General features: G+C 71.4%; 38 protein-coding genes, 5 tRNA genes and 1 riboswitch (1 of these 44 cut by a window edge). Of the genes, 38 read left to right on the top strand and 5 right to left on the bottom strand.

Annotated elements, in window-relative coordinates:
* Positions 1–289 precede the first annotated feature (289 nt).
* From ybaK to HMPREF2833_RS10265, 8 genes are all read left to right on the top strand, one after another.
* Entirely contained in the window at positions 290–793 is a 504-nt protein-coding gene (gene ybaK / locus HMPREF2833_RS10300; protein ID WP_039101242.1) for a Cys-tRNA(Pro) deacylase, read from the top strand.
* 159 nt (positions 794–952) lie between these two features.
* On the top strand, positions 953–1,360 hold the full coding sequence (locus tag HMPREF2833_RS10295; protein WP_039101241.1) for a DUF6504 family protein: 408 nt from the start codon (positions 953–955) through the stop codon (positions 1,358–1,360).
* Between the two features lie 85 nt (positions 1,361–1,445).
* Positions 1,446–5,141: a DNA polymerase III subunit alpha gene (locus tag HMPREF2833_RS10290; RefSeq protein WP_246829116.1), complete on the top strand. Its 3,696-nt coding sequence runs from the start codon at positions 1,446–1,448 to the stop codon at positions 5,139–5,141.
* A 63-nt stretch (positions 5,142–5,204) separates the two neighbouring features.
* Entirely contained in the window at positions 5,205–6,275 is a 1,071-nt protein-coding gene (locus HMPREF2833_RS10285) for an App1 family protein (protein WP_019309057.1), read from the top strand.
* Positions 6,276–6,660: 385 nt separating this feature from the next.
* The gene (gene nrdH, locus HMPREF2833_RS10280; protein ID WP_019309058.1) at positions 6,661–6,897 is read left to right on the top strand and encodes a glutaredoxin-like protein NrdH; all 237 of its coding nucleotides are present in this window, start codon (positions 6,661–6,663) and stop codon (positions 6,895–6,897) included.
* A 380-nt stretch (positions 6,898–7,277) separates the two neighbouring features.
* Positions 7,278–7,772, top strand: coding sequence for a class Ib ribonucleoside-diphosphate reductase assembly flavoprotein NrdI (nrdI, locus tag HMPREF2833_RS10275; protein WP_223110383.1), 495 nt, complete (start codon positions 7,278–7,280; stop codon positions 7,770–7,772).
* Complete coding sequence (gene nrdE, locus HMPREF2833_RS10270; RefSeq protein WP_070637924.1) at positions 7,769–9,928, top strand: class 1b ribonucleoside-diphosphate reductase subunit alpha; 2,160 nt, start codon at positions 7,769–7,771, stop codon at positions 9,926–9,928. Before nrdI ends, nrdE begins: the two co-directional genes overlap by 4 nt.
* Positions 9,929–10,098: 170 nt before the next feature.
* Complete coding sequence (locus HMPREF2833_RS10265) at positions 10,099–11,055, top strand: ornithine cyclodeaminase family protein (RefSeq protein ID WP_070637921.1); 957 nt, start codon at positions 10,099–10,101, stop codon at positions 11,053–11,055.
* A 129-nt stretch (positions 11,056–11,184) separates the two neighbouring features.
* On the opposite strand, the gene HMPREF2833_RS10260 is transcribed toward HMPREF2833_RS10265, so the two are convergent.
* The 3 genes from HMPREF2833_RS10260 to HMPREF2833_RS10250 form a co-directional block, all read right to left on the bottom strand.
* A tRNA-Val gene (locus tag HMPREF2833_RS10260) sits at positions 11,185–11,259 on the bottom strand.
* A 36-nt stretch (positions 11,260–11,295) separates the two neighbouring features.
* Positions 11,296–11,366: transfer RNA gene (locus HMPREF2833_RS10255), tRNA-Cys, on the bottom strand.
* 57 nt (positions 11,367–11,423) lie between these two features.
* Positions 11,424–11,496, bottom strand: a tRNA-Gly gene (locus HMPREF2833_RS10250).
* A 265-nt stretch (positions 11,497–11,761) separates the two neighbouring features.
* Here HMPREF2833_RS10250 and HMPREF2833_RS10245 point away from each other — a divergent pair.
* From HMPREF2833_RS10245 to pyk, 24 genes are all read left to right on the top strand, one after another.
* Positions 11,762–11,833, top strand: a tRNA-Val gene (locus tag HMPREF2833_RS10245).
* A gap of 101 nt (positions 11,834–11,934) precedes the next feature.
* Positions 11,935–12,852 carry a cytochrome gene (locus HMPREF2833_RS10240; RefSeq protein ID WP_070637918.1) on the top strand — a complete coding sequence of 306 codons (918 nt, stop codon included), beginning with the start codon at positions 11,935–11,937 and terminating at the stop codon, positions 12,850–12,852.
* Positions 12,853–12,900: 48 nt separating this feature from the next.
* Positions 12,901–13,626: a peptide deformylase gene (gene def, locus HMPREF2833_RS10235; protein ID WP_070637915.1), complete on the top strand. Its 726-nt coding sequence runs from the start codon at positions 12,901–12,903 to the stop codon at positions 13,624–13,626.
* An 11-nt stretch (positions 13,627–13,637) separates the two neighbouring features.
* Positions 13,638–14,561 carry a methionyl-tRNA formyltransferase gene (fmt, locus tag HMPREF2833_RS10230; protein ID WP_070638541.1) on the top strand — a complete coding sequence of 308 codons (924 nt, stop codon included), beginning with the start codon at positions 13,638–13,640 and terminating at the stop codon, positions 14,559–14,561.
* Positions 14,558–16,318: an RsmB/NOP family class I SAM-dependent RNA methyltransferase gene (locus HMPREF2833_RS10225; protein ID WP_070637912.1), complete on the top strand. Its 1,761-nt coding sequence runs from the start codon at positions 14,558–14,560 to the stop codon at positions 16,316–16,318. Before fmt ends, HMPREF2833_RS10225 begins: the two co-directional genes overlap by 4 nt.
* Before the next feature lie 56 nt (positions 16,319–16,374).
* Positions 16,375–17,040 (top strand): ribulose-phosphate 3-epimerase, encoded by a 666-nt coding sequence (gene rpe / locus HMPREF2833_RS10220; RefSeq protein WP_070637909.1) that lies wholly within the window; start codon positions 16,375–16,377, stop codon positions 17,038–17,040.
* 65 nt (positions 17,041–17,105) lie between these two features.
* Positions 17,106–17,278: riboswitch (FMN riboswitch) on the top strand.
* A gap of 141 nt (positions 17,279–17,419) precedes the next feature.
* Positions 17,420–18,127: a nicotinamide riboside transporter PnuC gene (gene pnuC / locus HMPREF2833_RS10215; RefSeq protein ID WP_070637906.1), complete on the top strand. Its 708-nt coding sequence runs from the start codon at positions 17,420–17,422 to the stop codon at positions 18,125–18,127.
* 164 nt (positions 18,128–18,291) lie between these two features.
* On the top strand, positions 18,292–19,308 hold the full coding sequence (gene ribD / locus HMPREF2833_RS10210) for a bifunctional diaminohydroxyphosphoribosylaminopyrimidine deaminase/5-amino-6-(5-phosphoribosylamino)uracil reductase RibD (RefSeq protein WP_070637903.1): 1,017 nt from the start codon (positions 18,292–18,294) through the stop codon (positions 19,306–19,308).
* A 252-nt stretch (positions 19,309–19,560) separates the two neighbouring features.
* Positions 19,561–20,853, top strand: coding sequence for a riboflavin synthase (locus HMPREF2833_RS10205; RefSeq protein ID WP_047978564.1), 1,293 nt, complete (start codon positions 19,561–19,563; stop codon positions 20,851–20,853).
* A complete protein-coding gene (gene ribA / locus HMPREF2833_RS10200; protein WP_223246180.1) occupies positions 20,850–21,596 on the top strand; it encodes a GTP cyclohydrolase II in 747 nt (248 codons plus the stop codon). Before HMPREF2833_RS10205 ends, ribA begins: the two co-directional genes overlap by 4 nt.
* Positions 21,593–22,072, top strand: coding sequence for a 6,7-dimethyl-8-ribityllumazine synthase (gene ribH / locus HMPREF2833_RS10195; protein ID WP_070637900.1), 480 nt, complete (start codon positions 21,593–21,595; stop codon positions 22,070–22,072). The genes ribA and ribH overlap by 4 nt, the downstream gene beginning before the upstream one ends.
* A 99-nt stretch (positions 22,073–22,171) precedes the next feature.
* Positions 22,172–22,435 (top strand): phosphoribosyl-ATP diphosphatase, encoded by a 264-nt coding sequence (locus HMPREF2833_RS10190; protein ID WP_019309072.1) that lies wholly within the window; start codon positions 22,172–22,174, stop codon positions 22,433–22,435.
* Between the two features lie 80 nt (positions 22,436–22,515).
* Complete coding sequence (hisG, locus tag HMPREF2833_RS10185; RefSeq protein WP_019309073.1) at positions 22,516–23,361, top strand: ATP phosphoribosyltransferase; 846 nt, start codon at positions 22,516–22,518, stop codon at positions 23,359–23,361.
* 77 nt (positions 23,362–23,438) lie between these two features.
* Positions 23,439–24,203 (top strand): imidazole glycerol phosphate synthase subunit HisF, encoded by a 765-nt coding sequence (gene hisF / locus HMPREF2833_RS10180; protein ID WP_019309074.1) that lies wholly within the window; start codon positions 23,439–23,441, stop codon positions 24,201–24,203.
* Positions 24,203–24,595 carry a phosphoribosyl-AMP cyclohydrolase gene (gene hisI / locus HMPREF2833_RS10175; protein WP_059281246.1) on the top strand — a complete coding sequence of 131 codons (393 nt, stop codon included), beginning with the start codon at positions 24,203–24,205 and terminating at the stop codon, positions 24,593–24,595. The genes hisF and hisI overlap by 1 nt, the downstream gene beginning before the upstream one ends.
* The gene (locus tag HMPREF2833_RS10170) at positions 24,595–26,145 is read left to right on the top strand and encodes an anthranilate synthase component I (protein WP_070637897.1); all 1,551 of its coding nucleotides are present in this window, start codon (positions 24,595–24,597) and stop codon (positions 26,143–26,145) included. Before hisI ends, HMPREF2833_RS10170 begins: the two co-directional genes overlap by 1 nt.
* Positions 26,146–26,179: 34 nt before the next feature.
* Positions 26,180–26,851: a Trp biosynthesis-associated membrane protein gene (locus tag HMPREF2833_RS10165; RefSeq protein WP_019309077.1), complete on the top strand. Its 672-nt coding sequence runs from the start codon at positions 26,180–26,182 to the stop codon at positions 26,849–26,851.
* Positions 26,852–26,976: 125 nt separating this feature from the next.
* A complete protein-coding gene (locus HMPREF2833_RS10160; protein ID WP_019309078.1) occupies positions 26,977–27,222 on the top strand; it encodes an HGxxPAAW family protein in 246 nt (81 codons plus the stop codon).
* Between the two features lie 44 nt (positions 27,223–27,266).
* Entirely contained in the window at positions 27,267–29,528 is a 2,262-nt protein-coding gene (locus tag HMPREF2833_RS10155) for a bifunctional phosphoribosylanthranilate isomerase/tryptophan synthase subunit beta (protein WP_336884772.1), read from the top strand.
* An 80-nt stretch (positions 29,529–29,608) separates the two neighbouring features.
* On the top strand, positions 29,609–30,400 hold the full coding sequence (gene trpA, locus HMPREF2833_RS10150; protein WP_052239271.1) for a tryptophan synthase subunit alpha: 792 nt from the start codon (positions 29,609–29,611) through the stop codon (positions 30,398–30,400).
* A complete protein-coding gene (gene lgt, locus HMPREF2833_RS10145) occupies positions 30,397–31,275 on the top strand; it encodes a prolipoprotein diacylglyceryl transferase (RefSeq protein WP_039101229.1) in 879 nt (292 codons plus the stop codon). Before trpA ends, lgt begins: the two co-directional genes overlap by 4 nt.
* Positions 31,276–31,623: 348 nt before the next feature.
* Positions 31,624–36,318, top strand: a complete 4,695-nt coding sequence (gltB, locus tag HMPREF2833_RS10140) for a glutamate synthase large subunit (protein WP_070637895.1) — start codon at positions 31,624–31,626, stop codon at positions 36,316–36,318.
* Positions 36,311–37,774, top strand: coding sequence for a glutamate synthase subunit beta (locus HMPREF2833_RS10135; RefSeq protein WP_039101227.1), 1,464 nt, complete (start codon positions 36,311–36,313; stop codon positions 37,772–37,774). The genes gltB and HMPREF2833_RS10135 overlap by 8 nt, the downstream gene beginning before the upstream one ends.
* Before the next feature lie 243 nt (positions 37,775–38,017).
* Positions 38,018–39,523 (top strand): pyruvate kinase, encoded by a 1,506-nt coding sequence (gene pyk / locus HMPREF2833_RS10130; protein ID WP_019309084.1) that lies wholly within the window; start codon positions 38,018–38,020, stop codon positions 39,521–39,523.
* A 242-nt stretch (positions 39,524–39,765) separates the two neighbouring features.
* On the opposite strand, the gene HMPREF2833_RS10125 is transcribed toward pyk, so the two are convergent.
* Positions 39,766–39,850, bottom strand: a tRNA-Leu gene (locus HMPREF2833_RS10125).
* Positions 39,851–40,085: 235 nt separating this feature from the next.
* On the opposite strand from HMPREF2833_RS10125, the gene HMPREF2833_RS10120 reads away from it, so the two are divergent.
* The 4 genes from HMPREF2833_RS10120 to rpsA all read left to right on the top strand — a co-directional run bounded on the left by HMPREF2833_RS10120 (position 40,086) and on the right by rpsA (position 46,840).
* A complete protein-coding gene (locus HMPREF2833_RS10120; RefSeq protein WP_246829143.1) occupies positions 40,086–40,742 on the top strand; it encodes an ANTAR domain-containing response regulator in 657 nt (218 codons plus the stop codon).
* 44 nt (positions 40,743–40,786) lie between these two features.
* The gene (polA, locus tag HMPREF2833_RS10115; RefSeq protein WP_070637892.1) at positions 40,787–43,663 is read left to right on the top strand and encodes a DNA polymerase I; all 2,877 of its coding nucleotides are present in this window, start codon (positions 40,787–40,789) and stop codon (positions 43,661–43,663) included.
* 131 nt (positions 43,664–43,794) lie between these two features.
* Positions 43,795–45,192, top strand: coding sequence for a GNAT family N-acetyltransferase (locus tag HMPREF2833_RS10110; RefSeq protein ID WP_070637889.1), 1,398 nt, complete (start codon positions 43,795–43,797; stop codon positions 45,190–45,192).
* Positions 45,193–45,352: 160 nt separating this feature from the next.
* Positions 45,353–46,840 (top strand): 30S ribosomal protein S1, encoded by a 1,488-nt coding sequence (gene rpsA, locus HMPREF2833_RS10105; RefSeq protein WP_039101216.1) that lies wholly within the window; start codon positions 45,353–45,355, stop codon positions 46,838–46,840.
* 94 nt (positions 46,841–46,934) lie between these two features.
* Here rpsA and HMPREF2833_RS10100 read toward each other — a convergent pair whose 3' ends face one another.
* A complete protein-coding gene (locus HMPREF2833_RS10100; protein WP_070637886.1) occupies positions 46,935–47,666 on the bottom strand; it encodes an IMPACT family protein in 732 nt (243 codons plus the stop codon).
* A 243-nt stretch (positions 47,667–47,909) separates the two neighbouring features.
* Between HMPREF2833_RS10100 and HMPREF2833_RS10095 the strand changes: the two genes are divergently transcribed.
* Together HMPREF2833_RS10095 and coaE are read left to right on the top strand one after the other, a co-directional pair.
* On the top strand, positions 47,910–50,303 hold the full coding sequence (locus HMPREF2833_RS10095) for a dephospho-CoA kinase (RefSeq protein ID WP_070637883.1): 2,394 nt from the start codon (positions 47,910–47,912) through the stop codon (positions 50,301–50,303).
* Positions 50,269–50,540, top strand: partial view of a dephospho-CoA kinase gene (coaE, locus tag HMPREF2833_RS10090; protein ID WP_052239262.1) — the start only. It continues 355 nt past the right edge of the window; the window shows 272 of its 627 coding nt (coding positions 1–272); the start codon lies at positions 50,269–50,271; the stop codon falls past the right edge of the window. The genes HMPREF2833_RS10095 and coaE overlap by 35 nt, the downstream gene beginning before the upstream one ends.

Genomic DNA, 50,540 nt, shown 5'->3' with positions numbered 1-50,540 from the left:
GGGGGGGGGTGGTGCTGGGTGGTGCCGTGAATCGGATGGAGCTGTGACTGCCGGGTGGTGGTGCTGCGGTGTGGTGGTGCTGTGGTGGAAGGGGACCGCGCGCGGGGAAGTCGTAGGCTCGAGGAACCAGAGCCCTGCACCTCCCGCGGTGCGGGCGTGACACCACAGTACCCAACCGGGCACGCCGCCGTACGGGAACCGGGATGCGGGCCCGGGCCGGGCCCCTGGAACGGCCCCGCCGGCGGAGGCGCGGTCCGGGAGGGTGCGGACGAGACGGAGAGGACATCTCATGGCGGCCAAGAAGCACTCGGCACCGGCCACCCCGGCCACCCGGGCCCTGGAGGCGGCGGGAATCCCGTTCGAGGGACTGCCCTACGAGCACGACCCCCGGGCGGAGTCCTACGGGGACGAGGCGGCACAGGCCCTGGGACTGCCCCCGGAAAGCGTCTTCAAGACCCTGGTGGTGGCCCTGGACCACGGTGGCTTCGGGGTGTGCGTGGTGCCGGTCTCCGCGCGGGCGGACCTCAAGGCGGTCGCCGCGTCGCTGGGCGCCAAGAAGGCGCACCTCGCCGAACCCGGGGACGTGCAGCGGCTGAGCGGCTACGTGCTCGGCGGGGTGAGCCCACTCGGGCAGCGCACCACGCTCCCCACGGTCGTGGACGAGAGCGCACGTCGTCTGGAGCGCGTGTACGTCTCCGGCGGCCGACGTGGTTTCGATGTGGGGCTGGCGCCGGAGGACCTCGTGCGGGCCACCGGGGCCGTGTTCGCGGCGGTGGGGCAGAACCCGGGGTAGGAGAGTCGAGCGTCCTGGGCGCCGCGCTCGCCGCGCCGGGGATGCTCAGGCCACCCGCACCGTCCCCCGACGGGGCCGGTCGCTTATGCGTGTCGGACGGCCTTGGCACCGTCTCAGGAGTCGAATAAAGTTTCGAATACCTGGGGAAGGTGAGCCATCATGACGGTGCTGGACGCGGTGGAGATCGAGCGCCACGAGGACCCGTGGGAGGCGGTCCCCGTGATCGGCGGAACCCTCGTGGACGCGAGGGCCGAGGGTGCGGGGGAGGCTGTCGTGCCGGATGCCACGGGGGATTTCTCGGTGCACTGCGACTCCTCCGGGAATCCGTGTGAGCTGTTCTACCGTGGCCGCGGTCAGCGCGTGCTGCAGCCCGTGATCCACTGGTACGAACGCTGCAACTGGTGGGATCTGGCGGATCGCGTCCCGCGCGAGAGCCCCACCAGTGCGGTGGACCGGGAGCGCTGGCGGGTCCAGGCCGTGGAGGCCGGCGCCGCCGTGGCGCGCACCTTCGAACTCACCCGGGACCAGTCCACGGGCCAGTGGGGACTGCTCCGTGTCAGCTGCTGAGACCCCCGTGCGGCACCGGGCGGTGGAAGCCCCGCACGGGTCTGTGGTGGTTGACAAAAATTCGAACAAAGTTTCGAATATGGGCATGTGGTTCCCTCACCTTCACGTGGCCTCGGCCTTCAGCGCGCACTACGGTGTGGCGCGTCCCGAGGAGCTCGCGGAGACGGCGGCCGGGCAGGACGCCCAGATCCTGGCCTGCACGGACCGGGACGGTCTCTACGGTGCGGTCAAGCACGTGCTGGCCTGCCGGGCCCACGGCATCACCCCCGTGCTGGGGGTGGACCTCGCGCTGCTGGGGGCCACACCGCCACGGTCCTCGGAGGGGCAGGGCGTCCGCGGCCCCGGAACTGTGCGCGGAGCGTCCCCCGGAGGGGGTGCGCCCCGGCGGGACACCGCGTCCCGGGGACGGAGCGCATCCCGCCGGGTGGCCCCGTCGTTCGGGACGGGGCCCGGGCGGCGTCGCCCCGTCGCGCCCCGGGTGGTCGGACGCGTGGTCGTGCTCGCCACGGGCCACAACGGCGGGGCCGGGTACGCCGCCCTGTGCCGGCTGGTCTCGGCCGCGCACCGCGCCCACGACCGCAGCGCGGCGCACCCCGTGGGCCTCACTCCCGAGCAGATCGCCCGTCACGTGCACCGCGCCGCCCGGGGCGGGGAGCCGGGACTCGTGGTGCTCGTGGGGCCAGACTCGGACGTGGGCAGGCTGCTGGCCCGTCGGCACTACCGGGCCGCCCGGAACGCGCTGTCCCGCTGGCAGGCGCGAGTGCCTCCCGGGGCCCTCGTGGTGGAGACCGCCACCCACCTGGCACCCCAGGGTGCGCCGCTGAGCACGGGTCACGCCGTGCGCATGTACGAGATCGGGCACCAGGCGGGAGTGCCCGTGGTGCTCAGCAACGCCGTGCGCTACGCCCACCCGGGGCAGGCCGTGACCGCGGACGTCCTCGACGCCGCCCGCACGCTGATGTCCCTCGACGAGCTCGCCGGGGCCGAGCGCGGCGTGCTGCAGCCCAACGGCCAGGGCTGGCTCAAGGACGGTGACCGGATGGCGCGCCTGGCCCACGAGATCACGAGCGCCGCGGACCAGGGGGCCACCGGGCCCGCGGGACTGCTCGCGGACACCCACCACCTGGCGCAGCGCTGCGCCCTGGACCTCCAGGAGGACCTGGGGGTGGGCAGGCCCGTGATCCCCGAGGCCTCCGTCCTCGGGCTGCGGGGGGACCCGGACCGCGAACTCGCCCGCCGCTGCTACGCCGGTCTCGCCCGGCTGCACGGCGGCGAGGACTGGGACCGCACCGTCCCCGGGCTCAACCGAGAGTCCCTGCGGGGGCGTCTCGAACGCGAGCTGGACGTCATCTCCCGGCTGGGCTTCGCCGGGTACTTCCTCACCGTGGGAGAGGTCTCGGACCTGATGAGCGCCATGGACGTGCGCCACGCCGCGCGCGGCTCCGGGGTCTCCTCCCTGGTGGTGCACCTGCTCGGGATCTCCCCGGCGGACCCCCTCGAGTACGACCTCGTCTTCGAGCGCTTCCTCTCCCCGCTGCGCCCCAACCTCCCGGACATCGACATCGACATGGAGAGCGCGCGGCGCCACGACGTCTACCGGCGGATCTTCGAGCGCTTCGGCGCCCGGCGGGTCACCCTCATGAGCATGCAGAACGCCTACCGCTCCCGCGGGGCCGTCCGCGACGCCGGGCTCGCCCTCGGTCTCGGGGCCCAGGACGTGGACCACGTGGCCGGCCAGCTGTGGCGCGTTCCCGGGGGCACGCTGCGCGAGGAGATCTCCCGCCGTCCCGAACTGGCACCCCTCGCGGAGCAGCTCAGGGACAACCGGCAGATGGACCTGCTCGTGGACCTCACCGAACGCCTCGACCGGCTGCCCCGCCACATCTCCATGCACCCCTGCGGGGTGATCCTCTCCGACACCACCCTGCTGGACCGCACCCCCGTGCAGGCCAGCGGGATCGGGCTGCCCATGTCCCAGTACGACAAGCACGACATGGACCCCATGGGGCTGATCAAACTCGACATCCTGGGCGTGCGCATGCAGTCCACCCTGGCCCACGCCGTGGCCGAGATCACCCGGTTGCACCCCCACGAACCACCCCCGGACCTCGACACCATGCCCCGGGACGACCCCGACACCTTCCGTCTCATCAGCTCCACCCACACCCTCGGGTGCTTCCAGATCGAGTCCCCGGGCCAGCGCGAGCTCATCGGGACCATGGGACCCGAGGAGTTCAACGACCTCGTCGTGGACATCTCCCTCTTCCGCCCCGGGCCCATGCAGGCCAACATGGTCCGCCCCTACCTCAACGCCCGGCACGGCTGGTCCACCCCCGTCTACCCCCACCCGGACCTCGAGGAGATCCTCGCCGAAACCCGCGGCGTGGCCGTCTACCACGAGCAGATCATGCGCATCATGGACCGCATGACCGGGTGCGGACTCGGACAGGCGGACGTCTGGCGGCGACTGCTCGGATCCCCCTCCGAGGGCCCCGTGGAAACCGCGTTCCGGGACGGCGCACGCGCTCGCGGCTACTCCCCGGCGGTGGTCGACACGGTGTGGGAGATCCTCCACGCCTTCGGCAGCTTCGGGTTCTGCAAGGCCCACGGAGTGGCCTTTGCGGTCCCCACATACCAGTCGGCGTGGTTGAAGACCCACCACCCGGAGGCCTTCATGGCGGGCGTCTGGGAGCACGACCCCGGCATGTACCCGGCGCGGCTGCTCGTGGGGGAGGCCCGCCGCATGGGGATCCCCGTCCTCGGCCCGGACATCAACCGCAGCGGGGAGTGCCACCGCGTGGAGCCGGTCACCCCGCGTCCCGGGACCGTGGCCTCCGGGGACCTGGACGCGGGAATTCCCCACACCCAGGACGGGGCGTGGGGGATCCGGATGTCGTTGGGCGCCATCACCGGCATCAGTGCCGCCGAGGTCGAGCGGCTCCTGGCGGGACAGCCGTACGGGAGCCTCGCCGAGGTCCGGTCCCGGGCCCGTCCCTCCCGCAGGACCCTGCAGAGACTGGCCACCGCCGGGGCCCTCGACAGCCTTCTGCGCGATGCCGGGGCCCGTGCCTCGCGCACGGACATGGTGCGGTTCCTCACGGACCGGGCGGACCGCCCGGCCGGGGCGCGCGGAGCCGCGAGCGGGGCGCAACCGGGTGAGGAGCAACTGGCTCTTCCCCTGGGGGACGTGGACCTGACCTCCCTGCCGGCCCGGCTCCCGGAGCCGTCCCCGCAGGAGAGGGTGAGAGCGGAGATGGAGACCATGGACATCGAGGTCAGCGCCCACCTGATGGACTCCCACGCGGAGCTCATGCGCTCCTACGGGGCCACCCGCGCCGAGGACCTGCTGGGACTGCGCAGCGGCAGCGAGGTGGTGGTGGCCGGGGTGCGGGTGTCCACCATGACCCCGCCCATGCGCAGCGGCAGACGCGTGGTGTTCATCTCCCTGGACGACGGCTCCGGGGCCGTGGACTGCACGTTCTTCGACGAGGCCCAGGCCGAGTCCGGGGAGGTGCTCTTCGCCCCGACCCTGCTGCTGGTCCACGGCCACACCCGGCGCACGGGGCCGCGGGGGATCGGCATCCAGGCCGCCCGGGCGTGGGACCTCTCCCGGCCGGAGACTCTCCCGGACCCCCGCACGCTGCTGGGTTCCCGGCCTGCCGCGTCCCGCCCACCACGGGAGCAGGGCCCCGGCCACACCCGGCGGCTCCGCGAGCACGGACCGGAGAACGGGGCGGCGGCCGCACCCGGCAGAGTCCTGCGAAAGGCAGGCACACCATGACACGGAGCGTGAGCGCGCAAACGCGCGACAGTACACGCCCGGGCCTGTGGAACACTGTGAGCCATGGCGAAGAACAGTGGTGGCGGGGACCTGCTGCCGTCCGTGGACCAGGTCACGGAAGAAGCGATCAACGTCGGCTACCGCTTCGACCAGAAGCTGCAGCGGTGGCGCCAGGGTCGGGCAGTGCAGCGGGGGGACATCCCCACCATGCTCGCCTTCGACGGCTACGGCAGTCCGCGCTACGTGCGCGCGCTGGGTCGCGTGCTGCTCAAGACCCGCTCGCTCGTGGACGAGACGGACGACGCCGCAGAGTCCATCCGCGGCTGGCGTTCCTTCTCCTCCGTGCCCTACGCCTTCGCCCACGTCAACGTGTGGCTGGGGGACCACGAGTTCCACTTCGTGGCGGACAGAGGCGGTGTGATCGACGTGGACCTCAACGTCTCCATGGCGCCCGGGGTGCACACCATCTACATGCAGGCCGAGGGCTCCACCGTCACCGAGGCCACGATCACCGTGGTCTCGGACCAGCAGCACCTGGGCGTGGTGTGCGACGTCGACGACACCGTGATGGTCACGGCCCTGCCGCGGCCCATGCTCGCCGCGTGGAACTCCTTCGTGGCCAACGAGCACGCGCGCATCCCCACCCCGGGGATGTCCACCATGATGGACCGGCTGCGGCGCAGGCACCCGCACGCCCCGTTCCTGTACCTCTCCACGGGCGCGTGGAACGTGGCACCCACGCTGCGCCGGTTCCTCACCCGCAACGCCTACCCCTCCGGGGCGCTCCTGCTCACGGACTGGGGGCCCACCACCGACCGGTGGTTCCGCTCTGGTTCCCAGCACAAGGTGCAGAACCTGCAGCGCCTGGCCGAGAGGTTCCCGCACGTGAAGTGGATCCTCATCGGGGACGACGGCCAGCACGATCCGCAGATCTACTCGGGTTTCGCCCAGCGCTACCCGGAGTCCGTCGCGGCCATCGTGATCCGCAACCTGTCGCCCACGGAGGCCGTCCTGGCCTCGGGTGCGCGCGTGACCGACCGGCACCGGGTCACGGTGCCCCAGGGTGTCCTGTGGATCGAGGCCAACGACGGCGCCTCCATCTCCGACCAGCTCCGGGACGCCGGACTGCTCTGACCACCGGGCTGCCCACGCACCGTGGGCCGAGGTGCCGGGTCGCGCCCGGACCACCTGCGCTGTTCCCTGCGCTGCTCCCGCATCCTCCGCAACCCTGCCCGGAAAGTTTTTCGGTGACTTCCGGAACACCTCTTGTCCACACCTCAGGGGTCCGGGACCGCGGGATCACGCGGTCCCGGAGCTCGTGTCCTGTGGACAAGCCGGGGGAAAACCCGGGTGCCCCTGTGGAACACGCGACCACATCATGTTGGGTGCCCTACCCACGCGCGACACTAGATGTAGTATTGATCCAGATGTTCCACCGTCTGGCGCACCGCCCCGGTCACCCACCGCGAGGCTTCGGAAGCGCCGGAGAAATCGGTACTTCCCGCAAGGAGAATGGGCTATGTCAATCACCGTGTATTCCAAGCCGTCGTGCGTCCAGTGCAACGCCACCTACCGCGCCCTCACCAAGAAGGGCATCGACTACACGGTGGTGGATGTCACCGAGGACTCCGCCGCGTACGACCACGTGGTGGGTCTGGGCTACCAGCAGGTGCCCGTCGTGGAGACCGGCTCGGACCACTGGTCCGGCTTCCGCCCGGACAAGATCAACTCCCTGGCTCTGCTGCTCTCCGCCTGAGCGCACGGCGCCGCGGGAGACCGCGGTTCCGCCACCCGCGCAGGACCGGGCGGGATCAGGGCACCGGGCGGGATCAGGGCGCGTCCCCGGCCCCTGCGAACGACGCTCCCGGTGGAGAACGCTCGCGGAGGAGGGTCACCGGGTGGCCCGTCTCCCCGGCCGGCGGCGACTTCGGGCCCACCCGGGGCGAAGAGCATCTCCGAGAGCACAGACTCGAACCGGAGACAAATCCGGACCGGAGACGAATCCGGACCGGTCAGCGTCCCGCCCCGGTCGGCCTCCCGGGCCGGCGTCTCCGGGCCAGGTCCCCGGGGCACCGCCGATGCCCCGTATCGGAAACAGCACACAACACCCCCCCCGAAGAATCGAAGTGACCCGGCATGAGCGCACTGGCCTCGGTTCTCGCTCAGGCGCAGGAGCGGGAACGTCATCGCATTCCGATCGTGGCGGATGAGGACGCACCACTGGTGGTGTACTTCTCCTCCGTCACACGCAACACCGACCGGTTCATCGCCAAGCTTCCGGTGCGATCCGTCCGGTTGCCCCTCAAGACCTCTGAGCCTGCTCCCCGCATCACGGAGCCGTACGTGCTGGCAGTGCCCAGCTACGGACGCCCCGGGGGAGCGGGTTCCGTTCCCCCGCAAGTCGTCAAGTTCCTCAACGACGCCCCGTCCCGTCAGCACCTCACAGGTGTGCTCGGTGCGGGCAACACCAACTTCGGCCCGCTGTTCTGCGTGGCTGCGGAGAAGGTGGCCGCCAAGTGCCAGGTCCCTCTGCTCTACAAGTTCGAGCTGATGGGCACGGACGAGGACGTCGAAAAAGTCACCCAAGGATTGGAAGAGTTTTGGCAAGCATTCACGCAACCCCGGGAGTGAGCGTCGAGCCCGGCCACGAGGATCCCACCTGCCCGGAGCAGTACCGGGGTCTGGGCTACCACGAGCTCAACGCCCTGCTGAACCTCTACGACGCCGAGGGCCGCATCCAGTTCGAGGCGGACCGGCAGGCGGCGCGGCAGTACTTCCTGCAGCACGTCAACAAGAACACCGTGTTCTTCCACGACCTCGAGGAGAAGCTCAAGTACCTGGTGGACCACCAGTACTACGAGGCCGAGGTGCTGGACAAGTACAGCTTCGAGTTCGTCAAGAAGCTGTCCAAGCAGGCGTACGGCTACAAGTTCCGCTTCCAGACCTTCCTGGGGGCGTTCAAGTTCTACACGTCCTACACGCTGAAGACCTTCGACGGTCAGCGCTACCTGGAGCGGTTCGAGGACCGCGTGGTGATGGTGTCCCTGTACCTCGCGGACGGGGACGAGGCGCTGGCCGAGCGGCTCGTGACGGAGATCATCTCCGGTCGTTTCCAGCCCGCCACCCCCACGTTCCTCAACGCGGGCAAGAAGCAGCGCGGCGAGCTCGTCTCATGCTTCCTGGTGCGCTTCGAGGACAACATGGAGTCCATCGGGCGCAACATCAACTCGGCGCTGCAGCTGTCCAAGCGCGGCGGTGGTGTGGCGTTCGCGCTGAGCAACCTGCGCGAGTCGGGTGCTCCGATCAAGATGATCGAGAACCAGTCCTCGGGTGTGATCCCCGTGATGAAGCTGCTCGAGGACTCGTTCTCCTACGCGAACCAGCTGGGTGCTCGCCAGGGCGCCGGTGCGGTGTACCTGCACGCGCACCACCCGGACATCCTCAACTTCCTGGACACCAAGCGGGAGAACGCGGACGAGAAGATCCGCATCAAGACCCTCTCCCTGGGCGTGGTCATCCCGGACATCACGTTCGAGCTGGCCAAGAACAACCAGGACATGTACCTGTTCTCCCCGTACGACGTGGAGCGCATCTACGGCGTGCCCTTCGCGGACGTGAACGTGAGCGAGAAGTACCACGAGATGGTGGACGACTCCCGCATCACCAAGCGCAAGATCAACGCCCGCGAGTTCTTCCAGACCGTGGCGGAGGTGCAGTTCGAGTCCGGCTACCCGTACATCATGTTCGAGGACACCGTGAACCGGGCCAACCCGATCGACGGCAAGATCATCATGTCCAACCTGTGCTCCGAGATCCTGCAGGTCTCCGAGCCCTCCACGTACAACGAGGACCTCACGTACGCCGAGGTGGGCAAGGACATCTCCTGCAACCTGGGGTCGATGAACATCGCGATGGCCATGGAGTCCGAGGACTTCGGCGCCACGATCGAGACCGCCATCCGGGGCCTCACGGCGGTCTCGGACATGTCCAACATCGACTCGGTGCCCTCGATCCGGCGCGGCAACCAGATGTCCCACGCCGTGGGTCTGGGTCAGATGAACCTGCACGGCTACCTGGCCAAGGAGCACATCTTCTACGGCTCGGAGGAGGGTGTGGACTTCACCGACATGTACTTCTACGCGGTGACGTACCACGCCATCCGCGCGTCCAACCTGATCGCCAAGGAGCGCGGGGAGTCCTTCGTGGGCTTCGAGAGGTCCGACTACGCCAACGGCACGTTCTTCGACAAGTACACCGACCGCGCGTGGGAGCCGGCCACGCAGCGGGTGCGCGAGCTGTTCGCACAGGCCGGGATCACGCTGCCCACGGTCGAGGACTGGAAGCAGCTGCGCGAGAAGGTCATGGCGGACGGGATGTACAACCAGAACCTGCAGGCCGTGCCGCCCACGGGTTCCATCTCCTACATCAACAACTCCACGTCCTCGATCCACCCGATCGCCTCGCGCATCGAGATCCGCAAGGAGGGCAAGCTGGGCCGCGTCTACTACCCGGCGCCCTTCATGGACAACGAGAACCTGGAGTACTTCCAGGACGCGTACGAGATCGGCTACGAGAAGATCATCGACACGTACGCCGCGGCCACCCAGCACGTGGACCAGGGCCTGTCGCTGACGCTGTTCTTCAAGGACACCGCCACCACGCGTGACATCAACCGCGCCCAGATCTACGCGTGGCGCAAGGGCATCAAGACCATGTACTACTCGCGCATCCGCCAGCTCGCGCTGGAGGGCACCGAGGTCGAGGGCTGCGTGTCCTGCATGCTGTGACGCGCCGTTCTCGTCCGTGAGCACGGGGCACGACGCCGCCGCGTGACGTCCCGCACGTGCCTCGCCCTGCTCCGCTGCCCCGTTCGACCGACCGGTCGTGCGGGGCAGCGGCGTCCCCGGGCTCGCCGAGCGCGCGCCCGCCCGTCCCGCCACGTCAGGAGGATCCACGCATGACCCAGCCCCAGCAGAGCACACCCGAGCGCGCACCGCGGTGGTTCACGGCTCGGCAGATTCTCGACGCCGTGAGCCCGCGCCGCGCCCGTCAGCTCCTGGCCGAGACGCTGCAGGACGGCTTCCGCCCCGAGGAGGATCCGGCCCGCGACAACGTGGCGGCGGGGGAGGGCCACATGCTGCTCATGCCCTCCGTGCTGGGGCCGTGGAGCGGCATCAAGGTGGCCTCGGTCTCCCCGGGAAATCCGCAGCGGGGCCTGCCGCGGATCCAGGCAACCTATCTGCTACTGGACACCGCCACGCTCACTGTGCGCGCCATGATGGAGGGCAATGCGCTCACCACGCTGCGCACGCCCGCGATCTCCGCACTGGCCGCCGACCACCTGGCAATCCCGGACGCCCGCACCCTGATGGTGTTCGGCACGGGCCCGCAGGCGCTGTCCCACATCGAGGCGTTCGCGGACGTGCGGGCTCTCGACGAGGTGGTCGTGTGCGGGCGGTCCCAGGAGAAGGTCGATGCGGCCGTCGAGCACGCGCGGTCCCTCGGGCTGACGGCCCGTGCGGGTGACGCGGACGAGGTGGGCTCGGCGGACATCGTGGTGTGTGCGACCTCCGCGTCCCAGCCGCTGTTCGACGGGACGCTGGTTCGGGACTCGGCGTGCGTCGTCGCCATGGGCTCCCACGAGCCCGGAGCCCGGGAGCTGGACGACGCGATGATGGCCCGCGCCCAGGTGGTCGTGGAGGACCGCGGGACGGCGCTGCGGGAGGCGGGGGACGTGATCCAGGCCGTTGCCCACGGGGTGCTGGCGGAGGAGGCGCTCGTGCCGCTCGCGGACGTGGTCGCGGGACGCGCACTCGTGGCCGAGGACCGGCCCCGTGTGTTCAAGTGCGTGGGGATGAGCTGGCAGGACCTCGCGGTGGCGGCCGGCGTGCTGGAGGCCGCGGACACGCCGTGACTCCCATCCGGGCGCGGCCCACAGGGCCGCGCCCCACGGGAGCACCAGAACCCACCCGCACCAGAGGGACGTGACGGGGGAGTGCCCGGACATGAGAAAACCCCGGAACCAGGGTTCCGGGGTTGTTCCTGGTGCGCGATACTGGGATCGAACCAGTGACCTCTTCCGTGTCAGGGAAGCGCGCTACCGCTGCGCCAATCGCGCTCAATGTTCAGTGTATTGAACGAGGTGGTTGCACCGAGGTGGAGACGGGATTCGAACCCGCGTTGACGGCTTTGCAGGCCGCTGCCTAACCACTCGGCCACCCCACCGGGGACCAGATCCTTGGAGGACAAGGTCTCAGGTCTCGACCAGGGTCGAAAACTGCGAGCGGACGACGGGAGTCGAACCCGCGACCCTCACCATGGCAAGGTGATGCTCTACCAGCTGAGCTACGTCCGCATTGTTGGTCGATCGGAAACCTGGTCTGCGGTTCTCCGTTCTTCCGAGCGGAAACTGTATCACAGGTTTTCGCGCTACCCGCCTGCTGCGACTTCCGGGTGTTTCCATCCGGTGGGCCTGGCCTGCGGGGCGTTGCCAACGAGGAAGAACATTACCCACACGCCCGGGTCCGGGCAAATCGCCGTCGCCGGCCGCGGGCCACGCGGGGGAGGGAAGTGGATTTGCCGATCGCGGATCATGTGTTCTAGAGTCTTCAACGTTGCAAGCGCGATTGGCGCAGCGGTAGCGCGCTTCGTTCACACCGAAGAGGTCACTGGTTCGATCCCAGTATCGCGCACGGAACGACGAAAAACCCGGTCCCGGAAGGGACCGGGTTTTTTCGTGTCCGCGTTGAGTCCGCCCCGTGTCCGTGTCTGCGCCCGTTCCTACGCTGGGCCCATGACGCAACCCCGTTTGGCCCAGTCCACGCCCACCGGTCGCATGTACGCGCGCAGGGAGGGCGGGGACCTGGAGGTTCCGTCCATCACCACGATCATCGGCTGCGAGGCCAACGACCTGGGCGGCTGGTACGGCTACAGCGCGGCCCAGGCCCTCGCCGCGGACCCGCAGCTGCCGGACGCCCTGCGGGACTCCCGACGCCGCCGTGCCCTGGTCAACCACGCCGCGAAGGCCGCTGAACGGCACAGGGACCAGGCCGCGCAGCGGGGGGACCGCGTGCACGACTACTGCGAGCAGCTCGCGCTGCGTGCCATGGGCCGGGACCACCAGGTGGAGCGTGCCCGTGCGGACCTGGAGGAGCACCACGAGGCACGGTTCGCGGACAGTGCGGACCAGTGGTGGCAGCTTTACCGCCCGGAGCCGCTCGCGGCGGAGATCACCGTGTGGAACTCCACGGTGGGCTACGCCGGGACCCTGGACCTGGTGGCGCGGATCGGCGGCAAGGTGTGCCTGATCGACTACAAGACCAAGGGGACGGACCGCACCGGGCGTGTGAAGGAACCGGATCCCAAGGTGGTGACCCAGCTGGTTGCCGGGCTCAAGGCGGAGGAGTCCCTGGTGGACGCCGCCGCCGGGCAGTGGGAGCCCTGGGCGTACGGGGATGCCGAGGTGCTCATGGCCGTGGCCATCGGGGAGACCGAGGCGCTGACCGTGCAGGCGGTGGCCGAGCACTTGCCGGCGCACTGGTACAAGTTCTGCGCCCTGGCCAGGGTCTGGGCACGGTCCGCGCAGCTGGACGCGGCGGGCCCGCAGCTGCGCAGCATCGCCCCGCCGCCGCTCGAGGGTCGGCCCACGGGCCGGGTGGCGGGGGGAGCGGCCCCGGAGACCCGGACCGTGGCCGGGCCCGCCGTAGACTGAGACGAGCTGTTCACATCCACCCCACCCTCGCGAGGAGAGCATCACACGGTGAGTATTCTGCGCATCCGCACCATCGGGGACCCGGTGCTGCGGACCCCCGCCCAGGAGGTCACGGAGTTCGACGAGTCCCTCCGGACGCTCGTGCGGGACATGCTCGAGACCATGTACGCCGTGGGCGGGGTGGGTCTCGCCGCCCCCCAGGTGGGCGTGGGGCTGCAGGTCTTCACGTGGGGCATTCACGGGGACGAGGGCCACGTGGTCAACCCGCGGCTGAGCGTGGGGGACGAGCCGCAGGAGGGCGGCGAGGGCTGCCTGTCCGTGCCGGGCCTCTCGTACGAGACCCCCCGCAGGGACAGCGCCACGATCACGGGCGTGGACATGCACGGCAATCCCGTCCACCGCGAGGCCACGGGACTGCTGGCCCGCTGCTTCCAGCACGAGACCGACCACCTCTTCGGCCGGCTGTACGTCGACCGCCTGGAGGGTGAGGAGCGCAAGGACGCCATGAGGCAGCTGCGCAGCGACGCGTTCCGTGCCACGACCGAGCGGATCGCGCGGGAGCGGGACGAGCAGCGCGGCGCCCGGGGTGTGGCTCCCGGCGCCTCCTCCCAGGCCTCTGGTGCCGCTGCGTTCCGCACGGCCCGCGGTTCCGCAACCGGCCCGGAGCACGACGCCGCCGCGCGGGGTTCCGCGTTCGCCCGCTCGTCCTCCGCCTCCCACCCTGACGGCGCCCGCGGAGCCAGTGCCTTCCACCGGGCGGAAGGAATCCGATGAGCCAGGAACCGTTGAAGGTGCTCTACGCGGGCACCCCGGACACCGCGGTCCCGCCCCTGGAGGCGCTGCACGAGGATCCCCGGCTGCAGGTGGTGGCCGTGCTGACCCGCGAGGACGCCCCCGTGGGTCGGAAGAAGACCATGACGCCGTCTGCAGTGGCGCGCCGGGCCGAGGAACTGGACCTTCCCGTGCTCAAGGCCAACCGGGTGGGCCCGGAGCTGCACGACGCCCTGCGGGCCACGGGCGCGAGCATTGCCGCCGTCGTGGCCTACGGCGCGCTCCTGCCGCAGGCCGCGCTGGACGTGTTCGAGCACGGCTGGATCAACCTGCACTTCTCCCTGCTCCCGCAGTGGCGCGGGGCGGCCCCCGTCCAGCGAGCACTGATGGCGGGGGACCGCGTGGTGGGCGCCTCCACGTTCGTGCTGGACCAGGGGATGGACACCGGCCCCGTGGTGGGAACCCTCACGGACGAGGTCTCCGAGGAGGACACCGCCGGCACCGTCCTGGACCGGCTCGCGCACACAGGGGCCCCGCTGCTCGCCGAGTCCCTGCTGGGGGTGGCCTCGGGTGCCCTCCACCCGGAGCCTCAGCGCGGAGAGGCCAGCGCGGCGCCCAAGCTCACCGGCCCGGACGCCCGGATCACGTGGTCACAGCCTGCCGTGGTGGTGGCGCACCACGTCCGCGGCGTCACCCCGGAGCCCGGGGCGTGGACGGAGTTCGACGGCCAGCGCGTCAAGATCGAACGCGTGGTGCCGGCACCCCAGGTCACGGGGATCACCCCGGGTCACGTCGAGATCCGGGACCGGCAGGTCTTCGCCGGGACCGGGTCCTACGCGGTGGAACTGACCCGCGTGCAGCCCGCAGGCAAGAAGCCCATGGCGGCCCTGGACTGGGCCCGTGGCAAGCAGCACATGGAACAGGTGGCGTTCGTATGAGTCAGGACCGCAGCACCCACGGACAGGGTGGGCAGGAGGACGGCCGGGACCGTCCAGGACGGGCCGGTCGAGGTGGCTCCGGCGGCCGTGAGGACGGCCCCCGGGCGGCGCGGGACTCCTTCCGCTCCCGCGGCGGCACCGACCAGGGTCGGGCCGGGAACCCACGGCGCGGACCGGGGGACCGGCGTGGCGGAGCGACCGGCTCCGCGGTCCGCCCCGGCGACCGCCCGAACCGGGAGGGACAGGGCGGGTCGGGGCCGGGTAGCTCCCGCCGCAACGCCAAGGGCCACGAGCGCAACCGGCGTGCCCAGCACGAACGGTCCTACTCCGCGCAGGCCCCGGGCCAGCGGCGTCGCCACTCCGATCCGGCGCGGCTGGCGGCGTTCCGGGCGCTGCGCGCGGTGAACTCCGAGGACGCCTACGGCAACCTGGTGCTGCCCGGCCTGGTCCGGGAGCTGCGCCTCGACAAGCGGGACGCGGCGTTCGCCACGGAACTGGCCTACGGCACCATGCGCTGGAGCGGCACGTGGGACGCCGTCCTGGCCGGGTGCGTGGACCGCCCTCTGGACCAGCTGGATCCCGCGGTGCTGGACGCCCTGCGGCTGGGTGCCCACCAGCTGCTGGCCATGCGCGTGCCCGACCACGCGGCCCTGGACGCCACCGTGGGGCTCGTGCGCGGTGAGATCGGGCAGGGCCCGGCCGGGCTCGTCAACGCGGTGCTGCGCAAGGTGGCCCGGCGCACCCAGGAGCAGTGGCTCGAGGCACTCGAGAGCGAGCAGCCGGACGAGTGGCGGCGGATGAGCGTCCGCTACGCGCACCCCGTGTGGGAGATCCGTGCGCTGCGCCGCGCGCTGCGGGCCAACGGTCGGGACCCCGAGGAGATCACGGATCTGCTGGCCGCCGACAACGAGGCGCCGCGCGTGCACCTCGTGGCCCTGCCGGGCCTCGGCTCGCTCGACGCCGCACTGGAGGCCGGCGCGGACGCGGGGGACCTCGTACCCGGCAGCGCCGTCAGCGGCGGGGGAGACGTCCACCGCGTGCCCGGCGCCCGCGAGGGAGTGGTGCGCGTCCAGGACGCGGGCTCGCAGCTCGTGGCCCGTGTGCTGGCCCGTGCCGAGGTCGCGGAGGACTCCGGTCGCTGGGCCGACTTCTGCGCGGGTCCCGGCGGCAAGGCCGCGCTGCTCGCGTCGCTCGCGCACCAGCAGGGCGCTTCCCTGCTGGCCAACGAGGTCAGCGAGCACCGCGGCGACCTCGTGCGCCAGGCGCTGCAGCCTGTGCCGCGTGAGGCATGGGAGGTGCGCACCGGGGACGCGCGGCAGCTCCCGGAGGAGCACCAGGCCGCGTTCGACCGCGTGCTCGTGGACGTCCCGTGCACCGGTCTGGGTGCGCTGCGCCGACGCCCGGAGGCCCGCTGGCGGCGCACCCCGTCCGACGTGGCGAACCTCGCTGGGATCCAGCGCGAGCTGCTCGACGCCGCGGTGGCGGCCACCCGCCCCGGCGGCGTGGTGCTGTACGCCACGTGCTCACCGCACACCGCGGAGACCCACGACGTCCTCCAGGACCTGCTGGAGAAGCGCACTGACGTGCAGGTCCTGGACACCGCCGCGCTGGCCGTCGAGGCGGCCCTGCCGGGTGCCCTGGAGGACGCGCGCTCCGTGCGCCACGAACTTCCCGGGGGCGGCACGAGCGTCCAGCTGTGGCCGCACGTGCACGGCACGGACGCGATGTACATGGTCGCGCTGCGCCGCACGGCCTGACCCCGGACCGCTGCTGTCCACCGCCCTCGCCAGACCGCTTCCCCCAGGAGGAACCCATGACCCGCTGCGACATCCACCCGTCCATCCTCTCCGCGGACTTCTCCCGTCTGAGCGAGGAGCTGCAGCGCATCAGCACGGCGGATGCCGCGCACGTGGACGTGATGGACAACCACTTCGTCCCCAACCTCACCCTGGGGCTGCCCGTGGTCGAGCGGCTGCAGGCGGTCTCGCCGGTGCCGCTGGACCTGCACCTGATGATCGAGGACCCGGACCGCTGGGCTCCCGCCTACGCGGAGGCCGGGTGCGCGTCCGTGACGTTCCACGCGGAGGCCGCCACGGCCCCGGTGAAGCTGGCCCGGGAGCTGCGCTCCGCGGGCGCGAAGGCGGGTCTCGCGGTGCGTCCGGCCACCCCGATCGAGCCGTACCTCGACCTGCTCCCCGAGCTCGACATGCTGCTCGTGATGACCGTGGAGCCGGGCTTCGGCGGCCAGACGTTCCTAGAGGTGACCCTGCCCAAGATCCGCCGCGCGGCCGACGCGCTGCGCGCCCACGGGGGCACCGTGGCCCTGCAGGTGGACGGTGGGATCACCGAGGAGACGATCGTGCGCGCCGCCGAGGCGGGCGCCGACACCTTCGTCGCGGGATCCGCCGTGTACGGCAAGGAGGACCCCGCCGCGGCGATCGCCGCCCTCCGGGAGACCGCGCGTTCCCACATGGGCTGACGGGTGAGCCGAGCCCCACCTCCTGTGCCCGTGGCGTCGGAGGTGCGTGGCATACTGTGCCCAGCAACGTGTTCCGGGGTCGGTGCAATTCCGAACCGGCGGTGACAGTCCGCGAACCGTGAACACCGTGACCGTGGTGCCGGGCCCTTCAGCGGGCAGGCATCGCGGCCACGGAGTGAACGGCCGAACCGGTGGAATTCCGGTGCCGACAGTACAGTCTGGATGGTAGGCACACGTGGGCACCGCGGTCCTGCGGCGCACCCTGTCCTGGGTGGGCCGCCCTGGGCGTTGTCGTGGTGCCGTCCGCCACACGGTCTCGACCGTGGGCGTGCTCCTGCTCCCCGGAACCACCGATTCGTGGCGGGTGAGAGGAGACACCGTGGAGGTCCTGCGTTGGTTGTTCGACGCGCAGTTGCGCGTGGGGGACGGCTTCATCCTGTGGCGTGAAGTGATCGGCAACGTGTTCGGCCTGCTGTCCGCCGTGGGCGGGATGCGCCGCAAGGTGTGGGCCTGGCCCGTGGGGATCGTGGGCAACGCCATCCTTCTCACGGTGTTCCTGGGCGCGGTCTTCGAGACCCCCAATCCCGTGAACCTGCTGGGGCAGGCCGGACGCCAGGTCATGTTCATCGCGGTGTCCGTCTTCGGGTGGGTGCAGTGGCACCGCTCGCGGGGCGCCTCGCAGGAGGCCGTGACCCCGCAGTGGGCCGACACCCGCCAGCGCCTGCTCCTGGTCGCCGCCCTGCTGCTGGGCACTGCCGTGCTCACGCCCATCTTCCGCGCCCTGGGGTCGTACGAGCCCGTCTGGGCGGACGCCTGGATCTTCATGGGTTCCCTGCTCGCCACGTGGGGGATGGCCAAGGGCTGGGTCGAGTTCTGGCTCTTCTGGGTGGCGGTGGACATCGTGGGCGTGCCCCTGCTGTTCTCCGCGGGCTACTACGCCTCGGGGATCATGTACCTGGTCTACGGCGGCTTCACCCTGGCGGGCTTCTTCGTGTGGTGGCGCGTCAACACGCGCCAGCGCAAGGCGGCCACCATCGGCACCGGGTTCCCGGACCTGCACCTCTCGGTCGGGGACGACCGGTCGTGACGGGCGTCCCAGACCTCCCGGCGGCGGGACCCGATGCGTACGACGACGCCGGACTCCCGGCTCGCGCACACACGTCACCGCGCGCGACAGGCGCCCCTGCGGCGTCGGACCCCGCGGCCGGCCGATGCCCGGAACGGGGATTCACCGCCGCGGAGACGGCCGCGATGCACGCGGCACTGACTGCTGCGGCGCGCGGGGTGCGGGGCGCCAACCCGGTGGTGGGCGCCGCGCTGCTGTCCGCCGAGGGCGAGGTCCTGCACGTGGGGTACCACCGGGGCGCCGGAACGGCACACGCCGAGGTCGTCGTCCTAGACGCCGCACGGGAGGCGGGGACCCCGCTGCGGGACACCACCCTGCTCGTGACGCTCGAACCGTGCCACCACACGGGCCGCACGGGACCGTGCACGGAGGCCATCCTGCGTGCCGGAGTCGGCCGGGTGGTGCACGCCGTGGCCGACACCACGGACGCGGCGCGCGGCGGTGCCGCGTGGTTGCGGGAGCACGGCGTCGAGGTCCGGGCCGGGCTGCTCGCCGCCGAGGCACTGGACCTGAACGATCGCTGGCTGCGCGCCCAGCAGCAGCGCCGCCCCTTCGTGAGTCTCAAGATCGCTCAGAGCATCGACGGCCGCGTGGCCGCTGTGGACGGCACGAGCCAGTGGATCACGGGCGCGCCGGCCCGCGCGGAGGGCCACCAGCTGCGCACCCGCGTGGACGCGGTCCTCGTGGGAGGGGGGACGCTGCGCAGCGACGACCCCTCGCTCACGGCGCGCACCCCCGAAGGAGAGCTCTGCGCCAGGCAGCCCCTGCGCGCGGTGATGTCCACCCGACCGGTGCCGGAGGCGGCCCGGATCCGTGGGGCCGACGGCCGCTTCGTCCAACTGGACACCCACGACCCCCGCGAGGCGCTCACCCGCCTGCGGGACCGGGGAGCGGCCCACGTCCTGGTGGAGGGCGGCCCCACCGTGGCGGCGGCCTTCCTAGCGGCGGATCTCGTGGACGAGCTGCGGCTGTACCAGGCACCCCTGCTGCTGGGCGCGGGCGCGTCCTCGGTGGCCGGGCTGGGCATCGGGACGCTCGCGGCGGCGTCGTCGTGGCGCGGTGATCACGTGGGGGTGCCGGACGGTGCAGTGGGGGCCGTGGGGGAGGACCTGCGGTGGCACCTGCGCCCGGCACCGTCATGAGGGCCCCGCGCTGACGGCCTCGCGCTGAGGGTCCCCCCGCTCAACGTCCCACGCCGCAGGTCCCACGGCGGATGCCCGCACGGCCAGCCCGGGCGGACGACGCACGGAACCAGCGGTGCGCCCCGAGCCTCTGCGCCACGCGGACCCCACCGCGCTCTCGGGCTGCGGCGCCACGGCGTCAGCGCCCCGACCAAGACATCGTGACCGACCGCGCACCGCTGCGCGGTCCACCACCCCCACAGGAGAGTTCTCGTGTTCACAGGAATCGTCGAAACCCAGGCCATCGTCCAGCGAGTGGAGCGCACGGCGCAGGACGCCGCCCGGCTCCACCTCACGGCGGGCACGCTCGTGGCGGACCTGCAGCGCGGCGGGTCACTGGCCGTGAACGGTGTGTGTCTCACCGCCGTGCCCGCTGACGGGTCCGAAGGCACGGACTTCACCGCAGATGTGATGGGGGAGACCCTGCGCCTGACCACCCTCGGCGAGCTGCGGCACGGCGACACCGTGAACGTGGAACGCTGCACGGCGGCCGGCCAGCGCCTGGACGGGCACGTGGTCCAGGGCCACGTGGACGGCGTGGGCCGGATCGTGTCCCGCACCCCGCACAGCGGGTGGGACACCGTGCGCGTGGCCGTGCCGGGGGAGCTCGCGCGGTACATCGCCGTGAAGGGCTCGATCGCGGTGGACGGGGTCTCCCTCACCGTCACCGCCGTGAACCGCCCCGGGGAGGACGAGGCGTGGTTCGAGGTGGGTGTGATCCCCGAGACGCTGCGGGTGACCACCCTGGGCACGCGTGCGCCGGGGGACCGGGTCAACCTGGAGGTGGACGTGCTCGCCAAGTACGCCGAGCGGCTGGCCGCGTGCGCCGCCGCGCCCGCGGGGGACGAGGTGCGCCTCGACTCCGTGCCGGACGCGGTCGCCGCGATCGCCTCGGGCGCGGCCGTGGTGGTCGTGGACGACGAGGACCGGGAGAACGAGGGCGACCTCGTCTTCGCCGCGCAGCACGCCACCCAACCGCTCATGGGCTTCACCGTGCGCCACAGCTCGGGCGTGGTGTGCGTGCCCATGCCGGGGGAGCGGGCCGACGCCCTGGGGCTGCCACCCATGACGGCGCACAACGAGGACGCCAAGGGCACCGCCTACACCGTCACGTGCGACGCCCGCGTGGGCATCACCACCGGCATCAGCGCCCGGGACCGGGCCCTGACCACCCGCCTGCTCGCCCTGCCCGGCACCACCGCGTCCGATCTCACCCGGCCCGGGCACATCCTCCCGCTGCGGGCCGTCCCCGGCGGCGTGCGGGAGCGCCCGGGGCACACGGAGGCCGCCGTCGAGCTCACCCGCTTGGCCGGGTGCGAGCCCGTGGGTGCCATCGCGGAGATCGTCGACGACGCCGGCCAGCCCCGCCGCGCGCCCGCCCTGCGCCGCTTCGCGGACGAGCACGGCCTCGTGATGATCAGCATCGCGGACCTCGTGCGCCACCTGGACGAGGTCGAGGCGCTCGCCGCGCGCGAGGACGGAGCGGCACGGGGACTCACCGCGTGAGCGCCGCAGAGCACCGCACGGCACAAGAGCACTGCCACGCGGAAGTGCACGGCCTCTCGGAAGAGCGCGGCCCCGCGGAAGGGCACCGCCCCGCCACGGCTCCGGCGCCCGGCCCCGTGCTGGAGCACTCCGAACCGGTCACGATCCCCACGGACCACGGGTCCTTCTCGGTGATCGGGTGGCGAGTGCCCGAGGGCCACGGCGCCCCCGCCACGGAGCACGTGTCGCTGACGGCACCCCCGCCGCCGGGCGAGGAGACGCTGCCCCCGCTCGTGCGGCTGCACTCGGAGTGCCTCACCGGGGACGTCCTCGGGTCCTGGCGTTGCGACTGCGGACCCCAGCTGCAGCTTGCGCTCGAGCGGATTCACAGGCACGGCGGCACCGTGCTGTACCTGCGCAACCACGAGGGCCGCGGCATCGGCCTGGTCAACAAGCTGCGGGCGTACAAGCTCCAGGACGCCGGGGCGGACACCGTGGACGCCAACACCATGCTCGGGCTGCCCGCCGAGGCTCGTGACTACACGGCGGCGGCGCGGATCCTCACCGCCATGAACCTCACCTCGATCCGCCTGCTCACCAACAACCCGGACAAGATCAGCAAGCTCGAGGCCCTCGGGATCACCGTGGTGGAAGCGGTGACCCACCAGGTGCCCGCCCGGACCGAGAACGTCGACTACCTGCGCGTCAAGCGCGACCGCATGCACCACCACCTCACCCACCTCACACCAGGAGAGAACTCATGAGCGGACACGGAGCCCCCACCACCGATGCCACGACCCTCGACGCCACCGGCCTGCGCGTGGCCGTGGTGGCCGCGAGCTGGCACACCACCATCATGGACGGGCTGCTCCGCGGCGCCCGGCGCGCGCTCGCGGACGCCCGCACCGGGCAGCTGCTGGAGGTCCGCGTCCCCGGCAGCTTCGAGCTGCCCGTCGCGGCGAGCCGCCTGGCCGGTGACGTGGACGCGGTGGTCGCGCTCGGCGTCGTGATCCGCGGCGGGACCCCGCACTTCGACTACGTGTGCCACGCGGCCACCACCGGTCTCACCGAGGTCTCCGTGCGCACCGGGACCCCCGTGGGGTTCGGGCTGCTCACGTGCGACACCGAGCAGCAGGGGCTGGACCGCGCCGGGCTCGAGGGCTCCCAGGAGGACAAGGGTTACGAAGCCGCCCACGCGGCCCTGAGCACGGCACTCACCCTGGCCGCGCACGGGAGCTGACCCCGCCGAGGACCGCGACCCCGGCCCCGTGCGGTGAGCCACACCGCGGGACCGGGGCCCGCGTTCGGGGGAGCTGCACGCACGCATTACCCTGGAACGGTGAAAACCTTCGACGACCTCTTCACCGAACTCAGCGCCAAGGCGGCCCAGCGCCCCGAGGGCTCCAAGACCGTGGCGGAACTGGACTCCGGCGTGCACGGCATCGGCAAGAAGGTCGTGGAGGAGGCCGCCGAGGTCTGGATGGCGTGCGAGCACGAGACCCACGAGGAGGCCGCCGAGGAGATCTCGCAGCTGCTCTACCACCTCCAGGTCATGATGATCGCCAAGGGCATGACCCTCGAGGACGTCTACAAGCACCTCTGAGCCCGCACCGCGCGACGTGAGCACACCGCCGCGCTCGCCGGTCCCCACCGTCCCAGTCCGCTTTCGCGGGAAGGAATCCCATGCTGAGAGTCGCCGTGCCCAACAAGGGCGCGCTGTCCGAGTCCGCCACCACCATGCTCACGGAGGCCGGCTACCGGCAGCGGCGCAGCAGCCGCGAGCTCGTGCTCGTGGACAACGACAACGGGGTGGAGTTCTTCTACCTGCGCCCGCGTGACATCGCCATCTACGTGGGCGGGGGCACCCTGGACCTCGGCATCACGGGCCGTGACCTGCTCCTGGACTCCGGGGCCGACGCCGCCGAGGAGCTGTGCCTGGACTTCGCCCGCTCCACCTTCCGCCTGGCCGGTCCGCTCGGACAGTTCTCCTCGGTGCAGGACCTGCAGGGCAAGCGGATCGCCACGAGCTACCAGCTGCTGCTGGAGCAGCACCTCGCCGAGCAGGGCGTCGATGCCGAGGTGGTGCGCCTGGACGGCGCCGTGGAGTCCGCCATCCGGCTGGGCGTCGCGGACGCGATCGCGGACGTGGTGGAGACCGGCAACACCCTGCGGGCCGCGGGACTCGAGATCTTCGACGAGCCGATCATGAGGTCCGAGGCGCTGCTCATCCGGCGCGGGGACGAACCGGAGCCCGAGGGGCTGAGCGTGCTGCGGCGTCGTCTGCAGGGCGTGCTCGTGGCCCGGCAGTACGTGATGATGGACTACGACATCCGCGAGGAGCTGCTGCCGGCGGCCGTGGAGATCACCCCCGGCATGGAGGGCCCCACCATCTCCCCGCTGGGCCGGGACGGGGCGGTGGCGGTCCGCTCGATGGTCCGCAAGGCGGACACGAACAAGGTCATGGACGCGCTCTACGAGGTGGGGGCCCGGGCCATCCTGGTGTCCCCGATCCAGGCGGCGCGGATCTGACGAGCGCCCCGCCGCGATCTGTGCGGCGGGGGCGGGCACGGCGCAGCAGCACGAGCGAACGAGGAAGGGCGGCACAGATGGGTGTGGCGGTGCGGGTGATCCCGTGCCTGGACGTGGATGCCGGGCGCGTGGTCAAGGGTGTGAACTTCGAGAACCTGCGGGACGCGGGCGATCCCGTGGAGCTGGCGGCCCGCTACGACCTCGCGGGTGCGGACGAGCTCACGTTCCTGGACGTCACGGCGTCCTCGAGCGAGCGGGACACCATGTACGACGTGGTGGCGCGCACCGCGGAGAAGATGTTCATCCCCCTGACGGTGGGCGGCGGCGTGCGGACCCCGGAGGACGTGGACCGGCTGCTGCGGTGCGGCGCGGACAAGGTGTCGGTCAACACGGCGGCGGTGACGCGACCGGAGGTGATCGACGAGATCACCCGGCGCTTCGGCAACCAGGTGCTCGTGCTCTCGCTGGACGCCCGCCGCACCGGCAACACAGCCTCCGGCTTCGAGGTCACCACGCGCGGTGGCCGCACCCTCACCGGGATCGACGCGCTGGACTGGGCGCGGGAGGCCGAACGGCGCGGCGTGGGGGAGATCCTGCTCAACTCGATGGACGCGGACGGCACGCGGGAGGGCTTCGACCTGGAAATGATCGCCGCCGTGCGCGCCGTGGTGGGCGTGCCGCTGATCGCCTCGGGCGGCGCGGGTGCCCCCGAGCACTTCCCCCCGGCCGTCGCGGCCGGCGCGGACGCGGTGCTCGCCGCCTCGGTGTTCCACTTCGGACCGGACCACGCGATCGAGGACGTCAAGAACGCCCTGCGCGCCGCGGGCCACGAGGTGCGCTGATGACCGGCACGGACACTCCCCGCGAGGCGCACGGCCACCCCGCCCTGGACCAGGAGATAGCGGCCCGTCTGAAACGGGACCCCGCGGGTCTCGTGGCCGCCGTGGTGCAGCAGCACGACACCGGCGAGGTGCTCATGCTCGGCTGGATGGACGACGAGGCCCTGCGCCGGACCCTGACCGAGGGCCGGGTGACGTTCTGGTCCCGTTCGCGCCAGGAGTACTGGCGCAAGGGGGACACCTCCGGCCACGTCCAGCGGGTGCACTCGGTGCACCTGGACTGCGACGGCGACGCCCTGCTCGTGAAGGTCGACCAGACCGGCGCGGCATGTCACACCGGTACCCGCACGTGCTTCGACGGGCGGAACCTGAACGCGGAACAGGCGGTCCAGTAGTGCAGGAGCTCGGCACCATCACCCCCACCCTCGAGGAGTTCCGCGAGTACGCGGCCACGCGCCGCGTGGTTCCTGTGCGGATGTCCGTGCTCGCGGACGCCCTGACCCCCGTGGGCCTCTACCGGGCGCTCGTCACGCGCGACGGTGCCGCCCGCCCGGGCACGTTCCTGCTCGAGTCCGCGGCCGAGGGTGGCGTGTGGTCGCGCTACTCGTTCGTGGGCGCGGGGTCCGTGGCCACGCTCACCGCTCGGGACGGGCAGGCGCACTGGCTCGGGGACGCGCCCTCCGGTGCACCCACGGACGGTGACCCGCTCGAGGCCCTGCGAGCGACCATGGAGCTGCTGCACACCGAGCCGTTCGAGGGCGTTCCCCCGCTCACCAGCGGCATGGTCGGGTTCGTGGGCTGGGAGGCGGTGCGTCGCTGGGAGAAGCTGCCGCACCCGCCCGAGGACGACCTGCACGTCCCCGAGCTCGCCATGAACCTGGTCTCCGACATGGCCGTGCACGACAGCAAGGACGGCACGGTCCTGCTGGTGGCCAACGCCGTGAACGTCAACGGCACGGACGAGAACGTTGACGCGGCCTACCACGACGCCGTGGCGCGCCTGGAGTCGATGCTGAGCCGGCTCGCCACTCTCCTGGAGCGCACCACGGTGTCCGTGGCGCCGCCCGGCCCGGTGGACCTGGAGGCCGCCGTGGAGCAGTCCTGGGACCGGGAGCTGTTCATGTCCGCGATCGACCGCGGCAAGCAGGCCATCGTGGACGGCGAGATCTTCCAGGTGGTGGTCTCGCGCCGCTTCGAGACGGCGTGCGGCGCGGACTCCCTGGACGTGTACCGCACCCTGCGCCGGATCAACCCGAGCCCGTACATGTACCTCTACTCGTTCGAGGACGCCCACGGCAGGCCCTACTCGATCGTGGGCTCCTCGCCGGAGGCCCTCGTCACGGTCACGGGGCGCCAGGCCGTGACCCACCCGATCGCGGGATCGCGCCCACGGGGGGCCACCGTGGACGAGGATCTCGCGCTCGGGGAGGACCTGCTCGCGGACGAGAAGGAGCGCGCGGAGCACCTCATGCTCGTGGACCTCGCGCGCAACGACCTCTCCAGGGTGGCCGAGCCCGGCAGCGTGGACGTCAGCGAGTTCATGGAGATCGAGCGCTTCAGCCACGTCATGCACCTGTGCTCCACCGTGGTCGCGCGGATGCGCGAGGACGTGACGGCCTACGACGTGCTGGCCGCCACCTTCCCGGCGGGAACCCTCTCCGGAGCCCCCAAGCCCCGGGCGCTGCAGCTGCTGGACGAGTACGAGCCCCTGCGCCGCGCGGTCTACGGCGGCGTGGTGGGCTACATGGACTTCGCCGGGAACATGGACATGGCCATCGCCATCCGCACCGCGCTGCTCCTCGAGGGCCGGGCCTACGTGCAGGCCGGCGGGGGTATCGTGGCGGACTCCGACCCCGAGTCCGAGGCCCAGGAGTCGCTCAACAAGGCCACCGCCCCGCTGCGCGCCGCCCTGATCGCCCAGTCCCTGCGACCGCTCGCACCCTGAGCGCACCCGCACCGCACCCCCAGAGGAGCCGACCTTGCCGCGTCGCACCGCCCCCGCCGTCCTGAGCACGCTGCTGTGCGCGCTCGCGCTGTTCGGCACCACCACCCAGGCCTGGATCCACGCCGCCGTCACCACGTCCCTCCAGCCGGTCACGGTGGACGTCACGGGTGCCGACGCCGCGCCGGCCGTCACGGCCCTGGGTCTCGTGGCCGCCGTGGCCGCGGTGGCCTCCGCCCTGGGGGGGCGGATCCTGCGGACGGTCGTGGGCGTCGTCGTGGTCCTCGCCGGTGCGGGCGCGGTGGCCGCGGTGCTCGCCGTCACGGCGGACCCGCGGGCGGCGGCCCAGCCCGCCGTGGGCGCCCAGACCGGCGTGATCAGCGGCGGCGGCGAGTACGCCATGACCGCGTGGCCTTGGGCCGCCGTGGCGGCGGCGGTCCTGCTGGGCCTGTGCGGGATCTGGCTCGTGCTCGTGGCCCAGCGGGTGCGGGCTCGTGCGACCCAGCGCTACGACCGCGCGCCGCTCACGGGTGCCGCGGGTCCGCAGGACACCGCGGCGACCGGGCAGGACGTGACGGACGAGGGGTCGACGAGCGCGGCGGGCGCGTCGAGCACCCCGCCCGGTGAGACCCAGGCGGCCGACCACGCGGACGACATCGACACGTGGGACGCCCTGACCCGCGGCGAGGATCCCACGCGGAACACGTGAGACGCTGCCGCTGAGCGAGCCCGGGTAGTGGCACAATGGGCACGGAGAAGACTCGGCCTCGCACCGCACGCGAGTACGTCACAACGAGAGCCTTGGGCTCAACCTGCACGGGAGAGTGGACACGCATGTCGAACACCGATCAGATCATCCTGGACCACACCGCCGCGGTGGGGCACGGCAACACCGTGGCCGCGTGGGCCTGCGTGGCCGTGATGACCGTGGGCGTCATCGTCGGCTGCGTCGGGTTCATCAACGCCTCCGTGCCCGTGACCGTGGTGGGCATCGGGTTCATCGTCGTGGGCCTCGTCGTGGGCGGCGTGCTCAAGGCCATGGGCTACGGCAAGGGCGGGGCGAAGACCACCGCGCACTGACCCCCGCGCCCGCTCGCGGGCGCGGTCAGGTTGAACGTCACCGGATGATGGCCGGCTCCTGGACACGGGGAGCTGGCCATCGTCATCAGCGTGGCGGGTGGGCGGCGCCGCCCCCATCCGTCGACAGGCAAGGGAGTCTCATGACGCAGCAGGATACCGGCACGGTGCTGGACCAGATCATCGAGGGGGTGCGGGAGGACCTCGAGACGCGCAGGTCCGCGGTGAGCCTGCAGGAGGTGCAGCGCGCGGCGGCAGAGCAGACGCCGGCGCTGGACGCCGAGGCGGCGCTGCGGGGCTCGGACCCCGCCGCCGTGCAGGTCATCGCCGAGGTCAAGCGCTCCAGCCCCTCCAAGGGGGCCCTGGCCGAGATCACGGACCCCGCCGCCCTCGCGGCCGCCTACGAGCGGGGTGGCGCCTCCGCCATCTCCGTGCTGACCGAGCAGCGCCGCTTCGGCGGCTCCCTCGAGGACCTCGACGCCGTGCGCCGCGCGGTGGGGATCCCGGTGCTGCGCAAGGACTTCGTGGTGGAGGACTACCAGGTGTGGGAGGCCCGGGCCCACGGGGCGGACATCGTGCTGCTCATCGTGGCCGCGCTGGACGACCACACCCTGACCAGGCTGCTCGAGCTCACCCACCACCTGGGGATGCACGCCCTCGTGGAGACGCACACGGAGGCGGAGATCGACCGCGCGGTCGCGGCCGGCGCCCGCATCATCGGTGTCAACACCCGCAACCTCAAGACCCTCGAGGTGGACGTGGACACGTTCGGCCGCCTGGCCCGCCGGCTGCCCCAGGACGCGGTGCTCGTGGCGGAGTCGGGAATCGTGGGCGAGGACCAGGTGCGGCTGTACGCCGGGCACGGGGCCAACGCCGTGCTCACGGGGGAGGCGCTCGTGACCGCCGAGGACCCGTCCCAGCGGATCTCGCGGTTCCGCGAGGTGGGCGCCCTGGCACGGGGCGAGTTCCTGGAGGGGGCCACCCCTCCCGCGGCCCAGGCGGAGCACGCCGCCTCGCAGGCCGCCGGCGCCGACTCCGCCGAGAACACCGGTTCGCTGCGCAACGCGCCGGGTCCCTACTTCGGGGACTTCGGCGGGCGCTGGATGCCCGAGTCCCTCGTGGCGGCCCTCGACGAGCTCACGGAGACGTTCGAGAAGGCCCGCACGGACGACGAGTTCCAGGCGGAGTTCCAGCGGCTCTGCCGGGACTACGCGGGCCGCCCCTCCCTGCTCACCGAGGCCGAGCGCTTCGGCGCCGAGCTGGGCGTGCGGGTGTTCCTCAAGCGCGAGGACCTCAACCACACCGGCTCCCACAAGATCAACAACGTGCTCGGGCAGGCGCTGCTGGCCCGCCGCATGGGCAAGACCCGCCTGATCGCGGAGACCGGCGCGGGCCAGCACGGCGTGGCCACCGCGACCGCCGCCGCGCTGTTCGGCATGGAGTGCACGGTGTACATGGGGGAGGAGGACACCCGGCGCCAGGCGCTGAACGTCGCGCGCATGCGCCTGCTGGGCGCCGAGGTGGTGGCCGTGACCAACGGCTCGCGCACCCTCAAGGACGCCATCAACGAGGCCCTGCGGGACTGGGTGGCTTCCGTGGACACCACCCACTACCTGCTGGGAACCGCCGCCGGCCCGCACCCGTTCCCGGCCATGGTGCGCTACTTCCACGAGCAGATCGGTGAGGAGGCCCGGGCGCAGATCCTCGAGCAGGCCGGGCGCCTTCCGGACGCCGTGACCGCGTGCGTGGGCGGCGGCTCCAACGCGATCGGCATCTTCCACGGTTTCCTGGACGACGCCTCGGTGCAGCTCTACGGCAACGAGGCCGGGGGCGACGGCGTGTCCACCGGCCGCCACGCCGCGACCATCTCCCTGGGCCGCCCGGGTGTGCTGCACGGGGCGAAGACGTTCCTGATGCAGGACACGGACGGCCAGACCGTGGAGTCCCACTCCATCTCCGCGGGCCTGGACTACCCGGCCGTGGGCCCGGAGCACTCCTACCTGCACTCGATCGGCCGGGTGGCGTACGAGGCCGTCACGGACCAGCAGGCCATGGACGCGTTCCGGCTGCTGTGCCGCACCGAGGGGATCATCCCCGCGATCGAGTCCTGCCACGCGCTGGCGGGCGCCCGTGAGGTTGCCTCCCGGTGGGTCGGTGAGCTCGGGCCCGAGGCCGCCGCCCAGAAGATCATCGTGGTGTCCCTCTCCGGGCGCGGCGACAAGGACGTGGCCACGGCCGCGGAGTGGTTCGACATGCTCCCGGACGACAGCCACGAGGAACGCGTCGCGCAGAAAGGCGAGCAGCTGTGAGCACCACCGCACACCCCTTGAACTCCGAGAGGTCTGAGAGCACCGCCGGGAGCCTGACCGGGCGGATCGTGCCGCAGAACCTGTCCCGGGCGGGCGACTCCGCCCTGTCCCGCAGGATCGAGCAGTGCCGGGAGCAGGGCCGACCCGCACTCGTGGGCTACCTCCCCGCGGGGTACCCCACGGTGGCGGAGTCTGTCGAGGCAGCCGTGGCCCTCGGGCGCAACGGCGCGGACGTCATCGAGATCGGGATCCCCTACTCTGACCCCGTCATGGACGGGCCCGTGATCCAGGCCGCCACCACCGAGTCCCTGGCCAACGGCTTCCGCGTCTCGGACGTGTTCACCGTGGTGCGCGCCGTGGCCGAGCAGACGGATGCCGTTCCCGTGGTCATGACCTACTGGAACCCCGTGCTGCAGACCGGTGTGGACGAGTTCGCCCGCCGGCTGAGCGAGGCCGGGGGAGCGGGGATCATCACCCCGGACCTGATCCCGGACGAGGCCGGTGAGTGGTTCGCGGCCTCCGAGGAGCACGGGCTGGACCGGATCTTCCTGGTGGCCCCGTCCACCACGCGCGAGCGCATGGACATGACCGTGCACGCGTCGTCGGGCTTCGTGTACGCGGTGTCCGTGATGGGCGTGACGGGTGCGCGGGACAGCGTGTCCTCCGCCGCGGAGGACGTGGTGGCGCGTGCCCGTGCGGCCGGTGCGGAGCGGGTGTGCGTGGGCCTGGGGGTCTCCACGCGCGAGCACGTGCTGGAGATCGGAGAGTACGCGGACGGTGTCATCGTGGGCACGGCGCTCGTGCGCGCACTGCGGGGCGGCGGTCCCGAGGCCGTGGGACGCCTGGCCGCCGAGCTCGCGGGACGAGCGTGAGGGGCCTCGTGGTGCCGGCGTCCATCCCCTCGCCGGCGATCAGCAGCATCCACATCGGGTTCCTCACCATCCACTTCTACGCGCTGTGCATCCTGCTGGGCATGGCGCTGGCCGTGTGGCTGACCATGCGGCGCTGGACCCGGCGCGGGCAGGACCCGGACGTGCTGTGGGACATCGTCTTCTGGGCGGTGCTCGCCGGGATCGTGGGCGCCCGTGCTTACCACGTGCTCATCACCGACCCCATGGGCTACTTCGGCCCGGGTGCCGATCCGTGGGACGTCTTGCGGATCTGGGAGGGCGGGATCGGCATCATGGGCGCGGTCACCGCCGGTGCCGGCGCCGCGTGGCTGGTGTGCCGCCGCTACGGTCTGCCGCTGCACGTCTTCGCGGACTGCGTGGCCCCGGGGCTGCTGCTCGCCCAGGCCATCGGCCGCTGGGGCAACTGGTTCAACCAGGAGCTCTTCGGCAAACCCACCACGCTGCCCTGGGGCCTGGAGATCTCCCCGAGCTCTGCCAACTTCCCGCCGGGGCTGCCCCCGGACACCCTGTTCCACCCCACGTTCCTCTACGAGAGCCTGTGGGACCTGCTGGGTGTGGTGCTCCTGCTCCTCGCCGAGCGCCGGATGCGCGTGACCCACGGCCGGGTCTTCGCGCTCTACATGGTGTACTACGGCGTCGGGCGGCTGTTCATCGAGATGTTCCTGCGCGTGGACCCCGCCCTCATGGTGCTCGGGGTGCGTGTGCACGTGTGGACGTCCCTGCTGATCGTGCTCGGGGGTCTGGTGCTGTTCCTCGTCCTGGGGCGCCGGGCCCGGCGGACGGGGCCCACCACGCCGGCCGCCACGGTGGCGGGAGCCGCGCCGAGCGCGGACTGAGCGCACCGCCCACCCGCGCGGCCACCGCCCCGGGCACCGGATCCGTCGACCTGTGACCCGGGGCGTTGCCGTGTCCAGCATGTGGACCGTGTCCACATGCTGGGATAACCCGGTGGGGCCGGGTTGTGATCTGAGCAACGTGCTACGTTACCGGAGCACCGCGTGGGAACCGCCACCCCGGGCTCCCACCGGTGCCGATCCACGGCTTCCCACGAAGCCGCATCCTTTCCGCAACGGGGCGGACACAGGCGTCACCTGGATCCCACGACGTCCGCCGCGCACCCACCGAGTGTTCCCGGGCATCGTCGACGCACCAGACCAGCCCACCCCTTGGTGAGGAGCTCCGTCATGAGTCAGCAGCACGCGCCCCACTCGGCGCCCCGCGAGCACGAGCCCGCAGCCCACGCGCCCACCGGGCCCGGCCCGGAGGTCGTCTCTCCCTTCGAGCAGTTCTCCGCCGTGCCCCAGGACCAGGGGCTGTACCGCGCGGAGGACGAGAAGGACGCGTGCGGCCTCGCGGTGGTCGCCACCCTGAACGGCACGGCGTCCCACGACATCGTGGACGCCGCCCTGACCGCGCTGCGCAACCTCGAGCACCGCGGCGCGGTGGGCGGGGACGAGGGCACGGGCGACGGCGCCGGCATCCTCACCCAAATCCCGCACGACTTCCTGCGGCAGAGCGTGGACTTCCGACTGCCGCCGCGCGGTTCCTACGCCGTGGGCACGGCGTTCATGCCCACCGGCGGAGCCCACCTGTCCGAGCTCAAGGCAGCTCTCGAGGACCTCGCGCGCGCCGAGCAGCTCACGGTGCTGGGCTGGCGGGACGTCCCGGTGGTCGAGGATGCCGTGGGGGCCTCCGCCCGCGCGGTGATGCCCACGTTCGTGCAGGTCTTCGTCGCGGCCGCGGGCGCGGCGGACGCTGCCGCGTCCCCGTCCGCCGACGGTGCGGCGTCGTCGGAGCGGGACGCCGCGCAGCTGGAGCTGGACCAGCGGGTCTTCCGCGTGCGCAAGCGGGCCCAGAACAAATTCGGGATCTACTTCCCGTCCTTCTCCTCCCACACGCTCGTGTACAAGGGCATGCTGAGCACGGCGCAGCTGGAGCCGTTCTACCCGGACCTCTCCGACCCCCGCTTCACCACCGAGCTGGCCGTGGTGCACTCCCGGTTCTCCACCAACACCTTCCCGTCCTGGCCCCTGGCCCAGCCCATGCGCACCCTGGCGCACAACGGGGAGATCAACACCGTGGTGGGCAACCGCAACTGGATGCGCGCCCGGCAGTCCTCGATGTCCGGCGCCGTGCTGGGCCGCCAGCCCGAGGACCTCTACCCGATCTGCTCCGAGGGCGCCTCCGACTCCCAGTCCCTCGACGAGGTCGCGGAGCTGCTGCAGCTCGCGGGACGCCCGATCACCGAGACCATGCTGATGCTGATCCCGGAGGCCTGGCAGAACCACGAGAGCATGGACCCCCGGCTCAAGGCGTTCTACGAGTACCACTCAACCCTCATGGAGCCGTGGGACGGGCCGGCGTGCGTGTCGTTCACGGACGGCGTGCGCGTGGGGTCCGTGCTGGACCGCAACGGGCTGCGCCCGGGGCGCTTCTGGCAGACCGAGGACGGCCTCGTGGTCTTCGCGTCCGAGGTGGGCGTGGTGGACGTGGGGGACCGCCGTGTGGTCCGCAAGGGCCGGGTGGCACCCGGCACCATGTTCCTCGTGGACACCCGGGCCGGGCGGATCGTGGAGGACGCCGAGATCAAGGAGGAGCTCGCCGCCGCGAAACCCTGGGAGGACTGGGTGCGGGAGTCGGTCCGGCCGGTCTCCGAGCTCCCCGAGCGTGAGCACATGAGCCACCCGGCCCACTCCGTGCGGCTGCGGCAGAAGACCTTCGGCTACACCGAGGAAGAGCTCAAGATGATCGTGGGCCCCATGGCCGCGGCGGGCGCCGAGCCCATCTACGCGATGGGCACCGACACCCCCGTGGCCGTGCTCTCCAACCGGTCGCGGCTGCTCTACGACTACTTCGTGCAGTCCTTCGCACAGGTCACCAACCCCCCGCTGGACGCCATCCGCGAAGAGCTCGTGACCTCCATGGCGTGCGCCGTGGGGCCCATGGCCAACATGCTCTCCACCGCTCAGACCCGCACGCGGCAGATCCGCCTGGACTTCCCGGTCATCGACAACGACCAGCTGGACCAGTTCGCCCACCTGGAGGACGACGACGGCGCGTCGCTGAGTCTGCGCGTGCGCGGGCTCTACCGGCCCGTGGACGGCGCGCGCTCGCTGCGCGACCGGATCGCGGAGATCTGTGAGAAGGTCTCCGCCGCGGTCAACCGCGGTGTGCAGTTCGTGATCATCTCGGACCGGGACTCCAACGGGGCGTGGGCTCCGATCCCGTCCCTGCTGCTGACCTCCGCGGTGCACCACCACCTGCTGCGCTCGGCCACCCGCACCAGGGTGGCGCTGATCGTGGAGTCCGGGGACGTGCGGGAGGTCCACCACGTGGCGCTGCTGCTGGGCTACGGAGCCTCCGCCGTGAACCCGTACCTGGCCATGGAGTCCGCCGAGGAGCTCGTGCGCCGCGGTGAGGTCACCGGCGTCACCGAGGAGCAGGCCGTGGCGAACCTCATCACGGCGCTCGGCAAGGGCGTGCAGAAGATCATGTCCAAGATGGGCATCTCCACCGTGCAGTCCTACTGCGGTGCCCAGACCTTCGAGGCGCTCGGGCTGTCCAGCGAGCTCGTGGCGGACTACTTCTCCGGAACCCGCACGCAGATCGAGGGCGTGGGCCTGGACGTCATTGCCGCGGAGACCGAGGCGCGGCACCGGCTCGCGTACCCGGAGGACGGCGTCACCGAGCCCCACCGGGACCTCGCGACCGGCGGAGAGTACGACTGGCGCCGCGAGGGGCCCCGCCACCTCTTCGACCCCCACACGGTGTTCCGGCTGCAGCACGCCACGCGCACGGGGCGCTACGACATCTTCAAGTCCTACACGCAGCGGGTGGACAGCCAGGCCCGGGAGATCGCGTCCCTGCGCGGGCTGATGAGCTTCGCCTCCACCCGGGAGCCGGTGGATATCGACGAGGTCGAGCCCGTCAGCGAGATCGTCAAGCGCTTCTCCACCGGTGCCATGAGCTACGGCTCCATCTCCATGGAGGCGCACGAGACCCTCGCGATCGCCATGAACCGGCTGGGCGGGAAGTCCAACACGGGCGAGGGCGGCGAGGACGTGGAGCGGCTCGTGGACCCCGAGCGCCGCTCCGCCATCAAGCAGGTGGCCTCGGGACGCTTCGGCGTCACGAGCCTCTACCTGGCCTCCGCCGACGACCTGCAGATCAAGATGGCCCAGGGCGCCAAGCCCGGTGAGGGCGGCCAGCTCATGGCCCAGAAGGTCTACCCGTGGATCGCCCGCACCCGGCACTCCACCCCCGGGGTGTCCCTGATCTCTCCGCCGCCGCACCACGACATCTACTCGATCGAGGACCTGGCGCAGCTCGTCTACGACCTCAAGCGCGCCAACCCCAGGGCGCGCGTGCACGTCAAGCTCGTCTCGGAACGGGGCATCGGCACCGTGGCGGCGGGCGTGACCAAGGCCAAGGCCGACGTCGTGCTGGTGTCCGGCCACGACGGCGGCACGGGCGCCGCGCCGCTGAACTCGCTCAAGCACGCGGGCATGCCGTGGGAGCTGGGACTCGCCGAGACCCAGCAGACCCTGCGGCTCAACGGGCTGCGCGAACGCGTGGTGGTGCAGGCGGACGGGCAGCTCAAGACCGGCCGGGACGTCGTCGTGGCCGCCCTGCTGGGCGCCGAGGAGTTCGGCTTCGCCACCGCCCCGCTCGTGGTGGAGGGCTGCATCATGATGCGCAAGTGCCACCTGGACACGTGCCCCGTGGGCGTGGCCACCCAGAACCCCGAGCTGCGCTCGCGGTTCACGGGCAAGGCGGAGCACGTGGTGAACTTCTTCGAGTTCATCGCCCAGGAGGTGCGCGAGCACCTTGCGGAGCTCGGCTTCCGCAGCATCGCGGAGGCCGTGGGCCACGCGGAGGTGCTGCGCACCCGGGAGGCCGTCGAGCACTGGAAGGCCAAAGGACTGGACCTGAGCCCCGTGCTGGACTCCTTCCGCGCGGAGGGCGTCACGGACGGGCTGCGCAACACCACGTCGCAGGACCACGAGCTGGAGAAGCACTTCGACAACCGGCTCATCCCGCTCGCGGCACCGGCCATCGAGCGCGCGGAGCCCGTGCGGGTCCAGGAACGCGTGGTCAACACGGACCGTGCGGTGGGGACCATGCTCGGCTACACGGTCACGAACGCCCTGGGCACGCGCGAGCTGCCGGACGACACGATCGACGTGACCCTCACCGGTGAGGCGGGCCAGTCGCTCGGCGCCTTCATCCCGCGCGGCATCACGCTGCGTCTCGAGGGGGACGCCAACGACTACACCGGCAAGGGGCTCTCCGGCGGGCGGATCGTGGTGCGGCCACCGCGGGACGCGGGCTTCACGGCCCACGAGAACGTGATCGCGGGCAACGTGATCGGCTACGGCGCCACGAGCGGTGAGATGTTCTTCAACGGCGTGGTGGGCGAGAGGTTCCTGGTCCGCAACTCGGGCGCCACCGCGGTGGTCGAGGGCATCGGGGACCACGGCTGCGAGTACATGACCGGCGGCGTCGCGCTCGTGCTCGGTGAGACCGGACGCAACTTCGGCGCCGGCATGTCCGGGGGAGTGGCCTACGTGCTGGACCTGGACGAGACGGATGTGAACCGGCAGGCCCGTGCCAACGGCGACCTGCAGCTCGGGCACCTGGACGGCAACGACCGCGAGCTGGTGCTGGAGCTGCTCAAGCGCCACGGCGAGGAGACGGGCTCCGATTTCGCCGCCACGCTGCTCGCGGACCCGCAGCACAGCCTGACCCGCTTCACCAAGGTGCTGCCGCGGGACTACTCCGCGGTGCTGGCACTGCGCAACGAGGCCGAGGCCGAGGGCGAGGACCCGGACGGCGACGGCACCTGGCACAAGATCCTGGAGGCGACCCGACGTGGCTGATCCCCGTGGTTTCCTGACCGTCCGCGAGCGCGCGGACCGTCCCAAGCGTCCCGTCCCGGTGCGCCTGATGGACTGGAAGGAGGTCCAGCAGCGCCAGGAGGCCGGTGTGCTCCACCAGCAGGCCGGGCGCTGCATGGACTGCGGCGTGCCCTTCTGCCACCAGGGGTGCCCGCTGGGCAACCTGATCCCGGAGTGGAACGACCTGGTGTGGCGGGAGCAGTGGGGCGAGGCGTCCGAGCGGATGCACGCCACCAACAACTTCCCCGAGTTCACCGGCCGGGTCTGCCCGGCGCCGTGCGAGTCCTCGTGCGTGCTGGGCATCAACCAGGATCCCGTGACCATCAAGCAGGTGGAGTACGCGATCGGGGAGAAGGCGTTCGAGGACGGCCTGATCGAGCCGTGCATCCCGCAGCGGCTCGTAGGCCGGACCGTCGCGGTGGTCGGCTCCGGTCCCGCCGGGCTCGCGGCGGCCCAGCAGCTCACGCAGGCGGGGTTCACGGTGGCCGTGTACGAGCGCGACGACCGCATCGGCGGGCTGCTGCGCTACGGCATCCCCGACTTCAAGCTGGAGAAGTCGGTGCTGGAACGCCGACTGGACGTCATGCGCCAGGAGGGTACGCGCTTCCGACCGGGCGTGGAGATCGGCCGGGACATCACGTGGGACGTGCTGCGCCGGCGGTACGACGCCGTGGTCGTGGCCACGGGTGCCACACGGCCCCGTGAGCTGGAGATCCCCGGGCGGGACCTCGACGGGATCCACCCCGCGATGGATTACCTGGTGCGCTCCAACAGGCACGTGGCGGGGGACGAGGTCCCGGACCTGGTGGACGCGCGCGGCAAGCACGTGATCGTGCTGGGAGGCGGGGACACCGGCTCCGACTGCATCGGCACTGCCCTGCGACAGGGGGCCGCGTCCGTGACGTCGCTGGCCATCGGCCGCAAGCCGCCCGTGGACCGGGCGGACGAGGAGCCGTGGCCCATGATGCCCAAGGTCTTCGAGGTCTCCACGTCCCACGAGGAGGGCGGGGAGCGCACCTTCCTGGCCTCCACCGTGGAGTTCGTGGGGGAGGACGGGCACGTCACCGGACTGCGCGTGGCCGAGACCGAGTACCGCGAGGACGGCTCCCGCGGCCCCCGTCCCGGGACCGAGGAGGTGCTGCCCGCTGACCTCGTGCTGCTGGCCCTCGGGTTCACGGGCAACGAGTCGGAGCAGCTCACGGAGCAGCTGCCCGTGGCGCTGGACGGTCGCGGCAACGTGGCACGGGACGAGAGCTACATGACCGAGGTGGACGGCGTGTTCTCGTGCGGAGACGCCGGGCGCGGTCAGTCGCTCGTGGTCTGGGCCATCGCGGAGGGTCGCGCGTGCGCCGCGAACGTGGAGCGCCACCTCACGGGCCAGACCCGGCTGCCGGAGCCCGTGGCACCCTCGGAGCGCGCGATCGACCTGAGCCTGTGAGGCCCGCCGCGGCGGTCCCCGGCCCACAGCCGCGGACGCCGGCCCGGCGGCGTCGTGCCCCGCGCGGCGGGTGTGACGCAGCGTGCGGCGCCTGGTAAGCGGGCTCATGTTCTTCGAGCGCCCGGGATTGTTAGGCTGGAGGCAACATCGGCGGAGCGGCCGCGGCCACGCAGCATCGGCAGCGTGACCCGGCCGCTTCCGCTGTGTGTGACAACCATCCGTTCTTCGAGAAGGAGTCACCCCATGCGTCGAGCGAAGATCGTGGCCACCATCGGCCCCGCCATCTCCTCGTACGAGAACATCACCCAGGCGATCCGGGCCGGCATGAACGTGGCCCGCCTGAACATGAGCCACGGGGACCACTCCGTGCACAGCGCCTCCTACGAGAACATCCGCCGGGCCAGCGAGGAGCTCGACACCACGGTGGCGATCCTCGCGGACCTGCAGGGCCCCAAGATCCGCCTGGGCAACTTCTCGGACGGCCCGCACGAGCTGGAGGTCGGTGACACCTTCACGATCACCGTCCGGGACGTGCCCGGGACCCGGGAGATCTGCTCCACCACCCACAAGGGCCTGCCCGGGGACGTCTCCGTGGGGGACCCGTTGCTGATCGACGACGGCAAGGTGGCCCTGCGCGCCACCGGGGTCACGGACACGGACGTCACCACCGAGGTGGTCGTGGCCGGACCGGTCTCCGACCACAAGGGCATCAACCTGCCGGGCGTGGCCGTCAACGTCCCTGCCCTCAGCGACAAGGACGAGGCGGACCTGCGCTGGGCGCTGCAGCGCGGCGTGGACATCATCGCGCTGTCCTTCGTGCGGGACGCCAAGGACATCACCCGGGTGCACGAGATCATGGCGGAGGAGGGTCGCAAGATCCCCGTGATCGCCAAGATCGAGAAGCCCCAGGCGGTGGACGCGCTGCACGAGATCATCGACGCGTTCGACGGCATCATGGTGGCCCGCGGCGACCTCGGTGTGGAGCTTCCCCTCGAGGCCGTCCCGATCGTCCAGAAGCGTGCGATCGAGCTGGCCCGCCGCTGGGCCAAGCCGGTCATCGTGGCCACCCAGGTGCTGGAGTCCATGATCGACAACCCGCGCCCCACGCGCGCCGAGGCCTCGGACTGCGCCAACGCCGTGCTCGACGGCGCGGACGCGGTCATGCTCTCGGGCGAGACCTCCGTGGGCAAGTACCCCATCAAGACGCTCGAGACCATGGCGAGCATCATCGAGGCCACAGAGACCGAGGGCATGGACCGGATGCCGCCGCTCGGCACCGAGCCGCGGACCCGCGGGGGCGCGGTCACCCGCGCGGCGGTGACCATCGCCCGGCAGCTGGACGTCCCCTACATCTGCACCTTCACGCAGTCCGGGGACTCCGCACGCCGGCTCTCCCGGCTGCGGCCCGACCGTCCCATCCTGGCCTTTACGCCCGAGAAGAGCGTGCAGTCCTGGTTGCAGCTGCTCTGGGGTGTGCAGCCCATCCGCGTGGACCGCGTGGAGCACACGGACGAGATGACCCGACAGGTGGACCACCACCTGCTGCAGTACGACCTCGCGGACACGCAAGACATGGTCGTGATCTGCGCCGGCTCGCCCCCAGGGCACGCCGGGTCCACCAACCTGGTGAAGGTGCACCGGGTGGGGGACCTCCAGGACGCGGGGGAGGCCCCGCAGCGCGAGCCGCACGAGGGTGTGGGCCCGTGGCGGGAGACGCTGCGCGGGTCCGGTTCCTGGCGCGAGCCGTGAGCCGGTGACCGGCTGACCGGCGCGCTCCCGGTCTGACGGGGCGCCGTGGACGACGACGCGGGGTGCGGATCCGAGGGATCGGCACCCCGCGTCGTCGTCGTGGTGACCGCCCACCGGGCCCGCCCGGGGGCAGGTGCCGGTCCGGAGGGCGGAGCGGGTCCTGTGCGGACGGCCGCCCGGAAACGACGTACGGCCCCGCGTCAACGGGGCCGTACGTCGTGGTGCTCTGACCAGGTGATTCGTGGTGCCCAAGGTGGGACTCGAACCCACACATGTCTCCATACCGCATTTTGAGTGCGGCGCGTCTGCCAATTCCGCCACTTGGGCCCGGACCGTGCGTCAGCCGCCGCGGATCGCCGAGGGATCCGGGGGCTCAGGCGCCGGTGCGGCTCACAGCCTACATGATGGGACTAGCATGGCAGGGACACCGGGCGCTCCGCCGGTGACCCCGCCCGGCGCGGCGGTGTGCTGTGTCTCACGGGGCGCCGGGGCCGCTCCCGTGGTTGGATGCGGTGTCGAGAACATCGTGACCACCTCGAGACCAGGAGTGCCCGTGACGGATATGCCGACCACCCCCGACCCTGACCCCGCCACGGCGGAGGAGCCGGGCGAGCAGGAGACCGCCTCGACCGCGGGTGCCACGGGTTCCGCCCCCCGGACGGTGGTCGTGGCCGAGGACGAGGCCCTGATCCGCATGGACGTCGTGGAGATGCTCGAGGACGCCGGCTACCGCGTGGTGGCCCAGGCCGAGAACGGCGAGCAGGCGGTGGCCCTGGCCACCGAGCACCGCCCGGACCTCGTGCTGATGGACGTCAAGATGCCCGTGATGGACGGCATCACGGCCGCGGAGCAGATCGCCGCGGACCGGATCGCCCCCGTGGTCCTGCTGACCGCCTTCAGCCAGCGCGAGCTCGTGGAGCGCGCCCGCGAGGCCGGGGCCATGGCCTACGTGGTCAAGCCGTTCACCGTGGACGACGTGGTCCCCGCGATCGAGATCGCGATGTCCCGCTTCGAGGAGATCGCGGCACTCGAGAACGAGGTCGCGGACATGAAGGAGCAGTTCGCCACCCGCAAGCTCGTGGAGCGCGCCAAGTCTCTGCTGCAGTCCAAGATGGGGCTGTCCGAGCCCGAGGCGTTCCGCTGGATCCAGAAGACCTCCATGGACCGCAGACTGTCCATGCGCGAGGTCGCGGAGGCCATCATCAACCAGGTGGCCTGAGCGTCCCCCAGCTCCCTGTCCGGGGGTGCCCCTAGGATGGGTGCGTGACCGAGACGAGCCAGCAGCCCAGCCAGGATCCGAGCACGCCCCGCACGGTGGTGATCGGCGAGAAGACCGACGCCCCGCAGCAGGTGCCCCTGCCCGAGCCGGTGTCCCGCCCCGATCGGAGACTGCTGCTCATCGACGGGCACTCCCTGGCGTTCCGGGCCTTCTTCGCGCTGTCGCGCGCCGCCGAGTACGGCGGCGGTCCCGGATTCGTGACCTCCGACGGAGTGCACACGGAGGGTGTCTACGGCTTCGTGAACACCATGGTCAAGCTGGTGCGCGAGGAGAAGCCCACCCACCTGGTGGTCTCCTTCGACCTCGAGGGCCCCACGCTGCGCTCCCAGGAGTACGGAGAGTACAAGGGCGGCCGCGACGAGACTCCCGAGGAGTTCCACGGCCAGGTTCCCAACATCCAGCGCGTCCTGGAGGCGCTGGGCGTTCCGATCGTCACCATGGAGGGCTACGAGGCGGACGACGTCCTGGCCACGCTGGCCTCCCGCGCCGCCGCGGACGACTTCGAGGTCCTCGTGTTCTCCGGGGACCGGGACGCGTTCCAGATGATCACGGACCACGTGAACGTGGTCTACCCCGGCCGCACACCCTCGGACCTGCGGCGCATGGACGCGGCCGCCGTCTTCGAGAAGTACAAGGTGGCACCCCAGAACTACCCCGATCTCGCCGCACTCACGGGGGAGACCGCGGACAACCTCCCGGGTGTCCCGGGGGTGGGCCCCGGATTCGCGGCCAAGTGGATCACCGCCTACGGCCCCGTGGAGTCCCTGCTGGAGCACGCCGCGCAGATCACCGGCAAGAAGGGGGAGGCCCTGCGCGAGAACGAGGACCTCGTGCGGCGCAACCGCAAGCTCAACCGGCTGGTCACGGACCTGCCCCTGGACATCGACCTGTCCACCGCGGTGCTTCCGCGGGCCGACGCCGAGCGCGTGGGCGAGGTGTTCGACGAGCTCGAGTTCGGCTCCCAGCTGCGCGGACGCCTGCTGGACGCCTTCGGCGGGGACGTTCCCGCGGACGACGCCGCCGTGCTCGCCCCCGTCACGGACGTCACCGTGGTGCGCGCCGCCCAGGAGTTCGCCGACTGGCTGGCCGCCCAGGAGGACGGAGTGCCCGTGGTCGTGCGCCGGCTGTCCCCGGACCCCAAGGCGCTCAGCGGGGAAGAGGTCACCACGCTCGTGCTCACCGGGGACACGGGTGCCGTGGTCGATCTCGTGGCGGCGGACGAGGACCTCACGCACGCCGTGGAGTCCTGGCTCGGGGACGCCGCGGCCCCCAAGATCGTGGACGGCCTCAAGGACCTTTACCACGGGCTGATCCAGCGGGGCATCGACCTCGCGGGGGTCGTGGACGACGTCCAGCTCTCGGGCTACCTGCTCCGGCCGGCGCTGCGCTCCTACGAGCTGGAGGCCCAGCTGGCCCAGCACCTCGAGGTCGAGGTTCCCGCGGCGGAGGACACCGCCGGGGATGCGCACGGGCAGACCGAGCTCGCCCTGGACGAGGAGGACAGGCTCGGCGGCCTGAGCGAGGCGGTGCTGGTGCGCGAGGCCACCCTCGGTCGCGCGTGCCGGGACCTCAGCGAGCACCTGCGCGGGCTGCTGGAGGCGGACGGGCAGCTCGGACTGCTCACCGAGCTCGAGATGCCGCTCGCGGTGATCCTCGCCCGCATGGAGGCCACCGGGATCGCGATGGACCGCCCGGGAATCGACGCCCTGTTCGAGGACCTCCAGCACCCCATCGACCAGGCATTCGAGCAGGCCCAGGCGCAGCTCGACCACGAGGTCAACCTGGGTTCCACCAAGCAGCTGCAGGCCGTGATGTTCGACGAGCTGGGACTGCCCAAGACCAAGAAGACCAAGACCGGCTACACCACGGACGCCGCCGCCGTGGCGGACCTGATCGGCAAGGTCTCCCCGGACACCCCCGGCTCCCGGTTCCTGGTGGCCCTGATGCACTGGCGCGAGTACTCCAAGCTCAAGCAGATCGTGGCGGGCCTGCGGGACGCGATCGCGGACGACGGCCGCATCCACACCACCTACCAGCAGACCGTGGCGGCCACCGGGCGGCTCTCCTCCACGGGCCCCAACCTGCAGAACATCCCGGTGCGCACCGAGCAGGGGCAGCGCATCCGGGACGTCTTCGTGGTGGGGGAGGACGCCACGGGTCCTTTCGAGTGCCTGATGACCGCGGACTACTCCCAGATCGAGATGCGCATCATGGCGCACCTGTCCGGGGACGAGGGGCTGATCGAGGCCTTCCGGGGCGGTGAGGACCTGCACCGTTTCGTGGGCTCCCGCGTCTTCGACGTGGCCCCCGGGGACGTCACCCCGCAGATGCGATCCAAGGTCAAGGCCATGAGCTACGGGCTGGTCTACGGGCTGAGCTCCTACGGACTCTCCCAGCAGCTGAACATCGGCGTGGACGAGGCCCGGACCATGATGAGCGGCTACTTCGAGCGCTTCGGGGGCGTGCGGGACTTCCTGCGCGGCGTCGTGGAGGAGGCCCGTTCCAAGGGCTACACCGAGACCATCGACGGCCGCCGCCGCTACCTCCCGGACCTCACGAGCGACAACCGGCAGGCCCGCCAGGCCGCGGAGCGCATGGCCCTGAACGCTCCCATCCAGGGCTCCGCGGCGGACATCATCAAGAAGGCGATGATCGGTGTGGACCGGGCGCTGCGGGACGGTGAGCTCCGCTCCCGCGTTCTGCTGCAGGTCCACGACGAGCTCATCGTGGAGGTGGCCCCCGGGGAGAAGGACGCCGTGGAGAAGATCCTGCGCACCGAGATGGCCGGCGCGGCCGATCTCACGGTGCCCCTGGACGTGAACGTGGGCACCGGGCCCACATGGCACCAGGCGGCGCACTGACCCCGCCCCCGCGAACGGCCCGGCAGCCCGGACCGGCTGCCGGGCCCCGCACCCCCGACCCCTGCGGCCCCGTACGGCTCCTCCCCGTCGTGGGAGGGACCCGGGGCCGGTGCACGGAACGAAGGAGCACGATGAGTACGACACCCCCTCAGGACCAGCCCACCGAGACCACCCACACCGCACGGGGCAACACCTACCGGCTGCGGCGGTTCACCGTGACCGAGGGCTCGCTCGCGGACAACCCCGAGGCCGTGCAGTGGAACCGCGCGGTGTACCAGGGGTTCCACGACGCCGAGCCCACCGACGAGGCCACCCGGCGGATCCTGCGCTCCCTGCGGGAGGCGGGCACCCGGCTGCGCTCCGTGTACACGGCGGATCCCGTGCCCCCCGCGGCCCTGGGTGCGGAGCGTCCCGTGGCCACGTTCTGCTCGTGGGACTCCGAGCTGACGCTGGGCGAGGGCCGCAGCATCCCCGCGTGGCTGATCTCCGAGGTCACCGTGCGACCCACCCACGCCCGGCGGGGTCTGCTGCGCCGCCTCATGACGCAGGACCTCTCCGAGGCGCACGAGGCCGGGTTCCCGGTGGCGGCGCTGACCGCCTCCGAGGCCACGATCTACGGCCGGTTCGGATTCGGTGCCGCCACGTTCAACGCCGAGGTCACGGTGGACGCGCACTCCCGGCTCCAGCTCAAGGCCCCCACCGTGGGGACGGTGGAGATGGCCGACAACCTGGCCGTTGCCGAGCTGGCCCCGCAGATCTTCGAGCGCTTCCACCGCGCCACCGCCGGTTCGCTGCGGCGCACCGTGAAGTGGTGGGACTACGTCTCGGGGCAGTGGAACTGGCACCGCGGCGCCGCCGAGCCCGAGGTCCGCACCGCCGTGCACTACGACGAGCAGGGTCAGCCGGACGGCTACGTGAGCTACAAGTTCCTGCCCACCCAGGGCTACGAGGGAACCCTGGAGGTCGTGGACCTGGTGGGCGCGGACTCCCAGGCGCAGATCGCCCTGTGGGAGTTCCTGTGCAACCTGGACCTCGTCACCGAGGTGCGCTACAAGTCGGCACCCATCGAGGATCCCCTGATGTGGGGCATGGTGGACATGTCTGCGTACACCGTGCACAAGCGCACCGACCGGGTGTGGCTGCGGGTCCTGGACCCCGTGGCCGCGCTGTCCGCCCGTCACTACACCGCGCACCGGAGGATGACCCTCGCCGTGGTGGACTCGCTGGGGTTCGCGGACGGGATCTACGAGATCGACACCACGGACGGGGAGACCCGCGTGGCGCGGGTGGGGGACCGGCCCCGCACCGAGAGCGACCGGGCGGGCGCGTCCATGCCGGAGGTCGAGCTGCCGGAGGGGGTCGACGCCGCGCTGACCGTGGACCTGCTCGGGTCCCTCTACCTGGGCGCGGTCAAGGCGTCCACGCTGCACCAGGCGGGTCTGCTGCGGGTGCGGGACGACGACGCGCTGCGGGACCTCCAGGACCTGATGACCACCACGGCGGACCCGTACTGCATCTCCCCGTTCTGACGCTCAGCCGCTTGAACACGCACCTGCCGGGCACTAGACTGGTACGGTGCGTGTTTTCGCACGCCCACACCAAGTTCGACTCTTCCGCTCCGCCGTGCCCTCGCGGCGCGGGTGCGGAAGTGACAATCCATCACACCAATTCCATCGGAGTCCCTACTACATGACCACCACCACCCAGCAGGTCGCCGTCAACGACATCGGAACCGAAGAGGACTTCCTCGCCGCTGTCGACGCGACCATCAAGTACTTCAACGACGGCGACCTCGTGGAAGGCACCGTCGTCAAGGTCGACCGCGACGAGGTCCTCCTGGACATCGGGTACAAGACCGAAGGTGTCATCCCCTCTCGCGAGCTGTCCATCAAGCACGACATCAACCCCGACGATGTTGTGGCCGTGGGTGACGAGGTGGAGGCTCTGGTCCTCACCAAGGAGGACAAGGAAGGTCGCCTGATCCTGTCCAAGAAGCGCGCCCAGTACGAGCGCGCCTGGGGCGACATCGAGAAGGTCAAGGAGGACGACGGCGTCGTCACCGGTACCGTCATCGAGGTCGTCAAGGGTGGTCTCATCCTGGACATCGGCCTGCGCGGCTTCCTGCCGGCCTCCCTCGTGGAAATGCGTCGCGTCCGCGACCTCGCGCCGTACATCGGCCAGCAGCTCGAGGCCAAGATCATCGAGCTGGACAAGAACCGCAACAACGTGGTCCTGTCCCGCCGTGCATGGCTCGAGCAGACCCAGTCCGAGGTCCGCGCCAACTTCCTGCAGCAGCTGCAGAAGGGCCAGGTCCGCACGGGCACCGTGTCCTCGATCGTCAACTTCGGTGCGTTCGTGGACCTGGGTGGCGTGGACGGCCTCGTGCACGTCTCCGAGCTGTCCTGGAAGCACATCGACCACCCCTCCGAGGTCGTCGAGGTCGGTCAGGAAGTCACCGTGGAGGTCCTGGACGTGGACATGGACCGCGAGCGCGTGTCCCTGTCGCTCAAGGCCACCCAGGAGGATCCCTGGCAGCTGTTCGCCCGCACCCACGCCCTGGGTCAGGTCGTGCCGGGCAAGGTCACCAAGCTGGTTCCGTTCGGTGCGTTCGTGCGCGTCGAGGACGGCATCGAGGGCCTGGTGCACATCTCCGAGCTGGCCCAGCGCCACGTGGACATGGCCGAGCAGGTCGTCTCCGTCAACGAGGAGCTGTTCGTCAAGGTCATCGACATCGACCTGGAGCGCCGCCGCATCTCGCTGTCCCTGAAGCAGGCGAACGAGGGCGTGGACCCGGAGTCCACCGAGTTCGATCCCGCCCAGTACGGCATGGCCGCGGAGTACGACGAGCAGGGCAACTACAAGTACCCCGAGGGCTTCGATCCCGAGACCAACGAGTGGATCGAGGGCTACGAGGATCAGCGCGCCGCGTGGGAGGAGCAGTACGCTCAGGCCCAGTCCCGGTGGGAGGCGCACAAGGAGCAGGTGCGCAAGCACATCCAGGACGATGCCGAGGCCGCGACCACGTCGTCCTCGTCGTCCTCCTCCTCGTCCAGCCCGTCGCAGAGCCACTCCTCCGGCCCCACGAGCTACTCGTCCGAGGCCCCGGCCGAGGACTCCGGCACGCTGGCGTCCGACGAGGCCCTCGCCGCTCTGCGCGAGAAGCTCACCGGCCACTGAGTCGAGCGTGTGGGTGATCCCGTGAGGGAAACCCGCCCGTGAGAGAGGTCCCGCACCCCATTCGGGGTGCGGGACCTCTCGCATGTCCGCCCGGTCAGGCCAGGGGCACGTCCTGCCACCGGAGGGCTCCCTCCGCGACCTCCGCGTGACCGGAGGTCGCCGCGGCCAGGTCCTCGTGGGCCCGTGCGATCTGGGCAGGGTGGTCTGGCACGAGCAGGTGCAGGGTGGCGCGGGCGGCGTCGTAGCCGGTGGGGAGCATGGTGTAGTCCTGGGACCGCAGCTCGGCCTCGATCCGCCCGGCCTCGGCGTGCGGTGCGGTCACGCTCAGTTCCCGGCAGCGGAGCCTGCGGGCCAGGGGAGCGGTCTCCAGCGCGGCCGTGACGGCCCCGGAGTAGGCGCGCACCAGACCTCCCGCGCCGAGCTTCACGCCGCCGAACCAGCGGACCACCACGGCGCACACGTCCGAGAGGTCTCCCGCCTCCTGCGCAATCCGCTGCTGCGGGGTCGCGAACTGCGTGAGGGTCTGCAGCATGGGGATGCCCGCGGTGCCTGCGGGCTCCCCGTCGTCCGAGGAACGTGTGGTGTCCCGCGTGGGCCCCAGCACGAACGCGGTGCAGTGGTGGCGGGCGTCCCTGTGCTGCGCCGTGACCTCGGCTATGGCCGCACGGGCCGCGTCCTCCGAGTCCACGCGGGCGAGCACGGCCAGGAACAGTGACTTCCTGATCTCGAGCTCCGCGGTGTGCGCCGCTCCGGACCGCAGGACCGTGTATGAGACCTGGGTGGCCTGGTCGGCCCCGGGGCGCTCCGGGATCGGATGGGAGGACATCCTCCCAGTCTAGGGAGACCGGGCACGGGCTCTTGAACCGGGTCGCGTGGCGTGCCTGCCGGGGTGGTCGCGTCGCGTGCGTGTCCGGGGTGGTCGCCGCGATCGCATCCCTCTCGGTGGGCGGTCCCGCGCGGAATCGGGGCAGAGTGCTCCCGTGCCCGGGAGCCGAGGGCCGCTACAGTGGGCTGGGCCGCCGACGCGGTGGCCCAGTGAGTTCCGACCACCGACTGAAAGTGCCGCTCCGTGCTCAACCGCCTCCACGACCGTCTCGGGCTGCGCACCACGCCCTCCATCTTCTTCGCCTCAGCCGCACTCGTCGTCGTCTTCACGGTGGCCATGGGGCTCTTCCCGGAGCCCGTGCACGGCGTCTTCGGGGCGGTGGCCCACGTGCTGCGCTACGAGACGGGCTGGTTCTACACGTTCAGCGTGACCTCCCTGGTGATCTTCGCCCTGGGCCTGGCCGTCAGCCGCTACGGCAGGGTCCGGCTGGGCGACGACGACTCCGCACCCGCGTACTCGGGACTTACCTGGTTCGGCATGCTGTTCGCCGCGGGGGTGGGTGCCGTGCTCATGTTCTGGGGCGTGGCCGAGCCCATCAACCACTACGCCAACCCGCCCATGTACGGCACGGAGCCCGGGTCCGACCAGGCCGCCGTGGAGGCCCTGAACATCGCCAACTTCCACTTCGGTCTCCACATGTGGGCGATTCTGGCCGTGCCCGGTCTGGCGTTCGGCTACTTCACGTACAAGCGCAAGCTGCCGCCGCGGGTCTCCTCCGCGTTCCACCCCCTGCTCGGGGACGGCATCCACGGCCCGTGGGGCAAGGCCATCGACGTCCTCTCCATCGTGGCCACCGTGTTCGGCCTGGCGGTGTCCGTGGGCCTGGGTGCTCTGCAGATCAACAGCGGGCTGAGCTACGTTTACGGGATCCCCGTGGCCGGCTGGATCCAGGCGGCGATCATCGCGGTCATCACCGCGGTGGGGCTGGCCTCCGTGCTCGCGGGCATGGAGAAGGGCGTGAAGCGGCTCTCGTACGGCAACATCATCCTGGCGGTCGCGCTCATGCTGTTCGTGCTCATGGCCGGTGCCAGCATGGACACGATGCGCGCGATCGTGGAGTCCGCGGGAAGCTACGTCAACCAGCTGCCCACGCTGGCGTTCTTCAACGACACCTTCGGGGGCGGACAGTGGTCCGGTGACTGGACGGTGTTCTACTGGGCGTGGACCGTCACGTGGGCGCCGTTCGTGGGAATGTTCGTGGCCAAGATCTCCCGGGGGCGCACCATCCGCCAGTTCGTGGTGGGTGTGCTGGGCGTGCCGTCCGCGTTCGTGGTGGTGTGGATGGCGATCTACGGCTACAACGCGATCCTGGTGGACCGCGCACCGGGAACCGGGGGCGGCCTCACGGAGACGATCGTGACCCAGGGCAACGCCGAGGCCGCGCTGTTCCAGTTCCTGCAGTCGATGCCGTTCTTCGGGGTCACTGCCCTCGTGGCCCTGGTCGTGATCACGATCTTCTTCATCACCTCGATCGACTCCGGCGCCCTGGTCATGGACGCCATGGCCAACGGGCACGAGGACGAGGCGCCGCGGCGGCAGCGCATCTTCTGGACGCTGGCGGTCGGGGCCGTGTGCACCGCCATTCTGATCACTTCGGGCGAGAACGGGCTCAACGCCCTGGAGGAAGTGATCATCGTGATCGGGGCGCCCGTGATGCTGCTCGTGGTGCTGCAGGCGGTCATGCTGCTGCAGGCCCTGCGCCAGGACGCGGGCACGGCCAAGCCCATGCGCACCCGGCAGTGGAAGCGCGTCCTGCCCGCGGAGGAGTACCACCGTCGGGCGCAGGAGGACACCTCAGCGGTGTCCGAGTACGTGATCCGTCCCGAGTACGAGGTGGGCACGGAACCGGAGAACGACACCCACCAGCCTCGCACGTGGCACTGGCAGCGCGAGCAGGAGGGGCGCCCGGTCTTCCAGCTCGCCCTCACGGGCGGCGCCTCGGCGGGCAAGCGCACCGCCGCGCACGCGTTCGAGGAGCTCGGAGCGGCCATGCTCGACAGCGTGCAGATGTGGCAGGAGCTGCTCGAACCCGGTACGCAGACGCGGGCGGAGGTGGACCGGATCTTCGGGGAGCAGCTGCCCACGGGGCCCGGGGCGGGCGCCGCGGACACCATGGAGGCACTGGACGAGCTGATGGCGGGCAACGACACCGTCCGGGCCCGCGCCCACGAGCTGCTGCTGCCGCACATGCGGGAGTCCGCGCGGCGTCGTGCCCGGGAGGCCGGGCCCGACCGCGTGGTGGTCCAGGTGCTGCGGGACCCCCTGGAGACCGAGCAGCGGGACCGCTTCGACCTCGTGGTCGCGGTCGCGGCCCCCGCGGAGGAGCGCGTGCAGCGCCTGCGCCGTGACGAGGGCGTGCCCGCGGACGTCGCGTGGGAGATCGTGGACCAGGCCCCGTCGGACGACGAGACCCGTGAGGTCGCCGACCGTGTGATCGTCAACGACGACGGCGTCGAGCGGGTCCGCGAGCAGGTGCGGGAGATCTGGGAGGACGCCGTACGCCCGGTCCTCGACGAGGACGAACCGAAGGAGGCCGCTGACGATGACGACACCGTTCGCACGCCCGGGACGCACTGACGTGCTGCGCGTGGGCCTCACGGGAGGCATCGCCTCCGGGAAGTCGACCGTGTCCCGCTGCCTGGCCGACCTCGGGGCCGTGGTCGTGGACGCGGACGCGATCGCGCGCCGGCTGCAGGAACCGGGAGAAGCCGGCTACGAGGCCGTGGTCGGGCACTTCGGGGACACCGTGGTGGATAAGGCCACCGGGCGCCTGGACCGCGCGGCGCTGGCCGGGATCGTGTTCGCGGACGAGGC

The sequence above is a fragment of the Kocuria sp. HMSC066H03 genome, from assembly GCF_001812045.1.
In the GTDB taxonomy this organism is placed as follows: domain Bacteria; phylum Actinomycetota; class Actinomycetes; order Actinomycetales; family Micrococcaceae; genus Kocuria; species Kocuria rhizophila.
This window is presented reverse-complemented; position numbering and strand designations above follow the sequence as displayed.

Excerpts from the sequence above, each read along its gene's own strand:
- ybaK (WP_039101242.1), top strand. The coding sequence starts at position 290 with ATGGCGGCCAAGAAGCACTCGGCACCGGCCACCCCGGCCACCCGGGCC.
- HMPREF2833_RS10295 (WP_039101241.1), top strand. The coding sequence starts at position 953 with ATGACGGTGCTGGACGCGGTGGAGATCGAGCGCCACGAGGACCCGTGG.
- HMPREF2833_RS10290 (WP_246829116.1), top strand. The coding sequence starts at position 1,446 with ATGTGGTTCCCTCACCTTCACGTGGCCTCGGCCTTCAGCGCGCACTAC.
- HMPREF2833_RS10285 (WP_019309057.1), top strand. The coding sequence starts at position 5,205 with ATGGCGAAGAACAGTGGTGGCGGGGACCTGCTGCCGTCCGTGGACCAG.
- nrdH (WP_019309058.1), top strand. The coding sequence starts at position 6,661 with ATGTCAATCACCGTGTATTCCAAGCCGTCGTGCGTCCAGTGCAACGCC.
- nrdI (WP_223110383.1), top strand. The coding sequence starts at position 7,278 with ATGAGCGCACTGGCCTCGGTTCTCGCTCAGGCGCAGGAGCGGGAACGT.
- HMPREF2833_RS10265 (WP_070637921.1), top strand. The coding sequence starts at position 10,099 with ATGACCCAGCCCCAGCAGAGCACACCCGAGCGCGCACCGCGGTGGTTC.
- HMPREF2833_RS10240 (WP_070637918.1), top strand. The coding sequence starts at position 11,935 with ATGACGCAACCCCGTTTGGCCCAGTCCACGCCCACCGGTCGCATGTAC.
- HMPREF2833_RS10225 (WP_070637912.1), top strand. The coding sequence starts at position 14,558 with ATGAGTCAGGACCGCAGCACCCACGGACAGGGTGGGCAGGAGGACGGC.
- rpe (WP_070637909.1), top strand. The coding sequence starts at position 16,375 with ATGACCCGCTGCGACATCCACCCGTCCATCCTCTCCGCGGACTTCTCC.
- ribD (WP_070637903.1), top strand. The coding sequence starts at position 18,292 with ATGCACGCGGCACTGACTGCTGCGGCGCGCGGGGTGCGGGGCGCCAAC.
- ribH (WP_070637900.1), top strand. The coding sequence starts at position 21,593 with ATGAGCGGACACGGAGCCCCCACCACCGATGCCACGACCCTCGACGCC.
- hisG (WP_019309073.1), top strand. The coding sequence starts at position 22,516 with ATGCTGAGAGTCGCCGTGCCCAACAAGGGCGCGCTGTCCGAGTCCGCC.
- hisF (WP_019309074.1), top strand. The coding sequence starts at position 23,439 with ATGGGTGTGGCGGTGCGGGTGATCCCGTGCCTGGACGTGGATGCCGGG.
- hisI (WP_059281246.1), top strand. The coding sequence starts at position 24,203 with ATGACCGGCACGGACACTCCCCGCGAGGCGCACGGCCACCCCGCCCTG.
- HMPREF2833_RS10160 (WP_019309078.1), top strand. The coding sequence starts at position 26,977 with ATGTCGAACACCGATCAGATCATCCTGGACCACACCGCCGCGGTGGGG.
- HMPREF2833_RS10155 (WP_336884772.1), top strand. The coding sequence starts at position 27,267 with ATGATGGCCGGCTCCTGGACACGGGGAGCTGGCCATCGTCATCAGCGT.
- gltB (WP_070637895.1), top strand. The coding sequence starts at position 31,624 with ATGAGTCAGCAGCACGCGCCCCACTCGGCGCCCCGCGAGCACGAGCCC.
- pyk (WP_019309084.1), top strand. The coding sequence starts at position 38,018 with ATGCGTCGAGCGAAGATCGTGGCCACCATCGGCCCCGCCATCTCCTCG.
- HMPREF2833_RS10120 (WP_246829143.1), top strand. The coding sequence starts at position 40,086 with ATGCCGACCACCCCCGACCCTGACCCCGCCACGGCGGAGGAGCCGGGC.
- HMPREF2833_RS10110 (WP_070637889.1), top strand. The coding sequence starts at position 43,795 with ATGAGTACGACACCCCCTCAGGACCAGCCCACCGAGACCACCCACACC.
- rpsA (WP_039101216.1), top strand. The coding sequence starts at position 45,353 with ATGACCACCACCACCCAGCAGGTCGCCGTCAACGACATCGGAACCGAA.
- HMPREF2833_RS10100 (WP_070637886.1), bottom strand. The coding sequence starts at position 47,666 with ATGTCCTCCCATCCGATCCCGGAGCGCCCCGGGGCCGACCAGGCCACC.